Origin of the sequence: Streptosporangium subroseum (genome assembly GCF_900188345.1) — a bacterium.
Classification (GTDB): domain Bacteria; phylum Actinomycetota; class Actinomycetes; order Streptosporangiales; family Streptosporangiaceae; genus Streptosporangium; species Streptosporangium subroseum.
The window spans coordinates 57,672-115,342 of sequence record NZ_FZOD01000024.1; the positions used below are offsets into that span (position 1 = coordinate 57,672).

At 69.0% G+C, this 57,671-nt stretch carries 47 protein-coding genes (2 of these 47 cut by a window edge); 21 read left to right on the forward strand and 26 right to left on the reverse strand.

The genetic code is table 11. The features are described from left to right. The 3 genes from CHC08_RS23585 to CHC08_RS23595 form a co-directional block, all read left to right on the forward strand. Positions 1-734: the 3' portion of an NAD(+)/NADH kinase gene (locus CHC08_RS23585; protein WP_179282174.1), read on the forward strand. 130 nt of this gene lie to the left of the window's left edge; the window shows 734 of its 864 coding nt (coding positions 131-864); its start codon lies off the left edge, out of view; the stop codon is at positions 732-734. A 471-nt stretch (positions 735-1,205) separates the two neighbouring features. Continuing rightward, entirely contained in the window at positions 1,206-2,654 is a 1,449-nt protein-coding gene (locus CHC08_RS23590; RefSeq protein WP_089209540.1) for a pectate lyase family protein, read from the forward strand. Positions 2,655-2,956: 302 nt separating this feature from the next. Then, on the forward strand, positions 2,957-4,444 hold the full coding sequence (locus CHC08_RS23595; protein ID WP_245878508.1) for an alpha-amylase family protein: 1,488 nt from the start codon (positions 2,957-2,959) through the stop codon (positions 4,442-4,444). A gap of 146 nt (positions 4,445-4,590) precedes the next feature. On the opposite strand, the gene CHC08_RS23600 is transcribed toward CHC08_RS23595, so the two are convergent. Beyond that, entirely contained in the window at positions 4,591-5,706 is a 1,116-nt protein-coding gene (locus CHC08_RS23600; protein ID WP_089209541.1) for a glycoside hydrolase family 53 protein, read from the reverse strand. 217 nt (positions 5,707-5,923) lie between these two features. Then, positions 5,924-8,092: a beta-galactosidase gene (locus CHC08_RS23605; RefSeq protein ID WP_245878509.1), complete on the reverse strand. Its 2,169-nt coding sequence runs from the start codon at positions 8,090-8,092 to the stop codon at positions 5,924-5,926. Positions 8,093-8,308: 216 nt separating this feature from the next. On the opposite strand from CHC08_RS23605, the gene CHC08_RS23610 reads away from it, so the two are divergent. Genes CHC08_RS23610 through CHC08_RS23625 form a run of 4 tightly spaced genes read left to right on the forward strand, consistent with a single transcriptional unit; the run spans position 8,309 to position 12,445 of the window. After that, a complete protein-coding gene (locus tag CHC08_RS23610; protein WP_089209542.1) occupies positions 8,309-9,616 on the forward strand; it encodes an ABC transporter substrate-binding protein in 1,308 nt (435 codons plus the stop codon). After that, complete coding sequence (locus tag CHC08_RS23615; RefSeq protein WP_089209543.1) at positions 9,613-10,515, forward strand: carbohydrate ABC transporter permease; 903 nt, start codon at positions 9,613-9,615, stop codon at positions 10,513-10,515. The genes CHC08_RS23610 and CHC08_RS23615 overlap by 4 nt, the downstream gene beginning before the upstream one ends. Continuing rightward, the gene (locus CHC08_RS23620) at positions 10,515-11,390 is read left to right on the forward strand and encodes a carbohydrate ABC transporter permease (protein WP_089209544.1); all 876 of its coding nucleotides are present in this window, start codon (positions 10,515-10,517) and stop codon (positions 11,388-11,390) included. Before CHC08_RS23615 ends, CHC08_RS23620 begins: the two co-directional genes overlap by 1 nt. A gap of 53 nt (positions 11,391-11,443) precedes the next feature. Further along, the gene (locus tag CHC08_RS23625) at positions 11,444-12,445 is read left to right on the forward strand and encodes a LacI family DNA-binding transcriptional regulator (protein ID WP_089209584.1); all 1,002 of its coding nucleotides are present in this window, start codon (positions 11,444-11,446) and stop codon (positions 12,443-12,445) included. Between the two features lie 141 nt (positions 12,446-12,586). On the opposite strand, the gene CHC08_RS23630 is transcribed toward CHC08_RS23625, so the two are convergent. Continuing rightward, a complete protein-coding gene (locus tag CHC08_RS23630; RefSeq protein WP_245878510.1) occupies positions 12,587-13,771 on the reverse strand; it encodes a hypothetical protein in 1,185 nt (394 codons plus the stop codon). 344 nt (positions 13,772-14,115) lie between these two features. Here CHC08_RS23630 and CHC08_RS23635 point away from each other — a divergent pair, with 344 nt between their 5' ends. Beyond that, positions 14,116-14,349, forward strand: a complete 234-nt coding sequence (locus CHC08_RS23635; protein WP_089209546.1) for a hypothetical protein — start codon at positions 14,116-14,118, stop codon at positions 14,347-14,349. Between the two features lie 436 nt (positions 14,350-14,785). Next, on the forward strand, positions 14,786-15,046 hold the full coding sequence (locus tag CHC08_RS23640) for a hypothetical protein (protein WP_204358359.1): 261 nt from the start codon (positions 14,786-14,788) through the stop codon (positions 15,044-15,046). A 69-nt stretch (positions 15,047-15,115) separates the two neighbouring features. Here the strand turns inward: CHC08_RS23640 and recQ are convergent, their stop codons facing one another. Then, positions 15,116-16,951: a DNA helicase RecQ gene (gene recQ / locus CHC08_RS23645; RefSeq protein WP_089209585.1), complete on the reverse strand. Its 1,836-nt coding sequence runs from the start codon at positions 16,949-16,951 to the stop codon at positions 15,116-15,118. A 167-nt stretch (positions 16,952-17,118) separates the two neighbouring features. On the opposite strand from recQ, the gene CHC08_RS23650 reads away from it, so the two are divergent. Further along, complete coding sequence (locus CHC08_RS23650) at positions 17,119-17,520, forward strand: VOC family protein (RefSeq protein WP_089209548.1); 402 nt, start codon at positions 17,119-17,121, stop codon at positions 17,518-17,520. A gap of 42 nt (positions 17,521-17,562) precedes the next feature. On the opposite strand, the gene CHC08_RS23655 is transcribed toward CHC08_RS23650, so the two are convergent. The 6 genes from CHC08_RS23655 to CHC08_RS23680 form a co-directional block, all read right to left on the reverse strand. Then, a complete protein-coding gene (locus tag CHC08_RS23655) occupies positions 17,563-20,796 on the reverse strand; it encodes a glycosyl hydrolase 115 family protein (protein ID WP_089209549.1) in 3,234 nt (1,077 codons plus the stop codon). A gap of 439 nt (positions 20,797-21,235) precedes the next feature. Beyond that, a complete protein-coding gene (locus CHC08_RS49700) occupies positions 21,236-21,406 on the reverse strand; it encodes a hypothetical protein (RefSeq protein WP_179282175.1) in 171 nt (56 codons plus the stop codon). A gap of 56 nt (positions 21,407-21,462) precedes the next feature. Next, positions 21,463-22,320, reverse strand: coding sequence for a sulfotransferase family protein (locus tag CHC08_RS23665; RefSeq protein ID WP_089209551.1), 858 nt, complete (start codon positions 22,318-22,320; stop codon positions 21,463-21,465). Positions 22,321-22,450: 130 nt separating this feature from the next. Next, positions 22,451-23,557 (reverse strand): serine hydrolase domain-containing protein, encoded by a 1,107-nt coding sequence (locus CHC08_RS23670; RefSeq protein ID WP_089209552.1) that lies wholly within the window; start codon positions 23,555-23,557, stop codon positions 22,451-22,453. Positions 23,558-23,847: 290 nt separating this feature from the next. Next, positions 23,848-24,798 carry an RNA polymerase subunit sigma-70 gene (locus CHC08_RS23675; protein WP_245878511.1) on the reverse strand — a complete coding sequence of 317 codons (951 nt, stop codon included), beginning with the start codon at positions 24,796-24,798 and terminating at the stop codon, positions 23,848-23,850. A gap of 2 nt (positions 24,799-24,800) precedes the next feature. Next, positions 24,801-25,013, reverse strand: coding sequence for a hypothetical protein (locus tag CHC08_RS23680; RefSeq protein WP_089209554.1), 213 nt, complete (start codon positions 25,011-25,013; stop codon positions 24,801-24,803). Between the two features lie 436 nt (positions 25,014-25,449). On the opposite strand from CHC08_RS23680, the gene CHC08_RS23685 reads away from it, so the two are divergent. Continuing rightward, the gene (locus tag CHC08_RS23685; RefSeq protein ID WP_089209586.1) at positions 25,450-26,247 is read left to right on the forward strand and encodes an alpha/beta hydrolase; all 798 of its coding nucleotides are present in this window, start codon (positions 25,450-25,452) and stop codon (positions 26,245-26,247) included. A 137-nt stretch (positions 26,248-26,384) separates the two neighbouring features. Here CHC08_RS23685 and CHC08_RS23690 read toward each other — a convergent pair whose 3' ends face one another. The 4 genes from CHC08_RS23690 to CHC08_RS23705 all read right to left on the reverse strand — a co-directional run bounded on the left by CHC08_RS23690 (position 26,385) and on the right by CHC08_RS23705 (position 30,615). Next, the gene (locus CHC08_RS23690) at positions 26,385-26,726 is read right to left on the reverse strand and encodes an MmcQ/YjbR family DNA-binding protein (RefSeq protein ID WP_089209587.1); all 342 of its coding nucleotides are present in this window, start codon (positions 26,724-26,726) and stop codon (positions 26,385-26,387) included. 90 nt (positions 26,727-26,816) lie between these two features. Continuing rightward, complete coding sequence (locus tag CHC08_RS23695) at positions 26,817-27,851, reverse strand: TolB family protein (RefSeq protein ID WP_089209555.1); 1,035 nt, start codon at positions 27,849-27,851, stop codon at positions 26,817-26,819. Beyond that, complete coding sequence (locus CHC08_RS23700; RefSeq protein ID WP_245878512.1) at positions 27,848-29,173, reverse strand: MFS transporter; 1,326 nt, start codon at positions 29,171-29,173, stop codon at positions 27,848-27,850. Before CHC08_RS23700 ends, CHC08_RS23695 begins: the two co-directional genes overlap by 4 nt. A gap of 35 nt (positions 29,174-29,208) precedes the next feature. Next, a complete protein-coding gene (locus CHC08_RS23705) occupies positions 29,209-30,615 on the reverse strand; it encodes a CBM96 family carbohydrate-binding protein (RefSeq protein ID WP_089209556.1) in 1,407 nt (468 codons plus the stop codon). 540 nt (positions 30,616-31,155) lie between these two features. On the opposite strand from CHC08_RS23705, the gene CHC08_RS23710 reads away from it, so the two are divergent. Continuing rightward, complete coding sequence (locus CHC08_RS23710; RefSeq protein WP_089209557.1) at positions 31,156-33,279, forward strand: alpha-L-fucosidase; 2,124 nt, start codon at positions 31,156-31,158, stop codon at positions 33,277-33,279. Between the two features lie 217 nt (positions 33,280-33,496). Here CHC08_RS23710 and CHC08_RS23715 read toward each other — a convergent pair whose 3' ends face one another. Beyond that, on the reverse strand, positions 33,497-34,078 hold the full coding sequence (locus CHC08_RS23715) for a CGNR zinc finger domain-containing protein (RefSeq protein WP_089209558.1): 582 nt from the start codon (positions 34,076-34,078) through the stop codon (positions 33,497-33,499). A 130-nt stretch (positions 34,079-34,208) separates the two neighbouring features. Between CHC08_RS23715 and CHC08_RS23720 the strand changes: the two genes are divergently transcribed. The 3 genes from CHC08_RS23720 (at position 34,209) to CHC08_RS23730 (ending at position 37,248) form a co-directional block, all read left to right on the forward strand. After that, positions 34,209-35,207, forward strand: a complete 999-nt coding sequence (locus tag CHC08_RS23720; protein ID WP_089209559.1) for a zinc-dependent alcohol dehydrogenase family protein — start codon at positions 34,209-34,211, stop codon at positions 35,205-35,207. 275 nt (positions 35,208-35,482) lie between these two features. Then, the gene (locus tag CHC08_RS50765; protein ID WP_338055698.1) at positions 35,483-35,914 is read left to right on the forward strand and encodes a zinc-binding dehydrogenase; all 432 of its coding nucleotides are present in this window, start codon (positions 35,483-35,485) and stop codon (positions 35,912-35,914) included. 350 nt (positions 35,915-36,264) lie between these two features. Then, positions 36,265-37,248, forward strand: a complete 984-nt coding sequence (locus CHC08_RS23730) for an alpha/beta fold hydrolase (RefSeq protein ID WP_089209560.1) — start codon at positions 36,265-36,267, stop codon at positions 37,246-37,248. Here the strand turns inward: CHC08_RS23730 and CHC08_RS23735 are convergent. Next, complete coding sequence (locus tag CHC08_RS23735; protein ID WP_089209561.1) at positions 37,205-38,266, reverse strand: DMT family transporter; 1,062 nt, start codon at positions 38,264-38,266, stop codon at positions 37,205-37,207. The two genes, CHC08_RS23730 and CHC08_RS23735, sit on opposite strands and share 44 nt — an antisense overlap. A gap of 73 nt (positions 38,267-38,339) precedes the next feature. Here CHC08_RS23735 and CHC08_RS23740 point away from each other — a divergent pair, with 73 nt between their 5' ends. From CHC08_RS23740 to CHC08_RS23770, 5 genes are all read left to right on the forward strand, one after another. Beyond that, positions 38,340-39,257 carry a LysR family transcriptional regulator gene (locus CHC08_RS23740; RefSeq protein ID WP_089209562.1) on the forward strand — a complete coding sequence of 306 codons (918 nt, stop codon included), beginning with the start codon at positions 38,340-38,342 and terminating at the stop codon, positions 39,255-39,257. Positions 39,258-39,953: 696 nt separating this feature from the next. Then, positions 39,954-41,528: an alkaline phosphatase D family protein gene (locus CHC08_RS23750; protein ID WP_089209564.1), complete on the forward strand. Its 1,575-nt coding sequence runs from the start codon at positions 39,954-39,956 to the stop codon at positions 41,526-41,528. Between the two features lie 16 nt (positions 41,529-41,544). Next, positions 41,545-43,554 (forward strand): NPCBM/NEW2 domain-containing protein, encoded by a 2,010-nt coding sequence (locus CHC08_RS23755; RefSeq protein WP_089209565.1) that lies wholly within the window; start codon positions 41,545-41,547, stop codon positions 43,552-43,554. Between the two features lie 580 nt (positions 43,555-44,134). Then, positions 44,135-44,443: a hypothetical protein gene (locus tag CHC08_RS23765; RefSeq protein ID WP_089209567.1), complete on the forward strand. Its 309-nt coding sequence runs from the start codon at positions 44,135-44,137 to the stop codon at positions 44,441-44,443. Between the two features lie 27 nt (positions 44,444-44,470). After that, on the forward strand, positions 44,471-46,450 hold the full coding sequence (locus tag CHC08_RS23770) for a hypothetical protein (RefSeq protein WP_089209568.1): 1,980 nt from the start codon (positions 44,471-44,473) through the stop codon (positions 46,448-46,450). A 10-nt stretch (positions 46,451-46,460) separates the two neighbouring features. Here CHC08_RS23770 and CHC08_RS48460 read toward each other — a convergent pair whose 3' ends face one another. Beyond that, positions 46,461-46,937, reverse strand: coding sequence for a hypothetical protein (locus tag CHC08_RS48460; RefSeq protein WP_143653326.1), 477 nt, complete (start codon positions 46,935-46,937; stop codon positions 46,461-46,463). A gap of 473 nt (positions 46,938-47,410) precedes the next feature. On the opposite strand from CHC08_RS48460, the gene CHC08_RS23775 reads away from it, so the two are divergent. Beyond that, on the forward strand, positions 47,411-47,611 hold the full coding sequence (locus tag CHC08_RS23775; protein WP_089209569.1) for a DUF397 domain-containing protein: 201 nt from the start codon (positions 47,411-47,413) through the stop codon (positions 47,609-47,611). Positions 47,612-47,761: 150 nt separating this feature from the next. Here CHC08_RS23775 and CHC08_RS23780 read toward each other — a convergent pair whose 3' ends face one another. The 9 genes from CHC08_RS23780 to CHC08_RS23815 all read right to left on the reverse strand — a co-directional run. After that, entirely contained in the window at positions 47,762-49,756 is a 1,995-nt protein-coding gene (locus tag CHC08_RS23780) for a phosphocholine-specific phospholipase C (protein ID WP_089209570.1), read from the reverse strand. Positions 49,757-49,872: 116 nt separating this feature from the next. Continuing rightward, the gene (locus CHC08_RS48465) at positions 49,873-50,061 is read right to left on the reverse strand and encodes a DUF6203 family protein (RefSeq protein ID WP_143653327.1); all 189 of its coding nucleotides are present in this window, start codon (positions 50,059-50,061) and stop codon (positions 49,873-49,875) included. An 81-nt stretch (positions 50,062-50,142) separates the two neighbouring features. Next, positions 50,143-52,236 (reverse strand): elongation factor G, encoded by a 2,094-nt coding sequence (gene fusA, locus CHC08_RS23785; RefSeq protein WP_089209571.1) that lies wholly within the window; start codon positions 52,234-52,236, stop codon positions 50,143-50,145. Between the two features lie 488 nt (positions 52,237-52,724). Beyond that, positions 52,725-53,630: a 3-hydroxybutyryl-CoA dehydrogenase gene (locus CHC08_RS23790; RefSeq protein WP_275937199.1), complete on the reverse strand. Its 906-nt coding sequence runs from the start codon at positions 53,628-53,630 to the stop codon at positions 52,725-52,727. Positions 53,631-53,653: 23 nt separating this feature from the next. Then, positions 53,654-54,643, reverse strand: a complete 990-nt coding sequence (locus CHC08_RS23795; RefSeq protein ID WP_089209589.1) for a 3-oxoacyl-ACP synthase III family protein — start codon at positions 54,641-54,643, stop codon at positions 53,654-53,656. Between the two features lie 2 nt (positions 54,644-54,645). After that, on the reverse strand, positions 54,646-55,992 hold the full coding sequence (ccrA, locus tag CHC08_RS23800; protein ID WP_089209573.1) for a crotonyl-CoA carboxylase/reductase: 1,347 nt from the start codon (positions 55,990-55,992) through the stop codon (positions 54,646-54,648). A gap of 32 nt (positions 55,993-56,024) precedes the next feature. Then, a complete protein-coding gene (locus CHC08_RS23805; protein ID WP_143653328.1) occupies positions 56,025-56,819 on the reverse strand; it encodes an FG-GAP repeat domain-containing protein in 795 nt (264 codons plus the stop codon). Between the two features lie 139 nt (positions 56,820-56,958). Beyond that, positions 56,959-57,630, reverse strand: coding sequence for a 4'-phosphopantetheinyl transferase family protein (locus CHC08_RS23810; RefSeq protein ID WP_245878513.1), 672 nt, complete (start codon positions 57,628-57,630; stop codon positions 56,959-56,961). Further along, positions 57,630-57,671, reverse strand: the final stretch of a protein-coding gene (locus CHC08_RS23815; protein ID WP_089209575.1) for a sulfotransferase family protein. It continues 1,008 nt past the right edge of the window; only the last 42 of its 1,050 coding nucleotides appear in the window; its start codon lies off the right edge, out of view; its stop codon occupies positions 57,630-57,632. Before CHC08_RS23815 ends, CHC08_RS23810 begins: the two co-directional genes overlap by 1 nt.

Genomic DNA, 57,671 nt, shown 5'->3' on the forward strand with positions numbered 1-57,671 from the left:
GCATCGACTGCAGCGCGGTCCCGGTCGACGACGACACCCTGGTGGACCGCGCCGACCTGCTCGTCAGCCTGGGCGGCGACGGCACGATGCTGCGCACCATGCGGCTCATCGCCGGACGTTCCACACCCATTCTCGGTGTCAATCTCGGCCGCCTCGGGTTCCTCGCCGAGATCGACGTCGACGAGCTCCCTCCGGCGCTGTCCGCCATCGACAACCACGAATACACGGTGGAGTCCCGGATGGCGGTGAAGGCCGTCCTGCCCGACGGGACGGCGGTGACCGCGTTCAACGACATCGCCCTGGTCCGGATCCCCGGCGACGGCCTGTCGGCGGTGGCGGTCTCCGTGGAGGGCCATCCCTTCGTCCGCTATGCCGCCGACGCCGTCATCGTGGCGACCTCAACCGGATCGACCGCCTACAGCTTCTCCGCGGGCGGCCCCATCGTGTCCCCGAGGGTCGAGGGATTCCTCGTCGTGCCCGCGGCGGCTCATTCGGCGTTCAACCGGGCCCTGGTGCTGTCCGCCGACGAGAGGGTCACCCTTGAGCTGCTTCCGACGAGCGGTCGTCTGGCCGTGGAGGTCGACGGCGCGGTGGGTGCCCATCTCTGCCCCGGAGACGATCTCACCGTCACCGCTCTTCGCGCCGCCGCGTGGGTCGTCCGGCTCGGTGACAAGACCTTCTACGAGCGCGCCCGCCGCAAGCTCCGCGTCAACGGCAGTGCCGAGGTCGACTAGCGGCTTCCCACGCGCCGTCGTCACCCTCTGACGTCAGATACCGACGGCACGCACGTCACCTGCCCAGAGTGCGTACCCGACGGTATGCGGATGGGGTCCGGCTCGGCACGCGCTTGCCCACTCGACGGCCCGGGCGGGCTTTCCGCAGGTGAGAACCGAGCGCCGGGGCTCGTCCCCGGCCCTCTCACCCCGCCCGGACCTTCGCCCGCGAAGGCCTTTCCCGGACTCGCCTCCCTCCGCCGGCGGGTCCGGGCTCCGAGCCGGACGGGACCGAATCAGGCGAACCGGCCTGCGACATAACAACGGCTGTCATGAAAGTTTCACCGCTGGTTGACATCGGGAAAACGCTTTCCTAACTTGTGATTGTTCGCTCACATGTACACGGATCACATATGTGAACGGCGAGTGCTCGCTGGGGGGAACCCGCATCGCAGGCCATACCGGCCTGCCGGACCAGCAAGGAGCTCAACCGTGAAACGCAGAATCAACGGGAAGACCGCCGCCGCCGCGGCCTTCGCCTGTACGGTCGCCCTGTCAGGGCTGGTGGTCGGAGCAACGGCCGCCGCAGCCGCACCGGCTGCCGGGGCATACACCCTGGTGAACAACGGGAGCGGCCTGTGCCTCAGCGTTCCCGGAAGCAGCACCTCCGATGGCGTGCAGCTCGTCCAGAACAGCTGCAACAACGCGGCCGGCCAGATCTGGAACGTCACCACATCGGGCAGCTCCTACCTGCTCAAGGCCGCGCACAGCGGCAAATGCGCGGGCGTCCAGGGCGCGAGCACCTCCGCCGGCAAGGCCGTACAGCAGGAAAGCTGCTCGGGGGCGACATCCCAGGTCTGGCAGCTGACCGCATCCGGGTCGAACTACCGGGTGGTCAACGCAGGCGGCGGCAAGTGCCTCAACACCAAGGACAACTCGACGTCCGCGGGCGCCCTCGTCCAGCAGAACTCCTGTGACTCCGTGGCGACCAAGCAGTGGAGGCTGACCCCGGCGGGCTCCACTCCTCCGACCAACCCCCCGACCAACCCGCCCACCAACCCCCCGACACAGCCGCCGACGCAGCCTCAGACCGGCCTGGTCGGCTGGGCGACCCAGGGCGGCGGCACCACCGGCGGCGGTAGTGCCTCGGCGACCACGGTCACCAGCGCCTCCGCGCTGACCAGCGCGCTCGCCGCCGGCGGCTCGGCGGTGATCCGGGTGTCAGGCACGATCTCCTGCTCCGGCATGCTCAAGGTCGCCTCGAACAAGACGATCCTCGGCAACTCCGGAGCCACCATCGCCGGCTGCGGCCTCAACATCTCCGAGGCGTCCAACGTCATCGTCCGCAATCTGAACTTCCGCGACTGGAACGACGACGGCATCAACGTCCAGTACTCCACCCGCGTGTGGATCGACCACAACACCTTCGGCAACGGCTATGACGGCGCCGTGGACGTCAAGCGGGGCAGCGACTACGTCACCATCTCCTGGAACAAGGTCACCGATCACGACAAGACCATGTTGCTCGGCCACGACGACGGCAACGGCAGCGAGGACATCGGCCACCTCCGGGTGTCCTACCACCACAACTGGTTCGACGGCACCAACCAGCGCCACCCGCGCGTGCGGTTCGGCAACCCGGTCCACGTCTACAACAACTACTACGGCGGCGTCGGCAGCTACGGCGTGGCGTCCACCGAGGGTGCCGGGGTCCTGGTCGAGGGCAACTACTTCGAGAACACCGAAGACCCCTACCACCTCGGCGAGGGAGACTCGGGCCCGGGCAGCCTGGTCGCCCGCAACAACTTCTTCGTCAACTCCGGTAGTGGTCAGACCGGAGGCAGCGTGGCCTCCATCCCCTACTCCTACTCGCTCGACACCGCGGCCAACGTCAAGTCGATCGTGACCGGCGGCGCCGGCGCCGGACGGATCTCCGTCTGATCCCGTCGAAGCACCGATCCTCAAGCGGCACCGATCCCTGAGCGTGACCGGGCTCCCCCACGGAGCCCGGTCACAACGCTCTGTGCCGACCGCCGGACGCGAAGGGTAAGACGGAGCCTTTCGATCCGCGGTCACCGCTCGGTCAGGCCCGTCCGATCGCGCCTTCCCCTCGTCTCCCCTTCACCCCGGGGCCCCGTACGTCAGAGGATGTCGCCGCGACGGCCCGCGACGGGCTCCCCCAAGGCCGGGAGTGGAAGCTCCGTTCACTAATGTTGCCGGGTGTCCCTCACTAAGGAGTGATCATGGCATCGTGGGTGGATCACGCGATCTGGTGGCACGTTTACCCGCTCGGTTTCACCGGTGCCGAGAGCACGGCGCAGCCTCACGACGCGCCGGTACGGCACCGCCTGCGGCAGCTCGAACCCTGGCTGGACTACGTCCTGGAGCTGGGATGCTCGGGACTGATGCTGGGGCCCGTCTTCGCCTCGGAGACACACGGCTACGACACCGTCGACCACTTCAGGATCGATCCGCGGCTCGGCGACGACGAGGACTTCGACCGTTTCATCGCGGCGGCACGCGATCGGGGCCTGCGAATCGTCCTGGACGGCGTGTTCAATCACGTGGGACGGGGGTTCCCGGTGTTCGCGCGGGCGACCGGCCCGAACCCCGACCCGGACGCGGCCCGCTGGTTCCGGCGCCTGCCCGCGAACGACGCCGCCGGCGGAGCCGCAGACGGGGCGGAGGAAGGCGTCACGGGCTCCATGGAACCGGACTACGCGACTTTTGAGGGCCATCACCGGCTCGTGGCACTCAACCACGAGGAACCCGCGGTGCTCGACCACGTCGCCAAGGTCATGATTCACTGGCTGGATCGGGGCGTCTCCGGCTGGCGCCTCGACGCCGCCTACGCGATGCCCGCCCGCTTCTGGCACGACGTCCTGGCGCTGGTACGGCCCCGCCACCCCGACGCCTGGTTCGTCGGGGAGATGATCCACGGCGAGTACGCCGCATACGTCGCCGAGAGCGGCCTGGACTCGGTCACCGAGTACGAGCTGTGGAAGGCGATCTGGAGCTCGCTCAACGACGGCAACTTCTTCGAGCTCGCCTGGACCCTGAAGCGGCACGACGATCTGCTCGGCGACTTCACGCCCCTGACCTTCGTCGGCAACCACGACGTGACCAGACTGGCCAGCCGTCTCGCCGACGAGCGGCACCTCGGCCACGCGCTCGCCGTGCTGTTCACGGTCGGCGGCGTTCCCAGCGTCTACTACGGTGACGAGCAGGCCTTCCGCGGGATCAAGGAGGACCGTGTCGGAGGGGACGACGAGATCCGCCCCGCCTTCCCCGCCCGGCCGGACGACCTCGCTCCCCACGGGCTGCCCACCTACCGGCTGCACCAGCGCCTGATCGCGCTACGCCGCCGCCACCCCTGGCTCCTCCGGGCCCGGACCACCTCTGAGCACCTGACCAACCTCACCGTCGCCCTGACCTCCACCGCCGGAAACGACGGGGCGGGAAACGGCGAGGCCGGAGACGACTGGGCGGGGAACGGCGAGGCCGGAGACGACTGGGCGGGGAACGGCGAGGCGGGGAACAACAAGGCCGCGAACGGCGGCGGTGAGAGTGGCGGGCCCAGGATCGTCACCCTGCTCAACATCGGCGACGAGCCGTACCGCTTCCCGGTGGAGACCGAGGGGCTGACCGTCGAGGAGACCTCCGCGACGTCCCATCCTGGAGACCCGGCTCTGGTTCCGGCCCACGGCTGGACGGTGCTCAGCGGCCGGTGACCCTCCCCGCGCCGATCACCCGACACCAAGCACCAAGCACCAAGCACCAAGCACCAAGCACCAGAGATATCAGGCACCAGACATCGGGCATCAAGCAGGCTGGGGCTCCCGCGATCGTGATGGCGATCACGGGAGCCCCGCGGGCCTCACCGGCGGAGGAACCCCTTCACCGTCGGAAGCAGGCGGTCGTCGAACCCGAACAGGGCCTGGTTCTCCCAGCCGTTGCCGGATGAGGGGTCGGCGGGATCCCAGCCGTTGCCGGGCACTCCCGTCCAGGTGGCCTCCCAGTAGAAGACGCCGAGGCCACGGCCTCCGGGAACCGAGCGGACCACCTCCGTCACCGCCCGCATCATCGCCGCCTGCCCCTCCGGGGTGGCCGGATAGCCCGGATAGGGCTCGGTGGAGGTGATGATGTTCTCCAGGCCGTCGTCATCGGCGGCGGTGAAGGGATAGGCCGTCTCCACCAGCACGACCGGCTTGCCGTACCGTGACGCCACGTCGTTCAGGTTGGCCTGGAACGCCTCGAGCGTCCCGTGCCAATAGGAGTAATAGGACAGGCCGATCACGTCGTAACGGACGCCGTAGGTGGCGGCGGTGTCGAACCACCAGCGGTACAGGCCGTTGTCGGCGCCGTCGGCCAGGTGGAGCACCACCTTCGTCGAGCGGGACACCGCCTTGGCCGCGTCGTAGCCGGCGTTGAGCAGCGCGGCCAGGTTCGGCCAGTTCTCCCAGTTGCCGTCCGGCCAGAGCAGCCCGCCGTTCAGCTCGTTGCCGATCTGCACCATGTCGGCCTTGGTGCCCTGCCTCTTCAGCGCGTTCAGCACGTCGTAGGTGTGGTCGTGGAGAGCCTTCTTGAGCGCGTCGAACGGCAGGGCGCTCCAGGCCGCCGGCTTGTTCTGCTTGCCGGGGTCGGCCCAGCTGTCGGAGTAGTGGAAGTCGACCAGCAGCCCCATGCCGAGGGCCTTGGCCCGCTTGGCGAGGCGGAGCACCTGGGTTTTGCTGTTGTAGCCGTCGACCGGGTTCACCCAGACCTTCAGCCGGACGTAGTTGAGCCCGGCGGAGTGCAGGATGGCCAGCGCGTCTCCGCGTTTGCCGTTCGAGGAGCGGTAGATCCCGCCGAACGCCTCCGACTTGGCCAGGCTGGAGACGTCGGCGCCCCTGATCGGAAGCCCGTCATGGTCCGGGCCGGTGCCCGCGTGCGCCGGTTGCCCGGCCGTGAGTACGGCGGCGCACAACAACAGCGCCGCGAAGATCCTTCGCATGGTTCCTCCGGTCAGGAGAGGACGGATGGTGTTCGCCGTCACGAGTGGGCGAACCGGGTCGGTGCGGGTAAGGACGTGAGGGCTGCGGCGGCGCGCCGGACCGGCGCCACCAGGGTCTTTTTCATGGTTCCTCGCTCTGGAGAGGAGTGATGCGGACACCCCCGAAGACCCTCGATGACGCGTCACGGCCAGGTGACCGGTGCGGCACCGAGGGAGATCATGCGCCCCCGGCCCGCTCGACGACCGTGACGCCACCGGGCGGCACGGTCACGGACCCCGGGTGCTCGGCGCCGTCGAACACCCCGGTCCCGCTCACCCCGCGGACCGTGACGGGCTCGTCGCCGTGGTTGATGAGGAAGACGTGGTCGCCTCGCCGTACGAACTCAAGGGTGTCGGGCAGGCCGCGAGGCCGGGACACACCCGCCCGGTCGAGGACCGCGCGAAGAACCCCGCGCAGCTCACGGCCGCCTTCCACACCGCCGTCGTGAATCGCGCCGGGAAGCCCGTGCGAATCGCGGCCCTCCGCCACGTCGCCGTCGTAAGCCGTCTCTCCGTCACGAGCCGGATCGGGGACCGTGTCGCCGTCGCGAGCCGGGTCAAGGGTTGTGTCGCCGTCGTCTCCGTCGTCGCCGTCGCGGGACGGGTCGAGGGCCGTCGCGATGTACCACGCCGCCCCCGCGCCCAGTTCGTGGCAGGTCACCGCGGGATGGCCCGCGTCGGGACCCTCGGTGAAATCCTGTACGGCGTGCGCACCCGCGAGGCGGACGCGCTCGGACCAGATCCGCCCGGTCAGGCCGTGGTCGCCGAGCGCGACCGTCTCGTTCTCGCGCAGCGGATGGAACTCCTCCACCGACAGGCCGAGCACCTCACGCAGGACTCCGGGATAGGGGCCGGAATGGATGGTGTCGTTCTCGTCGACGATGCCGGAGAAGTAGGAGACGACCAGGTGCCCGCCGGCCTCGACGTAGCGGTGGAGGTTCTTGGCGGAGGCCTCGGTGAGCAGGTAGGAGCTCGGCGCGACAACCAGCTTGTATCCCGAAATATCGGCGGAAGGGTGGACGAAGTCAACCGTCACGTGCTCCCGCCAGAGCGCCTCGTAGAAGGCTTCCACCCGCTCGCGGAAGTTCAGGTCCGCCGTGGGACGCCACTCCAGTTCGAGCGCCCAGTACGACTCCCAGTCCCACACGAGCGCGACCTCGGCCTCGACCCGGGAGCCGCGGACCTTGCCGAGTTTGCCGAGCTCCGCCCCCAGGGCGACCACGTCGTTCCAGAGTTCGGAGCCGGTCCCCGCGTGCGGCAGCATCGCCGAGTGGAACTTCTCCGCACCGTAGCGGGAGGCCCGCCACTGGAAGAACAGCACCGAGTCCGACCCCCGGGCGACATGGGCCAGGCTGTTGCGCCGCATCTCCCCCGGCCGCTTGGCGAGGTTGCGCGGTTGCCAGTTGACGGCGCCGGTCGAGTGCTCCATGAGCATCCACGGCCTGCCGCCCGCCACCGAGCGGGTGAGGTCGGCGGCCAGCGCGAGCTCGATGTGGCCGTCGGCCCGCGCGGCGTCGAGATAGTGGTCGTTGGAGACGACGTCCACCTCGCCCGCCCACCGCCAGTAGTCCATCGGCCTGCAGTTGGGAATCATGAAGTTGGTGGTGACCGGCAGGTCGCTGAAGCGGCGGATGACGTCGCGTTCGCGGCAGAAGTTGGCGATGTGGGCGTCGACGCAGAACCGCGCGAAGTCAAGCTGCAGGCCCGTCAGCTGGCCGACCGGCGCGACCCGGGGCGGCTCCACCTCCTCGAACGAGCCGTAGGTCAGCCCCCAGAACGTGGTCCCCCACGCCACGTTCAGCGCGCCCACGTCCCCGTGCCGCTCACGCAGCCAGTCGCGGAACGCCTCGGCCGAGGTCTCGCAGTAGCACTGCGCGTTCGCCCAGCCGTACTCGTTGTGAACGTGCCACATGACCACCGCGGGATGGCTCGCGTACCGGGAGGCGATCCGCTCGGCGATCCGCCCCGCGGCCGTGGCGTAGTGCGGGGAGCTCGGGCAGAAGCTGTGCCGGGAGCCGCCCGCGATCACGTGGCCCTCCCTGTCGACGAGGCGGCTGTCCGGATGGGCCTTCCTGAACCACACGGGCGGCGAGGAGGTCGGGGTCGCCAGGTCGACCTTGACGCCGGACGCGTCCAGCAGGTCGATGATCCTGTCCAGCCTGCCGAAGTCGTACACGCCTTCGGCGGGCTCCAGCAGGCTCCAGTTGAAGATGCCGAGACTGACCAGGTTCACCCCGGCCTCGCGCATCAGCCGGACATCGTCGTGCCAGACCTCCTCCGGCCACTGCTCGGGGTTGTAGTCCCCGCCGTATGCGATGCCCTCGGGCAGGACGGGATATCCAGGCAACAGCTCCCCCTCGAATTATTTCTGTGAACGTGCACAGTAATCCAAAGCCGTCATCCGGGGAAGAGTCGCCGTACGACATCTAGTCCTACCTCGTAGTTAACGAGAACGTAACAGGCATTGACAGCGATACGTACTGGATTTCAGTCTGTGAACGTTCACAGAAGCTCGGATACGATCAGGTCCCGATACCTCCCACCCCCCGACACGGAGGAACGCATGCACAGAAACCGGCTCGCAGTGGCAGTGGGCGCGGCCCTGGCCACCCTGGTCGCCGGATGTTCCGGCGCGTCCCAGGAGCCGGCCCCCGCCGCGCAGAGTTCGGCTCCCGCGGGGCCGGTCAAGCTCACCTACTGGTCCTGGGTTCCCAACATGGACAAGATCGCGGCGGTCTGGAACGAGGCGCACCCGGACATCCAGGTCACGATCAGCAAGCAGGCCGGGGGTGACGACGCCGCCGCCAAGTTCCTGACCGCGGCCAAGGCGGGCAACCCGCCGGACCTGGTCCAGGCCGAGTACCAGATGCTGCCGTCCTTCGTCGCCGCCGACGCGCTGGCCGACATCAAGAACGACATGAGCCAGACGAAGGCCGAGTTCAGCGAGGGGATCTGGGGCCTGGTCACGCTGGGGACCGACGCGGTCTACGCGATCCCCCAGGACAGCGGCCCGATGATGCTGTACTACCGCCAGGACCTGTTCAAGAAGTACGGCATCGAGGTTCCCAAGACGTGGGACGAGTACGCCGAGGCCGCCCGCACCGTGCGGAAGAAGGATCCCAAGGTCTTCCTCGGCACGTTCTCCAGCAAGGACCCCGGCGCGTTCGTCGGCCTGGCCCAGCAGGCCGGCGCCCAGTGGTGGTCGATCAGCGGCCAGTCGTGGAAGGTCGGGATCAACGACGAGCCCACCAAGAAGGTCGCCGACTACTGGGGCGGCCTCGTCAAGGAAGGCGCCATCGACGGTCAGCCGTACTTCACCCCCGAATGGAACAAGGCGCTCAACGACGGCAAGCTGCTGACCTGGCCGTCGGCGGTTTGGGGTCCGGGCGTGCTGTCCGGCAACGCGCCGAACGGCAAGGGCAAGTGGGCGATCGCGCCGCTGCCGCAGTGGAACGCGGGCGAGAGCCTCAGTGGTTTCTGGGGCGGCTCGTCCACCGCGATCGCCGAGAAGTCTCCCAACAAGGCCGCCGCCACGCAGTTCGCGACCTGGCTCAACACCGACCCGCAGGCGCTCGGCCTGCTGGTCAAGGAGGGCGCGGTCTACCCGGCCTCCACCAAGGGCGGTGGTCTCCTCGGTGAGGCGCCCGACTACTTCTCCAACCAGCCCGACTTCTGGGAGCAGGCCGCGGCCATCTCCGCCGGCGCCCGGGGCTTCACCTTCGGGCCGAACGTCAACGTGACCTACAACGCCTTCAAGGACGCCTTCGACAAGGCCGTCCATGACAAGTCCGTCTTCTCCGACGCCGTCCAGACGATGCAGGAGACGACGGTCGCCGACATGCAGAAGTCCGGATTCCAGCTCACCCAATGACAAGACGCCGCAGTGGCGGCGCCCGCGACGCGGGCGCCGTCCCCTACCTCTTCCTCGCGCCGGCCATGGTGCTGTTCACGCTCTTCATGGCCGTTCCCATCGTCTACACGGCGTATCTCAGCCTGCGGCGCACGAAGGTCTCCGGACTGGGCCTGGGCAAAAACTCCCGCACCGAGATCTTCGTCGGCCTCGACAACTACTCGGCGGCGATCACCGACGGTGAGCTGTGGGCCGGCTGGCTCCGGGTCCTCGGCTACGGCCTGCTGGTGCTGGCGGTCATGCTCGGCCTCGCCCTGCTGTTCGCCCTGCTGCTGGACTCGGCGCACGTACGGCTCGCGCGCTTCTCCAGGATCGCCGTCTTCCTGCCGTACGCGGTGCCCGGCGTGGCCGCCAGCCTGCTCTGGGGCTTCCTCTACCTGCCGAGCCTCAGCCCGATCCGGCAGGTCCTCGACATCGACCTGCTCGGCACGGGCGCCGTCACCTTCTCCATGGCCAATGTGGCCGTCTGGGGCGGGGTCGGCTTCAACATGCTGGTGCTCTACACCAACCTGCGGGCCGTTCCCAGGACCTACTACGAGGCGGCCAGGATCGACGGGGCGGGCGAGATCCAGATCGCCCTGCGGATCAAGATTCCGATCATGATGCCCGCGATCATCCTGACCACGGTGTTCTCCATCATCGCCACCATCCAGGTGTTCACCGAGCCGACCACCCTGCGGCCGCTGACCAACACGATCAGCTCGACCTGGAGCCCGCTGATGAAGGTGTATCGGGACGCGTTCGTCACCGGCGACCTCTACTCGGCCGCCGCCACCTCGATCGTCATCGCGGCGATCTCCCTTGTCCTTTCTTTCGGTTTCCTGCGCGTCGTCCGCAACCGCGCCTTCGGGGAGGGCTGATGGCCACCACAACCCTTGCCGGAGCAGGACCTCGGGCGAGAGCGCGCAGGCCGTACGGGATCGCACCGACCGCGATCCTGCTGCTCGGCGCGCTCTACTGCCTGCTGCCGGTCAGCTGGGTGCTGATCGCCGCCACCAAGTCGAAGGCGGAACTCTTCTCCACCTCGACCTTCACCCCCGGCACCGGGCTGCTGTCCAACATCTCCGACCTGGCGGACTATCGCGGCGGCGTGTTCTGGCTGTGGATGCTGAACACGCTGCTCTACGCGGGCGGCGGCGCGCTGCTGTCCACGGCGGTCTCGGCGGTCTCCGGTTACGCGCTGGCGAAGTACAGCTTCCGCGGCCGGAACCTGATCTTCAACCTGCTGATCGGCGGCATCCTGGTGCCCGCCGTGGTGCTGGCCGTCCCCCAGTACCTGCTGTTTTCGAAGATCGGGCTCGCGGACACCTACTGGTCGGTCCTGCTGCCGCAGATCCTGCACCCGTACAGCATCTACCTGGCGCGCATCTACGCCACCGCCGCCATTCCCGACGCCCTGCTGGAGGCCGGGCGCATCGACGGCGCCGGACACCTGCTGCTGCTCCGCCGGGTGGCCCTGCCCCTGATGCTTCCCGGCATGGTGACCATCTTCCTGTTCCAGTTCGTGGCGATCTGGAACAACTTCCTGCTGCCCTTCATCATGCTGGGCGACGACCAGAAGTTTCCGCTGACGGTCGGGCTCTACACGCTGCTCGCGGCGGGGGCCAACCAGCCGTCGCTGTACAACCTGATCCTCACGGGCACACTGATCTCGATCATCCCGCTGATCGCGCTGTTCCTCACGATGCAGCGCTACTGGCGGACCGACCTGGCCGGCGGAGCCGTGAAAAGCTAGTGATCGGACGAAACGGCGGTCGGCGGGCCACCGGCCGAGGGGACAATGGCAGCATGGCGAAGCGTCCGACCATTCACGACGTCGCGGCGGCGGCGGGGGTCTCCCGGGGAACGGTCTCCCGGGTGCTCAACGACGACCGGTACGTCAGTCCCGCCTCGCACGCCGCCGTCAAGCGGGCCATCGCCGAGACGGGCTACGTGCTCAACCGGGCCGCCCGCAGCCTGGTCACCCAGCGGACCGGCTCGGTGGTGATGGTCCTGTCTGAACCTCAGGAGAAGCTGTTCGAGGATCCCAACTACAGCGTGCTCCTGCGGACCGCCACCCGGAGGCTCGCCGAGCGGGACGTGTCGCTGGTGATGATGATCGCCGGGAACGACGGCGACCGCGACCGGGTGGTCCGCTACCTGCGCGGCGGCCACGCCGACGGGGCCTTCCTGGTCTCCACCCACGCCGGCGACAAGCTGGTCGACGCGCTGGTGGACATCCCGGTGGCCGCCGTCGCCCAAGGCGCGGTCATCGGGCGGGAGAACGTGATTCCCTACGCGGCGGCCGACGACCGCGAGGGCGCCCGGCAGATGACGCGTTACCTGGTGGAGCGGGGCCGCAGGCGGATCGCCACCATCACCGGCCCGCTCGACACCCCCGGTGGCGCGTTGCGGCTGGAGGGCTTCGCCGACATCCTCGGCAGGAAGGCGTCCAAGAAGCTGATCGAGCATGGCGACTACACCCAGCTGGGCGGGGAGAGCGCCATGGCCCGGCTGCTGGAGCGCGCCCCCGACCTCGACGCGGTGTTCGTCGCCTCGGATCTGATGGCCGCGGGCGCGCTGTCGGCCCTGCGCGCGGCCGGACGGCGGGTGCCCGAGGACGTCGCGGTGGGCGGGTTCGACGACTCGGCGGTGGCGCTCTCCACGCACCCCCCGCTCACGACCATCCGGCAGCCCCTGGAACGGGTCGCCGAGGAGACGGTCCGCCTGCTGCTCGCCCTCATCGACGGAGCCGAGCACGTGGACCCGGTGATACTGCCGACGACTCTCATCGTCCGCGAGTCCACCTAGCCGGTTCGGCGCCGAAGCCCCGGCGGCCTGCCGGCTGTCCGCTGCCGGGGTGCCCGTTGTCCGGCTGCCCTCTGTCCGGTTCGGGTCCGACCGGCGTCGATTGGTTCCGGGAGACCGGATCTCCGATCTCCCGGCGGCGGGTCAGCGGTTGGGGGACGAGCCGTTCACCGTCAGGACGTGCTCCGTCTCGATGGCGGGGAAGGTCCCCGTGTCGATGATCCCGTGCTCGTTGTACGCGGCCTCCAGCAGCGCGTGGGCTCGGGGCTCCAGCTTCCACAGGGCGCGATACTCGCGGGCGGTGGCCACGGCGATGCCGGTCTCATGGGCGATGTCGGTCGCGCGGGGGACGAACTTCCGCTCGATCTGGTTGTCCCAATATTCCCGCGCGGCACGCATCTGGGCCGCACGCTGCGCCGTGTCGACGACCGGCGAGGGCGCGTCCAGCAGTTGGAGCTCCTCGTCGTCGTCATCGGCCAGCAGGATCACCGGCGCCGCCGACACCGCCGGGCGCGCGATCGGTTCCTGGGCCTCGTGGCTCCACGGGACGGGCGGGGTCAGGTCGATCAGGGCGGCGGTGTTGTAGAGCGCCCCGATCTGGGAGAGCAGCGCCTCCTGCCGGGCGGAGTCGACGGCCAGGCCGCTGTGCTCCACCGCGCGGTCCATGGCACGGTCCAGTTTGAGGAGGGCCGCCCGCATCTTCCGGTTGGACGCCCCGGCCTCGCGGAGCGCACGGGCGCGCTTGGCGGCCAGCGCGACGCGGGTCAGCCTGCGGTGCGCGTCCACCTCGCTCGCGGTGCGGTCGCTGACCTCGGCCAGGCCGATGCGGACCAGTGCGCGTTCGGGGGTGATCCGCCAGTTGATGCGAGAACGCCCGGTGATGCGGTGCCGCTCGATCGCCATGCCGCGCTCCCACAGCCAGGCCGCCACCAGTGGGGCGGCGAGCCGGAAGATGGCCTCGGCGAGGCTGCGGGCGTCCATGCTCGACAGGACCGCGGTCAGGCAGGTGAGTGCCCATACGGCGACGCCGTCGATGCCCGCGGAGTAGTTCTCCCTCATGTTGCGGCGCGCCCGCACCGCGCTGGTGATGACGGCGACCTCGATGAAGGCGAAGAGCAGGAACCTCAGCGGCCCGTCGAACCCCAGCACGTCGCCGGAGAAACGCCACATACCCTGGGCGGATACTCCCGTCGCGATGCTGGCTGCGACGATGGTGAGGATGTCCTCCACCGGACGGGGTGCGACGAAGCGGTGGAAGAACCGGGTTCCCGCGCGGTAGGCCGCGCGGAACACAAAAAAGGCCAGAACCAGAAGGATCAGGGCGAACACGCAAATGATGATCGTTCCGACTGGCTGGTCCGATATGAAGGTGGTGATTTGATCGATGGGGGGCATCAGTCACTGTCCGTCAGTCTCGATGTCCGACAGGATATCTACGCGATCCTTCCAGAATGTCGGCAGCTTGTTCGCGAAACGGATGCTGCCATTGTGACTGGATTGGCGTTTTTTCACTCCGGTTCGCCGGTGAGGAAGAGCGGATCGCACGGGAGTTCGCCGTCACGCGCGGTTTCGTGTCGCTACTCCTGGTCTTGTGAGCTATGTGTCACTCTCGACATCCGGGTCGGCATGAGTGATCAACACTGACCGAACCGCCAGCACTTGAGGAGAACCCGTTGACCAACCCGCATACGCACGACAATCTCGATCTCGCCGCGAAGGCTCAGGAGCTGGCGGACAACGAGTTGGCCGGATTGCTCGACCGCACCGCAGCCAAGTCGGTGGCCATCACCTGCGCGACCACGCGCGACCTCGCCGAGGCCCGGGACGCCCTCGACGGCGTCTCTCCCGACGAGGTACGGCAGGCCGCGCTCGCGCTCTTCGATCGCCTTACGACGCAGACCGGGTGATCCCCCGAGACGGCCGCCACCCCGGGTGGGCGCCGGTCATCTCGGCATGGGCGAATACGAACCGATGAGCGAGCGGGCGGGACGATCCCGTCAGCCCGTGAGCCGAGCCGTGCCCGTTCCCCTCTCCACCGCCGTTCTGGCGACGATGGAGCGGGGACACGCCGTCCGGCCGAGCCGTTGAACACGGCGGAGGGGATCGTTCCGGTGACGCGTCGGGTCGCGGTCCGCCATGCCCCCGGAATTCCGTCCCGAACCGTCTTCCTTGAGCGGTCGCTTCCGGAAACGCCCACTGCGGCCGTGCACCCCGTCCGGCCGCCGAATCACCGGAAAATGTCAGTGCCCGGCGAGATGATGAGGAGGTGAATACGTGTTAAATCAGTAGCGGGGGTAGCCAAAGGTCCGTCAGACTTGGAAGCCCCCGGGGAAGAGACATGCGATGGAAAAAACCATGATGAGCGTGTCCGACCTGGCGCGGGTTCTCTATGCCTCCGCCCTGCAGGCATCGGAAGATCCGTCGCCGGATCAGGTGCGCATGATCATCGAAGACCAGATCCGCCTCTGCCACGCCGACCCCGCCCGTTGCGCGGCTCTCGTCGCCCAGGAGGCCGGCGACCATCCAGAAGCGTACGAAGCCCGGATGCGCTGGGCCCTGAAAGCGGTCGGCCGGGCCCGCCCGGCCATCCCGGTCACGACCTGACCGATCCCTGATCACGACCTGACCCGTCCGGCGAGGGCGCGGACGACGGTTCCGCGCCGGTGCGCCGGATCAGGCGGCGAGGGTGTCCAGGATCTCCTGCCCGTACTTCGCGAGCTTGTTCTCGCCGACACCGCTGATCATGGCCAGCTCGGCCAGGGACGACGGAAGCCCGGTCGCGATCTCGCGCAGGGTCGCGTCATGGAAGATCACGTACGCGGGCACTCCCTGCTCCTTCGCGGTGGCGGCACGCCAGGCGCGGAGTAGCTCGAAGATCGGCATTGCCTCTTCCGGCAGGTCGGCGGGGGCGACCCGAGCGGCCTTGGCGGGCTTGGCGGCTCGTGCCGCCCGCTCGGGCTCGCGCCGCAGCGGGACCTGCCGCTGCCTGCCCAGCACCTCGGCGCTCGTGTCGGTGAGCACCAGCGTGCCGTAGTCGCCCTCGACGGTCAGCAGGCCCTGGGCCAGCAACTGGCGCACCACCCCGCGCCACTCGGTCTCGCTCAGCTCCGTGCCGACGCCGAAGACCGTCAGGGACGCGTGATCATGCTGGATGACCTTCGGGGTCTTCTTCCCGAGCAGGATGTCGATGATCTGACCCGCGCCGAACTTCTGGCGCCGCTCACGCTGGAGCCGGAGCACGGTCGACAGGAGTTTCTGGGCGGCGACCGTACCGTCCCAGGACTCGGGTGGCGACAGGCACGTGTCGCAGTTGCCGCAGGCGGTGCTCCGCTGGCCGAAGTAGGCGAGCAGCTGCACGCGGCGGCACTCGACCGCCTCGCAGAGGGCCAGCATGGCGTCGAGATGGCTGCCCAGGCGGCGCTGGTGGGCCGCGTCGCCCTCGGAGGTGTCGATCATCTTGCGCTGCTGCACGACGTCCTGGAGACCGTAGGCCAGCCAGGCGGTGGAGGGGAGGCCGTCACGCCCGGCCCTGCCGGTTTCCTGGTAGTAGCCCTCGACGGACTTGGGCAGGTCGAGATGGGCGACGAACCGCACGTCGGGTTTGTCGATGCCCATGCCGAACGCGATGGTGGCGACCATGATGACGCCGTCCTCACGCAGGAAGCGCGACTGGTTCTCGGCTCGGACCCGCGCGTCGAGCCCCGCGTGGTAGGGCAGCGCCTGGAATCCGTTCTCCACCAGGAACGCGGCGGTCTTCTCGACGGAGGCCCGCGACAGGCAGTAGACGATGCCCGCGTCCTCGGGGTGCTCGGTGCGCAGCAGTTTCAGGAGCTGCCGCTTGGGCTCGTTCTTCGGTTCGATGCGGTACTGGATGTTCGGGCGGTCGAAGCTCGCCACAAAATGGCGGGCCTCTCCCAGGTTCAGCCGGGATGCGATCTCGGCGTGGGTGGCCTCGGTGGCGGTCGCGGTCAGCGCGATGCGCGGCACGGAGGGCCAGCGCTCGTGCAGCGTGGACAACGCCAGGTAGTCGGGCCGGAAGTCATGCCCCCACTGGGCTACGCAGTGTGCCTCATCGATGGCGAACAGTGAGATTTCGCCGCGATCGAGCAGCCTCAGCGTCGACTCGACCCGCAGGCGTTCCGGTGCGAGGTAGAGCAGGTCCAGCTCACCGGCGAGGAAGGCCGACTCGACCCGGCGCCGCTCCTCGTGATCCTGCGTGGAGTTGAGGAACCCCGCCCGCACGCCGAGCGCCGTCAGGGCGTCGACCTGGTCCTGCATGAGCGCGATGAGCGGTGAGACGACAACGCCGACGCCCTCCCGCACGAGCGCGGGAATCTGGTAGCAGAGCGACTTTCCGCCGCCGGTCGGCATGAGCACGAGCGCGTCACGGCCGGAGACGACATGCTCGATGATCTCCTGCTGGCCTTCCCGGAACGAGGTGTAGCCGAAGACGCGGTGCAGCACGCGCGACGCGTCGCTCACCTCGGGCTCGTTCGCGGGGGAGGTCATCGGGTCATTGTACGAGATCATGCTGCCCGCGACGGTGAGCGGGGGAAACCCGCCCGGCACGCGACGACCATGTAAGCGCATATATCGGCATCTGCGGAAGAATCTCCGGCTTGAGGTTGAGCGCGGAGGTCGCGGTGATGATTCCGGGCCGCGGGCAGGATTGGAGCATGGAAGTGCTCAGCAGCCGGATCCTCCTGCGTCCCGCCGATCTGGACCGCAGTCGCCGGTTCTACCGTGACGTGATCGGCCTGGCGGTCTACCGCGAGTTCGGGCCGCCCGACGATCCGGGCGTGGTGTTCTTCCTCGGCCAGGGGTTTCTGGAGGTCTCCGGGCGTTCCGACGACGGACGTTCCGACGACACGCGCGGACGGGCGCTCGAGATCTGGCTCCAGGTCCGCGACGTCCACGCCGAACACGACCGGCTGGTCGCCTCCGGGGTCCGGGTGACGCGGGCGCCGCGGAAAGAACCGTGGGGGCTCGTCGAGACGTGGATCGAGGATCCGGACGGCGTGCGCATCGTCGTCGTCGAGATCCCCGGCGACCACCCCCTGCGGCGCGACCAGAGGTGATCATCGGGGCGGCGTGGAGGACCGCCCCGATGATCACACTGGCTACCGTCCGGCTCTCATGCTCTCCGGCGGTCCCAGGTAACTGGGCACGACGCCGCCCGTGTCCACCACGAGCCGCTGCACCACCACGGTCGGGTCGACCATCCAGATCTTCAGGACGTGGGCGCCCGGCGTGGCGATCGTGTGAGTGGTGGTGGTCACGTTGACGTTGTCAGACGTGTTCCGCTCCCACTGCCTGTTCATGGTCGTGTCGTTGGCGCCGGTGGTGGTCGTGATGTTCACGATCTGCGGCGCCTGGTCGTCGATCGAGACGGCGTACTTGAGCCCGTCCGTCGGCAGGACGTTGTTCCTGGGTGACAGGAACGCCGAGACCTTGACGGGCCCGGTGGTGAACGTCGTCATCGCGTACTCCAGACGCGGGCCGTCGCCGCCCGGGGTCCGGCTCCGCGCGGTGACCGGGGAGGGCGTCATGCCGTTCCCGGTCCGCCCGATGCCCGGGATGAGCTTCCAGCCGACCCCGGGGGCGGTCACGGCCTTCGTGTAGTGGTCGGCCTCGATCGAGACGTAACCGCCTGCCTCCACGAAGCCCTTGACCTGCTTGCCCGGCATGGACGGGTTGTCCACGACGGCCTTGACGACCACGCTCGTGCCGTTCGGCCCGGAGACCGTGATGGGCACCTCGGTCCTCCCCTTCGGGGCGCGCGACCAGTCGACGCGCACGGTGGCACGCACCTGCTTGCCGACGCGGCCCGCCTTCGGCGTGACGCTCACCCACGGCACGGACGGCCTGACGGTGTAGTCGAACGCCTTCGTGCCGCGGTTGAACACCTCGATGTACTGCTCCGGCCGGCTCTGGTACGGGCTGAAGGCGGGCAGCACCGCTGGAGTCTGCTCCGCCGGCCACCACTTGTCGGACCCGTCGACGGCGACGCCCAGATCCGAGCCGCCCGGGACCTCGATCCGCTGAAGGTACGGGTAGAAGGCGTCGGGCAGGGCCACATTGTTCAGTTCGGGCTGCTGCCAGGGCGCGTTCGGCCCGTATCGCTCCACATCCCCGTAGCCGATCTTCGGCTGGAGCTGGAAGCCGTTCCACTTCCCGCCCGCCAGCGTGGTGTTGTAGTAGACGGACATCGCCTGGTCCTCGTCGAACCGGGCCTGGGCGAGGTCGGCGAGGTCGTTGGTGGCGGCACGGCCCTGCCTGGCGTAGAGGATGTTGGTGAACTGCGCGTTGCGCAGCGCGTACAGGTTGGCCGTCGCCTTCACCTGGTAGTAGACGAGCTGGTAGTAGGCGTCGTCATAGCCTTTCGGCAGGGCGTCGCGGATCTTGCCGGCCTTCGCCGCGAGGCGCTGCCACTCCGCGGTGACCCGGTCCATCTCCTGGTAGGCGGTCAGGCTGAAGGGGGTGTCCTTGTCGTCGTAGACCACGGCGGAGGAATCCGTGGCGGGGTTCTTGGCGGGATCGAGGCTGATCCGGCGGTTCAGCAGCTCCGGCTTGCGGCGGGACTGCAGGTGTCCGTAGGTGCTCAGGACCTCGGCGATCTCCTCGGCCTGCTTGGGCCCGAAGTTCTGCGCCGCGTACTGCCGTTCCCACTCATCGAGGCGCTCCAGCGGCCAGCGGTCGGGATCCCACGCGTAGTCGAGGAAGAACTGGAGCGGGAGCTCCTCGTTTTTCATGTCGCCCACGTTGACGACCCAGAGCCGGTCCACGCCGTAGGTGTAGCTGGTGCTCAGCTGCTCCCAGGTGTTGGCGAGGTTGACGGTGTCGGCCCACTTGTAGTTCCGTCCGCCTCCGACGTAGTCGAAGTGGTAGTACATGCCGTAGCCGCCGCTGCGCTCGGCGAGCTGCGGGTTGGGCAGCTTGCGCATGTTGCCCCAGTTGTCGTCGCAGAAGACGACGGTCACGTCGTCGGGCGGGCGCAGACCCTGGTCCCAGTATCGCTGGACCTCCTTGTAGAGGGTCTGGACCTGCGGGATCGTCTCCAGGTCCTCGCCGCTCTCCGCGGCCAGGATCTCCCGCTGGCTCGCGAGGATGCTCTCCATCAGCTCGATGCCGTCGCCGTCGGGCAGGCTCACGTCACCGTTGCCGCGCATGCCGAGGGTGACCACGCCCTCGTAGTTCTGCTCCTTCATCCGCCGGATGCCCTCGGCCCAGTACTTCTTGATGGCCTCGCCGTTGCGGCGGAAGCTCCACTCACCGGTGCCGCCGAACGGGTCACTGCCCGGCTTGGTGATGTTGCCCTGGCTGTCGCGCACCGCGGCCACGGCGTGCCGGTTCCACTCCTCGATGCCCCGCATCATCGGCGCCTCGTGCGAGGTGCCCATCACGACGCCGTACTGGGTGGCGGTCCGGTGGTTGGCCGGGTCGTCCTCGGCGAACGCCCGGCCCCAGACCGCCGGCCAGAGGTAGTTGGCCTTGAGCCGGAGCATGACCTCGAAGACCTTGGCGTAGAACTTGCTGTTGAAGCCGCCCTCGTAGCCCGGGGCCAGGCCGGGGCCGAAGAAGCGGGGTGCCCAGGTGCCCAGGGAGGGGTTCTCGTCGTTGATGAAGAAGCCGCGATATTTCACCTTCGGCGTGCCCTGGCTGTGGCGCCCGGGCAGCACGTAGAGCGCGTCCTGGTGACGCGCGGGAACGTCGTCCCACCAGGACCAGGGGGACACGCCGATCTGCTTCGAGACCTCGTACGCACCGTAGATCGTCCCGCGCTGGTCACTGCCGGCGATCACGAACGCACGGCGGACGCCCGGCAGGGGGTTCTGCACCACCTGCTGGAGGGACGTCTCCCACTTGCCCGCGATCGCGGTCGCATCCAGCTTCCCCGCGGTCACGAGGTTGTCGATGAGCGGGCTCTTTCCGATGGTTCCGATGAGCACCACGTCGTTCTGCGACGGGATCCGGCCGGAGGAGACCGCGGGCTGGACGCCGGTGACCCGCTTGATGTCGGCTTGGAGATCGTTCACCACCCGGATCACCCCCGGATAGTCATCCGCGCCGACCACGAGAGGCGCGGCTCTGCCGACCGCCACGAGTGGGAAGCGCCCGGGGCCCGCGGTGGTGGAGATGTACGTGTCCGGATCGGCCGACTCGCCGTGGACGAGGCTCCCCTTCCTCGCGTCATCGGCGGATCCGGGATCTTTTTCCGCGCCCCAGGCCGTGGGGGTGGCGAGGGCGGTCGCGGCGACCACGACCGTCAGCGAGAGCAGGAGCCTCAGGAACCGCGAGGGTGCTTGCCGCACCGTGGGTGCGGAGGCCGGTAAACCGATGGCGAACCTTCTCATTTCGCGATCTCCATGGGGGGATGGATTACTGCTGAATGAAAGTTTCTACTCGTTACCGAAAATTTCGGGAGGCAATCAAATTAACCGGATGGTAGCCACGCCGGCATGCCCGGTCAACAAGGCTCCCGCCGAATCCACGCCGATCACGTCCGTCATTCACGATCATGACCGGCACCGCCCGGGGCAATCGTGGAAGTGACCTGGTGGAACTCACCGGGCGGCATCGAAGGCACCGCACTTCGCGGTGAGCGGCGGGCCATGAACGTTTCACGGCATCAACAGCATCACGTCGCCTCGCACCGGCAGGCGCACGTACGGAATCCGCTCGGTCGCCTCGCGCCCGCCCCGAGGGGCGCTTCCACCGATTCGGATACCGGACGCCCTCCAAACCCGTATTTATCGGGTGTCTCCCGATGCCTCCTCGGGGCGAGCGCATGGGTCAGCGCGGCGGCTCGGGGTCTTCGCGCTTCCTGATCGGCCGGGGGACCAGGATCCAGGCGGTCTCCTCGAAGCTCTTCTCCGGCAGCTTGGCGGTGACCGGCCGGCACTCCGCGGGACCCAGGTCGCCGTGGCCCTGAGCGATGACGTCCACGAAGACGGAGTCGGACACGGCGAGGACCATCGTGGCCGCGGCCTCGGCTCCGTGACGCGCTCGGGTTCCTCCGTTCAACGGTTCACATATCCCCAGGCCTCAGAGATCGGCAGGAGGTCGTGCGGCACCTCGTCCGGTCGCGGAAGGGGACGGCCTGACTGCACGCTCCCCGTCCGGATCTTGTCCTTCCAGTCACCGATGCCCTTGACAAACCCGCCGTGCTCGTGGTCCCCGTAGGAGAGCATGCTCGGCTCCCAGGGCACATCGAGGAAGTCGCACACGCGTCGCAGCGTCTCCTCCGGCGACCCGGTCAGGTTTTCGTAGGTCAGGGTGAGCCCGTCGAACGCCTTCCGGGCGTCCTCGACGGCCCGCATGAAGCGGAGGGTGTGGCGCACCGCCTCCTCCATCGGCCGCTCATCCGGATCACCCTCGTGCCAGGAGCGGGCGACGGAGGCCGGATGCCGCAGGAGAAAGACGAAGCGGGCGTCGGGCCAGCAGGTGGCGATGCGTTTCCAGGCGAACGAGTTGCTCGGCGTCTTGTCGACGATGAACGGTTTTCCGCTCCTCACCAACTCCCGGTGGAGCATCCGATCCCAGAGGATGTGCTCGATGTCACTCTGGTTGTGGCCGAGCGCCTCCATCGCCTGCTGCACGGGGTCGGTGGTCAGATTCACCGTGAGCCGGCGGATGTGCATCTCGTGCGGTGCGTGGAGCTGAGAGTGGCTGTTGAGCAGGACCCGGAGCAGGGTCGACCCCGAACGCGGCGGAGACAGCACGAAGATCGGCGCTGTGAGCAGGCGGTCCGCCCCCGGGTCGGCCGGTGGCCGGATCTCCGGGGCGGGAGGCGGAGGGGGCTCCTGGCTTGTCATCTTCTTGAACCGGTATCCGGTCGCCTCTTCCAGGGCAACGTTGACCTTGCTTTTCCAACCCATGGCAGGGACGCTAGCGAAGCTACCTCAGGATTAGCTTGGAAGTGGGTGTCAAAACCCCTCACCTGCTCGTCCCCCCGGAGGCTCTGACCTGGAAACATGGATCAGAGCCTCCGCTGACGGCCCAGGGTGACTAGTCCGCCTGAAGCACGATCTGGCCGATCCGGTCGACAACACCGAACTCACCGGACGAGGCCCGGTTCTTCGTCAGGCCGACGCTGATCCCGGTGGCGGTGTCCGCGAAGGCCGCGGTGCCCCCGCTGCCGGCCATCCCGAACAGGGTGGGGCTGTTGAGCGCCCCGGTCAGGCCGACCGTGTAACCCAGCCCCCAGGTGGCGGGGCCGCCCGTGACCTCGTCCGTGCCCGTCGTCGCGGCGGAGGACAGTTCGCGCAGCCGGTCGGGAGAGACGAGCGCCCCACCGAGCAGCGCGTCGTACATGCGCGCCACCGCGCGGGCGGTCATCGTGGCGCCCGCCGGGATGTCGGAGCTCAGCACGTCGGGGCGGTTGCTGAACGCGGCATCCGGCATCGCCGCCATGGGTGCGGCCGTGTAACCGTCGACCACCCGGAAGAACGGGATCGCGGCCAGCATCTCGGCGGGCATCTCCATCGCGGGCCCGGCCTCCTCGATCCTGGCCAGCCGGCCGAGCTCGGACTCGGGCACCCCGAAGAAGAGCTCGTCGGCCACGCCGAGCGGCCCTGCCACCTCCTCGCGGAGCACCTGCGAGATACGCTTCCCGGTCACCCGGCGCACGACCTCGCCGAGGATGTAGCCGTAGGTCTGCGGGTGATAGCCGAAGCGGGTTCCCGGCTCCCACCACGGCGTGGCGTCGGCGATCGCGTGGCACATCCTGTCCCAGTCGCACAGGTCCTCGGGCGTGGTGCCGACCGGCACGCCGGGCACGCCGACAGCATGTGTCAGCGCGTGCCGTACGGTCGCCTTCTCCTTGCCGTGTGCGGCGAACTCCGGCCACACCTCCGCGATCGGGGTCTCGTAGCCGAGTGCCCCACGCTCGGCCAGCACATGGACGACGGTCGCGGTCACGCCCTTCCCGGTCGAGGTGCTGTAGACCGGGGTGTCGGACGTGAAGGGACGGCCCGTCTCCGGATCGGCGATGCCCGCCACCGCGTCGACCAGGAGTTCGCCACGCCGGTAGACGGCGACCTGTACGCCACGCTCGGCTCCCGACTCGACGAGCTCGTCGATGGCGGCCTGCACGTTCTTCTGAAGGTCGGTCATTATGGTTCCTCTCTCGAAAGCTCCCCCGTAAGACGAGAGGGACGCGAAAAAGGAATCGGTCCGCCTCGAAGGTCCCGGAACCGAGCTGGGAGAGGCGACGGATCCGCCGCGGAGCGAGGGCAGGAGAGGGAGCCGGTCCGCCTCAGAGGCCCCGGAACGGGGACGGGAGCAGGACCAGATCCGTCCCGGAGCAAGGGCCGTAGAAAAACCAGGCCCGTCCCGGTGTAAGGACTGTAGAAAGACCGCGTCCCGGAGGCCCCGGGAGAGGGAGCCGGTCCGCCTCAAGAGCCTCAGAGCGAGGGCGGAAGGCCGAACCGGGAGAACGTCTCCTCCCCGTACGTGGTGACCTGGGTCACCAGCCCGTCCTCCACCCGCAGGACCCCGAGCCATGAGGGCAGGAAGTCGGATTGGCCGGCTTTGCGCAGATACGCGGCCGCCGCGGGCTGCCGGTTGGCCCAGGTGCCGAGCATTCGCCAGTCGCCCCAGGCCTCGGGGCCCACCATCGCGGGAGTCCACGACGCCAGGAAGGTCTCGCGCCCCAGCAGCCAGATCGGCGCCGGCGGCATCGTCTGCCACACGTCGGCCCGCAGCACTCCGGCCAGGACGGACGGGTCCGCCTGCTCGATGGCGTCGATGTAGCGCTGCAGGACGGTGCGCTCCTGCGGGGTGGGCTCGGCGGACGGAGCCCACTCCAGCCGCTGCGCGGGCAGGTGCTCCTTGAGCGTCGGCCTGGCGCGCTGCAGGGCGCTCTTCACCGCGGCGACGGTCAGCTCCAGGGACCCGGCGGTCTCCTCCGCCGACCAGCCGAGCACGTCGCGCAGGATCAGCACCGCGCGCTGCCTGGGCGGCAGGTGCTGGATCGCCACCAGGAAGGCCAGCTCGATCGTCTCGCGATCGATCACCATGTCGGCCGCGTCCAGCAGCGCGTCGGGGTACGGCTGGAGCCATGGAACCGCGCCCGAGGCCGGCGGGTCGAGCCCGGGATCGGAGGCGGCCGGCGCCGAGCGCGGCTGCGGCTGCCGGGGGTGCGCCCTGAGGTGGTCCAGGCAGGCGTTGGTGGCGATCCGGTACAGCCAGGCGCGCAGACCGGCTTCGCTCCGCAGGGTGTCGCGCCGCCGCCAGGCACGCAGGAACGTCTCCTGCACCAGGTCCTCGGCCTCGTCGAAGGAGCCGAGCATCCGGTAGCAGTGCACGTGCAGCTCTCGCCGGTGCTCCTCGACGCGCTCACCGAACCCGTCCACCGCTACCACCGCCCGACCGGCTCGAAGCACCCGGCGAAGGGCCGGGAACCGCGGGCGGCAGAGCCCACGCTCTCCCCGGTGAAGACGGCCTTGTCCTTCCCAGTGAGGACGGCCTCGCCGGGGAAGATGGCACGGCCCTCGGCGGAGACGACACCGAGGGCCGGCACCGGTGCGACGGCACCGAAACCGGCCGGCATGAGCCTGATACCCGCCATGGCCGGGATCCTAGCCGTTCGCCGACGGGGGCCGCGATGCCCGACGGCAAACGGCTCCCGCGCCGCCGACCGCTCGTATCGGACCGCCGGACCGCACCCTCATCGGGTCCTCCACGGGCTTGGGGATCACCTCATGGTCCGGGCCGAGCGCTGTCCTTCGCTCACCGGCCTGACCTCGCCGGGCGGCGGCGGGCGGCGCCGCACAGTCACGTGACGCTCGGTAACACCGTCACATGACGCTCGCGAAGCGCGCGGCAGGTTCCATATGGTCTGCCATGAGCAGACAGCGGTCGATACGGACGGCAGATCGTAGGGCACGCCGCCTCTCCTAGAGCACGACGCTCCATCCCCGACGAGGGGACATGTGACCGTTTTGCCCTAGTCCATGACCACAAGGGCCACGGACAGTGCTCCGGGCCCGACCCGAAAGGCGATCATGACGACCCCTACCCCGGTCATCTTCATCCATGGACTGTGGCTGCACGCCACCTCCTGGAACCCCTGGGTCGAGCTCTTCCGCGAGGCCGGCTACGAGCCCCTGGCACCGGGCTGGCCCGGTGACTCCGACACCGTCGAGGCATCTCGCGCCAACCCCGACAGCATCGCCGACCACGGCATCGACGACGTGGTCGAGCACTACACCAAAATCATCAACGGCCTCGCCGTCAAGCCCATCCTGATCGGGCACTCCTTCGGCGGCATGATCGCCCAGAAACTCCTCGGACAGGACCTCGCGGCCGCCGCCGTCGCCATCGACGCCGCCCAGATCAAGGGCGTGCTGCCGCTGCCGCTGTCGGCGCTGCGCTCCACCCTGCCGGTGTTCAAAAACCCCGCCAACAACCACCGGGCCGTCTCGCTGACCGCCGAGCAGTTCCGCTACGCCTTCGGCAACGCCGTCTCCGAGGAGGAGTCCGACGCCCTGTTCGAGCGCTGGGCGATCCCGGCGCCGGGCAAGCCGCTGTTCGAGGCCGCCGCCGCCAACTTCAACCCGCACTCCCCCGCCAAGGTCGCCACCGACAACGAGATGCGCGGCCCGCTGCTACTGATCATGGGCGGCAAGGACCACACCGTACCCGAGGCCGTCACCAGGGCCACCCTGAAGCAGTACCGCCACTCCCACGCGGTCACCGACATCAAGGACTTCCCCGACAAGGCGCACTCCCTGACCATCGACAGCGGCTGGCGCGAGGTCGCCGACACCTCCCTGAGCTGGCTCAAGGAACAGGCACTCTGAGTGCCCCATGGAGGACTGGAGCGCCGCCCGCAAGGCCGAACTCGCCAGGCGGCGCCCCTACCTCGGCCCAGCGGCCACCGGCGCCGTTGCGACACCCACGATCGGCCCGGCCGGACCCGGCTCCGCCCGCGTCGCGTCTAACCGGCCTCGTGCGCGTCGACCAGCTGTCTGGGCGCCGTCAGGCACCAGGCCTCGGTGACCAGCTCGAAAAGCTCCTCTGAATCGATCTTCCCGAGGTGCACCACGACCCAGCCGAACCGGCCGGCGGTGAACTGGACCTCGAACACCTCCGGGCGCTCCGCCACCATCGCGATCTGCTCCTCGATCGTCGCCTTGAGCCCAACGGTCGCGGTCTTCTCCCACAGGTAGCCGAAGCCCTTGCCCCGCACCTTCAACGAGATCCAGCTGTCGCCGTGGCCCTGCTCGACCTCGGGCAGTTCGTCCAGCATCTTCAGGAACTCACCAATACTCACACCCATGGCCCACATGTATCAGAGCGCTCCGACATTTATCCTCCGGGCGACGGCGGACGGGAGCCGGTCGGCCTCGCGGCCCCCGTCCTGACCGGGTCAGGCGCCGGAGCCGTCCACCGAGGGGGAGTTGGCCCCGGAGACGAACAGCCGGGGACCGCCGGTTCCGTCGGCGGGGACGGCCCACACGTCGTTGGTGCCGTCGCTGCGCTGCAGCCCGTAGGCGACGGTCCGGTCGTCCAGCCAGATCGCCTGGTCGTCGACGCTGTGGCTCTCGGCCAGGGCGACCGTCTTCTTCGTGGCGAGGTCCAGTACGGACAGCCGCCAGCCCCGGGCGGGATCCCCGCCGATGGCGGCCTTGAACGCGATGCGGGTGCCGTCCGGGGAGAGGGAGGGGCACTCGACCCCGTCCGTCACCGTCCGGAACGTCCTGGCGGCGAAGTCGCCCTCGACCAGGTAGCGGTGCCCGCCGGAGGACATCGTGGCGTAGAACCGGTTGTCGTCGCCGGTGAAGGTGACACCCCACACGTTCATGTCCGCCGCCCGGTACGGCCGGCCGTCGACGGTGGCCGCGAACGTCTCCACCGAGTCGACCAGCGTGCCGGTGCGGGTGTCGAGAATTCCGGCGCGCGTGGAGAACCCGCCCCCGGAGGCGTAGGAATGGCCGTCGATGAACAGCGTCCAGGCGACCATCCGGCCGCTGGCGGACACGCGGAGGCGGTTGGGGAACCCGGTCAGCGGGATCGACCGCCGCTCCCGGAGATCGTGGCCGAGGATCGCGAGCTGTGTGGCGCCGAGCGGATTCACCGGGCGCAGGCAGGCGATGGTGTCCGCGGCGGCGAAAGCGCGGTCGCACCGCTGGGAGGTGAGGGTCCGCGGACCACCCGGGTCCTGGAGGGAGACGGTGGACAGCACACCGTTGCTGAGCACCCGGAGCCGAGGGCCGTCACCGCGAGCCGCACCGGCCTCCGCCGTGCTCGAAGCCGTACCGGCCTCCGCCGTGCCCGAGGTCGTGACAGCCGGGCCGGGACGGGCGCGGACGGTGTAGCCGACGGCCACGACGGCCAGCAGGACGGCCGCGGAACCGGCGATCGCGCCCCGCGCGCGCAGGCTCAGCCCGCTCTGCCCGCTCATGACGTCGCCTCCACGGCACCGGCCGGCCGGTTGACGCCGTACAGGAGGGCCGCCGTCGCGATGATCGCGATGACCCCGGCGAGTGCGGCGAGCGCGCACGCGGCGGTGGGACCCCAGAACTGCCACGCGGCGCCGAAGAGGACGGAGGAGCCGACGTAGGTCACCGCCTGGCCGGTCTGCACCAGGGCGAGCCCGGTCGTGCGCAGGCGTTCGGGCATGAGCGGCGCCGCCAGTGCCATCAGCACCCCGTCGGTGGCGGCGTAGAAGATTCCGTAGAGCGCGAGCACCGCGACGATGAGCGGCCACCCGCCGACCGGGCCGAGGATCGCCAGATACACCAGGACCAGCGCGCCGTAGCCTCCGAGGGTCACCGGGAGCCGGCCGATGCGGTCGGCCAGCGCTCCCAGGGGGGCGGCGAGCAGCAGATATGCCAGGCTGGTGCCCACGGCCATCAACGGGAACCAGACGGTGGCCAGGTCTTCGCGGTCCCTCAACAGGAGATACACGAAGCCGTCACCGATGGTGGCCAGCCCGAGCAGCCCGGCGGCGAGCAGGATCCTTCTCACGCCGGCGATGCGCAGCAGGCCCGCCGCCTGGCGCGGCGAGACCGCTCCCGCCGGGGGCACCGGGCCGCGCCGGTCCCGGACGAACAGCACGAGGATCACCACCCCGAACGCCGCGACGCAGAAGCTGGTGACGAACACCGCGTCGTAACGCTGGCCGGCCACCGCGAGCACGGCCAGCGCGACCAGCGGACCGAGGAAGGCGCCCACGCTGTCCATCGTCCGGTGCACCCCGAAAGCCCTGCCCAGCTGCGCGGGAGGGGTGGACAGGGTGATCAGCGCGTCGCGGGGGGCGGTGCGCAGACCCTTGCCCGCGCGGTCCGCGGTGATCGCCAGGCCGATCGCGCCGACCGATCCGCCCGCGGCGAGCAAGCCGAGCTTGGCGACCGCGGAGAGGCCGTAGCCGAAGCCGGCCACGGCCTTACGCCGGCGCACCCGGTCGGCGAGGTAACCGCCGACGAGTCGCAGCAGCACCGTGGCACCCGTGTAGGCGCCGTCGACCACGCCGTAGGCGGCGGGGCTGAGCTGAAGGCCGATGATGAGATAGAGCGGCAGGATCGCGGTGACCATCTCGGAGGAGATGTCGGTGACCAGGCTGACCGTGCCGAGCGCGAAGACATTCGTGCCGACCGCCTCCCAGCGGCGCCGGCCGGCCTCGCCTGTGCCGGTGTCCGGCTTCGGACGGCGGATCGTGGACAGATACACGGGCGTGCACACCTTCCCGGGGTTGCGGATGCCGCGCCCGGCGTGCGGGGGCACACCGGGCACGACGTCGTGCGGCAGACGGAGAGCGATCAGTGACAGGCGGTGGTGCCGCTGTCGGTGAAGGTCTTGCCGGCCTGGGGCACGAACTGCCACGTGTAGCTGTTGGAGTGGAGGGTGAACTTCACCACTCCGAAGGTGTTGTTGTTACGGACCTCGCTGTTGGGCAGGATCGTGCCGAAGCTGTAGAGGCCGGCTCCGCCCGTTCCGATGACGAAGTGCCGGAGGCCGCGCGCGTTGTCGAGCTGTCCGCTGGGGTTCATCGGGGCGAACCGTTCGTACTGATGGTTGTGGCCCGTGACGATCACGTCGGCGTTGTTGTCGTACAGCGCCTGCACCAGCGGCCCCACCGAGGGGTCGGGGGCGTGGTTGGAGCCGGAGGTGAAGCGCGGGTGGTGCCAGTAGGCGAACGTGCACGCCTTGGCGTTGGCCGCGAGGTCGGAACGGAGCCACTTCTCCTGCGCCGAGCCCGCGTTGCAGCCACCCACCGATGAGCAGTTGGAGTTGAGCGCCACCACGTGCCAGCTGCCGAGGTTGTAGGAGTAGTAGCCCTTGGCCGGGTCACCCGCGGCGGAGCCGAAGTAGTTGTAGTGGGCCGAGGCGCCCGGTGTGACGTATTCGTGGTTGCCGGCGACCGGACGGGTGCGCGACTTGAAGCGTCCCCAGGTGGGAGCGTAGTAGGAGGAGAAGTTCGAGGCCGAGCCGTCCGGGTAGGCCTCGTCGCCCGCGGTGAACACCGTGCCGGGGATGCCGTCCAGCAGGGCGGCGGTCGCGGTGTCTCCGGTGCCGGAGCTGGCGATGTCGCCCGCGCCGACCAGCACCGGGTCGCCCGCCGGCGCCGTGGGCGTGGGGGTGGGTGTGGGAGACGTGCCGGTCGTGATCACCAGCTGCGGGGCGGTGGATCCGCTCTCGCGCGAGTCGTAGTCGGCGCCGTCGGTGCTGGAGGAGGTGACGCCGATGCTGAAGACGCCGTTGCCCTTGACGTACGAGCTCACGTCGATCTCGTACCAGGCGTTCCGGACGACCGCGCCGAGCGAGCCGAGGGTCGTGCCGTCGACGGCGGGCTGGTTGTTCCAGATCACGCCGGTCTCCGACCAGGTGGTGTTGCTCATCGAGGTGAAGGTGCCACCGCTGTTGCTCTCCGCACCGGAGACGTCGTCGGTGTGGATGCGGAGCTTCGCGCCGCTGACCGCCGTCAGGCCGGAGACGTTGAACCTCAGGTACATCCGCTTGATCGGCGAGTTGTCCACGCCGAGCTGGCCGGAGGTGCCGTAGTTGGTCGTGGCGAGGCTGTTGTCGGTGTAGGTGTCCGCGACAGGTGTCAAGGTGGTGGTTGCCGCATATGCGACCGAGGCATCGCCGAACACGCCGACGACGCCCACGGTGGTCACACTGGCGGCGACGAGGGCGATCGCGATAGCGATCTTGCGCCTGAACATTGTCGAAGCCCTCCCATACTTTGCGATGGAGGTTGTCTTGGGGGCCAACGAAACGTATATACGTGTCGATACGGCGGCATGGCGGAGAGCGGATTGCATCATGGCCGCTCGGTGAACGAATGAAGATCACGACTCGGCTTGTCAAATTTTCCGGCATCGGCGGTGACCGCCGGACGCCGAAGCAAGGCATGACACCACGACCGGGCACCGTCCGTGGCCGCCCGACACGCCTGGCGCACAGATTTTGACGAAACTCACGACGCGGATGACCCGGAATCAGATGACCATCCCTGCGATCCTCGGAAGCCATCCCAGAGGCATCCCATGTATGCGCAGCACGGTCAGGGTCGATCTAGGCCATGACCTGCCAAGTCGAGCGCGAGCGTTGACATTCCTCCCTAACAACCTCGATTTTTCGCTTGACAGATCGGATGTTTCGGGAGATCAATAGGCACCGAAATTTTCGTCTGGTTCGCCTCGGCCTGTAGCGGCGTGCACGCGGCGGCGAACTGATCGCATCCAGGCACCAGAGAGGACTCCATGCGGTCGACATTCCTACGAGCAGCTCTGTCTCTGCTCCTCGCACTGACGGCGACGATCATCATGCCGCCGTCGCCGGCGGGCGCCGCGCCCGGCGACAACTACGTCGCCGATGACGCGCTGAGCTCATCGCGCACCCGCTGGTTCGACGAGGCGCGCTTCGGCATGTTCATCCATTTCGGCACGTACGCCATGTACAAGGGCCAGTACAACGCGTGTCGCGAGGTCGAGTGGATCAAACGGCAGTGCAACATCCCGTGGAGCGAGTACGAGGCGAAGGCCGCCACCTTCAACCCCGCCTCGTTCGACGCGAACGCCATCGTGCAGCTGGCCAAGCAGGCCGGCCAGAAGTACATCGTCATCACCGCCAAGCACCACGACGGATTCGCCATGTGGCCCACCGCCGTCAACCGGTGGAACCTCCGCGACCACTCCGGCTTCTCCCGCGACCTCCTGCGCGAGCTCAAGACCGCAGCGACCGCCAACGGCATCAAACTCGGCTTCTACTACTCGATCTGGGACTGGCACGACCCGGACTTCGTCGGCAACTTCCCGGCCTACGTCACCAAGATGAAGGCGCAGCTCCAGGAGCTGGTGACCGGCTACGACCCCGCCGTGCTGTGGTTCGACGGCGAATGGGCCGAGACCAACCCCACCAACCCGTGGTCGGCTCAGAACGGCGAGGATCTGGAGCGGTTCGTCCATGGCATCTCGCCGCAGGTCGTCATCAACAACCGGGTGGGCAAGCGCCGCGCCGTCGATGGTGACTTCGGCACCCCCGAGCAGGCGCTCGCCGGTTCCCCGCCCTCGATCCAGCTGCAGGAATCCTGCATGACGATCAACAACACGTGGGGATATGCGGCCTGGGACACCAACTTCAAGTCACCGACCACGATGGTGCGCGACCTGGCGACCCTGACGAGCAACGGCGCCAACCTGCTGCTCAACATCGGCCCCACCGACACCGGGGCGGTCACCGCCGGGCAGGCCGACGGCCTGCGCGGCATCGGAACGTGGATGGCCGTCAACGGGGCGGCCATCACCGGCGCGGGCCATACGGGCCTGGTCACCCAGCCGGCCTGGGGCCGCGTCACGCGTAAGGGCAACAAGCTCTATCTGATCGTCAACTCCTGGGCCGGCACCCTGCATCTCAGCCGGCGCTCGCCGTTCACGGTCACCGGCGCGCGGGTGCTCGGCAGCACCTCACCCGTGACCGTGCGGGCCGCCGGAGACGGCTACGACTTCCTGCCCGGCGGCGGCACCACCAACGCCATCGCCACCGTCATCGAGGCCGACATCACCACCCCCGCGCCCACGGCGGCCGGCACCGGTTCCGGGCTCAAGGCGGAGTTCTGGAACAACACCACGTTCACCGGCACCCCGGCGGTCACCCGGACGGATCCGACCGTCAACTACGCATGGCGTTTCGGCGGCTCTCCGGCGTCGTCGATCGGCGTCGACAACTTCTCCGGCCGCTGGACCGGATCGGTCGAGCCGCGTTACTCCGAGCGCTACACCTTCACCACCGCCTCCGACGACACCGTGCGGCTGTGGGTCGACGGGCAGCTGATCATCGACAACACCACCCCGCACACGGCGGCCGTCGATCAGGGCAGTGTGACCCTCGTCGCCGGCCGCCGCCACGACATCCGGCTGGAGCAGACCGAACGCGGCAGCGAGGCGTTCATGAAGCTCGCCTGGGCCAGTCCCAGCACACCGGCCCAGATCGTGCCGCAGTCGCAGCTGTATCCCACCGTAGGGACGATCCAGCGGTTCAACGACAACGTGGCCACCTACAGCACCGGCTGGTCGACCAGCAGCGCCCGGGGTTTCGGTGACTACAACGACGACGTGCGGTACACGACCACCAACGGCGCGTCGTTCACCTACACCTTCACCGGCACCGGCATCGACTACCTGTCGGAACGCAATTCCGACCAGGGTCTCGTGGACGTGTATCTCGACGGTGTGCTCCGGGCCACCGTCGACACCACCAACGGCACCCGCCTGACCCAGCAGGTCATCTACAGCGCCCGCGGGCTGCCGCAGGGAACCCACACCCTGCGCGGCGTCAAACGATCGGGCACCTACATGCTCGTCGACCGTTTCGACGTCACCCCCTAGCCGTACCCGGCCACGACGTCGATGACGTCGGGCTGGTCGTGAGATGGGAGAACCTCCGGCAGGAGTGGAGATGCTTGACGTCTTCACCCCTGCCGGAGGTTCGCTCACGGCAGGCCATTGATCGGTACGCCCGGCGTTGAACCGGCCTAAAGCCTGGTCACCTCGGCGTATTCGAAGTTCATGAAACCGGCTCCGGCTCGGCCCGGTGGCATTCGGGTCAGTGCTGAGCATCGGGCGTGGCGCTCGACCTTGCCGTGCGTGCGCGGTATGCGGCGACGTTGCTGCGGTTGCCGCAGATTTCGTAGGAGTGCCAGCGGCGGGTACGGCTGCGGGTGGTGTCGTAGAAGACCCTGCGGCACACGTCGTTGGCGCAGATCCGGAGGCGGGACCAGGTGCCCGCGGTGACCAGCGCCGCGACGTCGAGCGTGATCCCGCCGACGACGGGGTCGCCGGAGACCTGGCGCAGCCGTACGTGCCCGGGCGTGGAGAAGTCCTGCTGGAACGTGATGGACGAGGTGCGCCCGGTGAAGGCGGCCCAGTCCTGTGCCGCGTCGGCGGGGTCACCCGCGGCGACCAGGTCCATGAGATCCGCACGTAGCGCGCGGACGAGATCGAGCCGCCGCGGCGAGGGCTCGCCGTCCTCCTGTCCGAAGGGACGCAGAAGATCCATGACCAGCTCGGGATTGTCGAGCTTGTCCGCGTGGATCGCGTAGGCACGCGAGTTCAGGAGGTCCACGAGCGCCGCCGCGGGTGCGGGAACACTCGCCTCCTGGTCTGTGCGTGTCGTGGTCGTTGACATGCCGACATCCTATGACGACATGGTCTATTCAGCAACGAGCTTTACGCAGTTCGCCCGGAGGTGCTACAACTGTAATTGTCAAACGAACGAAGCCGCTTACGGCACGGCTAGGTACTGAGAGAGAACAATCATGAGCCAGATCATCCTCACCGGCATCGGCGACGTCGACGACAACGTCCGTCTCGAGAAGAACCCCGATCTGACCATCGATGCCGGCGACCTGCTCGTCGCGATCGAGGCCGCGCCGGTGAACCCCACCGACTTCCTGCTCGCCAACGGCTGGTACGGCGTGCAGCCGGAGATCCCGAGCACTCTCGGGTCCGAGGGCGTCGGCCGGGTGCTCGAGGCCGGATCCGTCTCCAACCGGGAGCTCGTCGGAAAGCGGGTCGTCATCCTGCCGACCTACGAGCAGGGCACCTGGTCGGACCGGGTCGTCGTCCCCGCCCGCAACGTCGTCGTCGTGCCCGAGGACGCCGACGCGCTGCAGCTGTCCATGCTGGCGATCAACCCGGCGACCGCGCACATCCTGCTCAACCGCTACGTCGACCTCAAGCCGGGCGATTGGATCGGCCAGAACCTCGGCAACTCCGCCGTCGGCCAGATCGTGATCGCCCTGGCCAGGCTCGCCGGCGTCAGAACCCTCAGCGTCGTGCGCCGCGAGGAGGCCGCCGAGCGACTGCGGGCGCTGGGCGCCGACGTCGTCCTCGTCGACGGCGACGACCTCGGCGAGCGGATCGCCGAAGCCCTCGGCGGCGCGCGTCTGCGACTCGTTCTCGACGGAGCGGGCGGAACCACCCCGGGCGCCCTGGCCGGCGCGCTGGAGTTCGGCGGCACCGTCGTCAGCTACTCCTCCACCACCGGTGAATCCTCCCCTCTTTCGCTCGGCGACCTCATCTACCGCGAGATCACCCTGCGCGGATTCTGGCTGATCAACTGGATCCGCAACGCCCCCCGCGCCGAGATCGAGAAGACCTACTCCGAACTCGCCGACCTCGTCGCCCGGGGCGTACTCACCGTTCCGGTCGAGGCCACCTACGCCCTCGATCAGTACAGGGAGGCCTTCGCCCACGCCCGCACCCCCGGGCGCGCGGGCAAGGTGCTCTTCGCCCTCACGTCCGCGAGCGCCTGAGAGACCCCGGGGCCCTGACTCCGGTCACGCCGGCCATCCGCCCGGAGTCAGGCCCCGGCACCTCACCGGCGAGCGGCCGATCGATCGGTCGCTCGCCGGGCATCCTTCGCCGGCCGGTTCCGACCGGCCGGGAAAACCACGTACCGATGAGGAAGATTGATGTCTACGTATCGCGCATTCGAACTGACGGGATCACGCAATTTCACCCTGGTGGAACGTGAACTGAGCGAGCCGCTGCCGGGGCAGGTGCGGCTGCGGGTGGAGACCTCCGGTGTCTGCCACTCCGATGTCCTGGCCGTCGAAGGACTGCGCGCGGACCCGTCCGCGCCGATGACAGCGCCGGCGAGGACCCTGGAGCGGCGTTGCAGAAGCTCGGCGGCGCCGCCGCGATCATCGCGACCGCGGCCAGTGGCGCGTCGATGTCGCCGCTGATCGCCGGGCTGACGCCTCGTGGCCGGATGATGGTGGTGGGGGCGGCGCCGGATCCGATCTCGGTGCAGACCACGGAGCTGATTTTCGGGACGCGGACGCTCAGCGGAAGCCTGACCGGCAGCTCGATCGACAACGAGGACAACCTCCGGTTCAGCCTGGCCCGGGGCATCCACCCGATGACCGAGGTCCTGCCGATGGCGGACGCGGCCAAGGCCTACGAGCACATGCTGTCCGGCCAGGCTCGGTTCCGCGTCGTACTGGACATGACGGCTTGAGACGAAGGCGTGGGCCTCGCGACCATCTCGCGAGCGCCTCGCTTTACAATGTAGATTAATAGGTTTCCACCCGGTCCGTTCGGAGACTGGACCAAGGCGCTCACCGGCCGTCGTCGACCGCCTCACCCGCAACGGAGCGAACATCGAAACCGGCACCGGCTTCTACCGCTTCGCGCCGAACACAACCTCGGCTGAGACGTCTGTCGTAGTCACCGGGACAAGAATCGACCCCGGTGGGGACGGGTGAGCCGAAGATTGTTGCTGAAGCGGCAACAGGATTCGCGGGCTTCTCGGCCACCATCCCATGATGGGGAGGCGCGCCAGAGGAGCGCTTCGATTCGGGGGGATTTATGTCGCGGGCAGTTCAGGCAGGGGAAACGCACCGTCTGGTTCCTTCCCCGGCGGGCCGGACCCATCTGGTGGAGCGGGGCACCGGGCCGCTGGTGCTGTTGGTGCACGGGTTTCCGGAGTCCTGGTACTCCTGGCGCCACCAGCTGGCGGCATTGGCCGCGGCCGGATACCGGGCGGTGGCCGTGGACGTGCGCGGATACGGCCGTTCGTCCAAGCCGGACGGGGTGGCGGCCTACCGGATGCTCGAACTGATCGAGGACAACGTCGCGGTGGTGCGCGCCCTCGGCGAGGAGACCGCGATCATCATCGGTCACGACTGGGGTTCGGGCATCGCCGCCGGCAGCGCCCTGGTCCGGCCGGAGGTGTTCACCGCGGTCGGGCTGCTGAGCGTCCCCTACGCACCGCGGGGCGGGCCCCGGCCCAGCGAGGTCTTCGCCCGGATGGGCGGCGAGGAAGAGTTCTATGTCAGCTACTTCCAGAAGCCCGGCCGGGCCGAGGCCGAGATCGAACCGGACGTCCGCGGCTGGCTGGCCGGGTTCTACGCCGCGCTCTCCGGCGACACCATGCCCGTCCCCGGCATGCCCGACCCTCATTTCGCCACCCGCGGCGGCACGCTCCGCGAGCGGTTCCCCACCGGCCCGCTGCCGTTCTGGCTCGACCAGGACGACCTGGACGTCTACGCCGGAGAGTTCGAACGCACCGGCATGAGCGCGGCGCTCAACCGTTACCGGAACATGGACCGGGACTGGGAGGACCTCGCTCCGTGGGACGCGGCCCCCATCGTTCAACCGTCGGTGTTCATCGGCGGCGCCCTGGACGCCTCCACCACCTGGATGACCGACGCGATCGACGCCTACCCCGTCACCCTGCCCGGACTCGCCTCCTCTCATCTCCTCGACGGTTGCGGTCACTGGATCCAGCAAGAACGCGCCCATGAGGTCAACCAGATCCTGACCGGCTGGCTCGCCTCCCTGCCCGCCTGAACCACCCCGCCGCTCGTCCGCGCCCGGACCGGCGAAAGCCGTGCCCGAACGTCTGGTGGGTCCCGGGGTCGGGTTGGCCGGACGCCGGACGCAAGCTCTGGTCCTGGCGGCGGGTGCCGGTGCGTCGGAGCTGGAGGACGGCCACGGACGACAGCACCAGCGCTCCGCCGGCGAGCTGCACCGGGGTCAGGGACTCGCCGAGGATGAGCGCGGCCAGTGCGGCGGTGACGACGGGCTCGAAGGTGGACAGGATGGCGGCGGTCGACGGGCCGGTGCGCTTGAGTCCGGCGAAGAAGGTCAGCATCGCCATGACGGTGGAGACCACGGCGATGCAGGCCAGCCAGAGCCATCCCGACCCCCCGAAGCCGAGATCGACGCCGCTGGTGAGCAGGGCGCGGGCGCCGAGGGTGCCGGCCGCGCCGGTCATCACCAGCGCGGACAGCACTACCGGTGCCAGCCGGTGCACGACGGTGTCGGCGACGAGGATGTAGACGGTGTAGGTGATCGCGGAGGTGAAGGCCAGCAGCGCCCCGAGCGGGTGGAAGCTCACGCCGCCGGCGCCGAGCAGGACCAGCAGCGTTCCGCCCGAGGCGGCCGCCAGCGCGGCTCCGCGCGCGGGGGTGAGCCGGTCACGGCCGAGCAGCACCGCCACCACGGTGACCATGACCGGGTAGGTGTAGAGGATCAAAGCCAGCAGGGATGCGTCCATCAGCTGCAGCGCGGAGAAGAACAGACTCGCCTGCGTGGCGTACCCGATGGCACCCAGGCCGATGGCGATGGCCAGCACCCGGCCGCGCGTCATCGCCGACCGACCGGCCGCCTCACCCCGGGGAGAACCGGAGGCGGCGCGGCGCAGCCCCGGCCGCACCAGCAAGGCGATCCCGAGCAGGACGGCGGCCAGGGTGAAGCGCACCAGCAGCAGCGCCCCGGGGGAGACGCCGGCGTCGTAGGCGAGCTTGCCGAAGATCGCCATAGCGCCGAAGCCGGCCGCGGACAAAAGACACAGTGCTGCACCCATGCACCCAAGGATTGGACACTTGACCCATCGGGTCTAGCGATGATTTCTGGAGGTGACTGGTTAGGATTCCCGCATGATCGAGCTGGACCTTCGACGGCTGCGCTTTCTGCGGGAGTTCGAGGAACGAGGCACCCTGGCCGCAGTCGCCGCGGCTCTGGGCTACAGCCCTTCCACGATCTCCCAGCAGCTCGCCCTGCTGGAGAAGGAAGTCGGCGCCCGGCTGCTCGACAAGGCCGGGCGCGGTGTGCGGCTTACCGACGCCGGACACCTGCTCGCTCAGCACGCGCGGGTGTTGCTGTCAGCCGCCGAGGCGGCAGAAGCCGACCTTGCCGCCCTCAGCGGCGACATCCGGGGCACTGTCCGCGCCGGCGGCCTGCAATCGGCGGCCCGCCGCCTCCTCATCCCGGCGGTGGCCCGCATGAAGGCAGACCACCCGCAGGTTCGCGTGGAGATCTTCGAGCTGGAACTCGAACAGTCCCTGCCAGGTCTACGCCTGGGCGCGGTCGACCTCGTTATCGGCGACGAGTACGACAGCCATCCCCGCCCTCGCCCGGCCGGACTCCGCTTCATGCTTCTGCTCGAAGAGCACCTGAAGATCGTGCTGCCGGCCGCGCATCCACTCGCCCGGCCCGGGAGACCCGTGGCGGTCACCGACCTGCGATCCGACATCTGGGCCGCCTCCGCCGAGGGCACCGGCCAGCACGCCATGGTCGTCGGGACCTGCCGCGCCCTCGGAGGCTACGAGCCCGACCTCCGGCACCGCTCCAACGACGCCGACGTCCAACTCGAACTCGTCCGCGCCGCGACCGCCGTCGCCCTCCTGCCGGCCCTGACCCTGCCCAGCGACGACCCCGCCCTCGCGATCCGAGACATCGCCGAAACCACCCTCAAACGCCGCCTGGTCGCCGTCACCCGAGACACTCCACCCACTCCCGCACTGACCGCCCTCCTGACAGCCGTGACGGACCAGGTACACAAGCTCGACCTGTAGAAGCCCGCTGGATCAACTGCTCGGTGTTTTTTGGGGCTGGAACCTACGGGCGGTCCATCAGGACGGGCAGCGCCCGAAGAGGACCGAAACCGGGAAACCTCACCGCGTACAGGAGCAGGAGGCCGAGAGCCGTCAGCGAGCCGATCAGCGGAAGACCCGGTGCACCGATCGAACTCCTCGAGTACGCGGCCGGCGCGGGGCTGCCGTAGCCGTGAGAGATCACCGTCGTCCGGTGGAGACCTCGATCCGGATGCCCCAATGTAAGCCTCCCCGTCGGGCCTGATTACGCCGGTGCTCACCAGATGTTCGGGGAGCACCGATAGACAAGGTCGTCTCTACGAAACGGTCACCGGCCCCGCTTCTGGTCGGATGACGGACTTTTTCGCGGTTCCTGGGAGGACGAGCTGATGTCGCGAGTGGATTTCACAGACGTCAGTGAGGCCGCCTGCGAGTACTCTGCCCCCGTCTCCAACCTCGATCAGGGACAAGCCGTCGCCCTGGGTCACCGTCCAGACCGTCCAGGGGGCCGCGCGTCGCTCAAGTGACCCTCCCCTGCCGGCCACCGGCAGAGCGGCTGTCCCACAGCAGGCCGCATCCGCAGGACAAGGAAACCCGCGCCGTATCCCTCTCCGTCCATGCCTGGCCGGACCTCCCGGCGCGAATCCGGTTGACCTCTCTGTAAGGAGAACGCTCCGCATGCCCCCCACCTCCAGGGGAATCACCCGACGTTCCCTCATGGCCGGCGGTGCCGCTCTGGGCCTCGCCGTCGCGCTCAACTCGCCCGTGCGCGCGGGAATCCGATCCACGGGCAGCCGCCCCACCCCACTGACCGACGTGTTCCGGCTGGGCGTGGCCTCCGGTGAACCGGACTCGCGGGGAGTCGTCCTGTGGACCCGCCTCGCCATGGATCCCGTCTCCCCCGACGGCCTCGGCGGCATGCCCAACCGGCAGGTGCCGGTCCACTGGGAGGTCGCCAAGGACGAGCGGTTCAAGAAGATCGTACGGCGGGGGGTCGAGGACGCGAGGCCCGAGGAGGCGCACAGCGTCCACGTCGAGCTGGACGGTCTGGACTCCGGCGCCGAGTACTTCTACCGGTTCAAGGTGGAGAAGGAGCTGTCGCCCGCGGGCCGTACCCTCACCGCTCCCGCGCCCGGGACCAGGAAGCGCGACCTGCACCTGTCTTTCACCTCCTGCGCCGACTACCAGAAGGGCTGGTTCACGCCCTACCGCCGCATGGCGGAGGACCACCCCGATCTGATCGCCTTTCTCGGCGACTACATCTACGAGTACGGCGACTACAAGTACCCCGTCCGCGACCAGGCCGGCGGGGAGTGTTTCGACCTGGCCGGTTACCGGCTGCGGCACGCCCAGCACAAGGCCGACCTCGACCTGCAGATGGCCCACGCGATCGCACCGTGGACCGTGGTCTTCGACGACCACGACGTCGACAACGCCTGGGCCGGTGACGTCCCCGAGCAGCCCGATCCGCCGTTCCCGGGACGCAGGGCCGCCGCCTTCCAGGCATTCTGGGAGAACATGCCGATGCGCCGGTCGCAGAGGCCGAAAGGCCCCCAGATGTCGCTGTACCACACGCTGCGCTGGGGCTCTCTCGCCAACATGCATATGCTCGACACCCGGCAGTATCGCGACCTCTACGCGTGCACCGGCAAGTCCGGCACCGTCGGCGACGACTGCACCGACCGGTTCGACCAGAACCGCACCATTCTCGGCGCCGACCAGGAGGCCTGGCTGAGCGGTCGGCTTCGCGATTCCCAGGCCGTCTGGGACCTGCTCGGCCAGCAGGTCTTCTTCATGCAGATGGACTGGACGAACGGCCCGGCGCACGGCTACTCCAACGAGGGCTGGGACGGCTACGTCGCCAGCCGCAACCGGGTGACGGCGGCCATCGCCGACAACAGGCGCAACGGCGTGGTCCTCACCGGAGACGTTCACGCCCACTGGGCGGGCGAGGTGAAGCGTGACTACGCCGACCCCGAGTCGCCGTCCGTCGCCGTCGAGCTGGTCTCCACCTCGGTCACCTCCGAGGGCGACGGCGCCGACGCGGCCGCCAACACCCAGACCCTCCTGACCGAGAACCCGCACGTGAAGTTCTTCAACGGCCGCCGCGGCTACGTGCGGACCGTTCTCTCCGAGCAGGAGATGAAGGTCGACTTCCGCTCTCTCGGTTACGTCTCCGAGCCGTACGCCCCGGCGTACACCTCCGGTTCCTTCGCCATCGAGCCCGGCAATCCCACCCTGAACCCCGCCTGACGGAGAGCCCTCCCCCATGTATCGCAGAACGGCCGCCGCCCTGGCGGTCCTCCTCGCCGCGCTCGCCGTCCCGGTCGCCTCCACGGCTCAGGCCCGGACCGTGCCCCCATCCATCAGCGCCCCGCCCATGGGCTGGAACAGCCGCCTGCTCGCCTGCAACGTCTCCGAGGCGGCGATCAAGAACGCCGCCGACACACTGACCGGCAACGGCCTGGCCGCGGCGGGCTACAGACACGTGATCATCGATGGGTGCTGGCTCGCCAAGCAGCGGGACCAGCAGGGCGGCCTCGTCGCCGACCCCGCCCGTTTCCCCGGCGGGATCAAGGCGCTCGCCGACTACATCCACGGCAAAGGCCTCAAACTCGGGCTCAGCCACTCGGCCGGCACCACCGCCTGCTCCGGCGGCGGTCCTGGCGCCTACAGGCACGAGGCGGCCGACGGGGCGCAGATCGCGAGCTGGGGCGTCGACTACCTCAAGGACGACTGGTGCTCGATCCCGACCGCGGACTTCCCCGGCCAGAACGTCCAGCAGATCGCCCAGACGCTCTACCCGCCGATGCGCGACGCGCTCGGCGACTCGGTCGCGTTCGCGATGAACAACGAGGACGGCAGCACCGTCCCGTGGCTCTGGGGCAGGCAGGTCGCCACCACCTGGCGTACCAACGTCGTGACCTCCCCGCTGGCCGACTCCTACGGGAGCATGGTGACCGCCTGGGAGAACAACATGCTGCGCGGTGAGTACGCCGGGCCGGGCAGCTGGAACGACCCGGACCTGCTCCAGGCCGGCCGGGGCGGCATGTCGGCCAGGGAGTACCAGACCCAGTTCAGCCTCTGGGCCGTCATGGCGTCCCCGCTGATCGCCCAGGCCGACGTGGCCAAGCTGAACGGCGACATCATCGGCAACGCCAAGGTGATCGCCGTCGACCAGGACCCTCTGGGGGTGCAGGGCCACTACACCAGCACTGACGGCTGGTACCACGTCGTCGACAAACCGCTCCGGAACGGCGACCACGCGGTGGTGCTGTTCAACGAGAGCAACCGCTACGCGACCATCACCGCGACGGCCGGACGGCTCAGGCTGCCCGCCGCTCCCGAGTACCGGGTCGAGGACCTGTGGACCGGCGCCGTCTCCCTGACCAGGGGGGACATCGGCGCGGCCGTGCCCCCGCACGGCGTGGTGATGTACCGGATCAGCGATGGCGGACGGGTTAGTGCCCCGCCCGCGGTGACGTTCGAAGTCGACCCGTCCTCGTTCCTCGGGAACAACCGGCCGACGATCCTCGAACCCGGCAGGGCCAACCGGATCATCACCAGGGTCACCAACACCGGTGACACCGACAAGATCAACAAGGCCGCCGTCTCGCTGACCCTGCCCGACGGATGGAAGGCGAAGGCGGCCACCCCCGCCACCTCGAAGAACCTCGCGGCCGGTGACGCCTTCGAGACGACCTGGGAGGTCACTCCGCCCGCCGACGGGCAGCTGACCACCTACCAGATCGGCGGCAAGGTCACCTGGAAGGGCGGGCCCGAGATCACCTCCGGCGCCGACGTCCTGGCGGGCAAGGCCCCCGCCTCGGGTACGACGTACCTGAGCGACCTGCCGTGGACCGTGATGACCAACCACCTCGGGTCCGTCGAACGGGACCGGAGCAACGGCGACGGCGGCGCCGCCGACGGCCGCCCCCTCACCGTCGAGGGCACGGTGTACGCCAAGGGCCTCGGCGGCCATGCCCCCGCGGACGTCGAGTTCTACGTGGGCGGCCGGTGCTCCACGGTCGAGTTCCTCGGCGGGGTCGACGACGAGGTCGACGAGCCGACGATCAAGCACGGATCGGTGGAGTTCCAGGTCTGGACGGATGGCGAACTCGCCGCCCGGTCCGGCGTGGTCACGGGCGACCAGCCCGCGAAGAAGGTCACCGCCTCGGTGAAGGGGGCGACGTACATCCGCCTGGTCGCCACCAACGGCGTCGACAACGCGTACTGGGACCACGCCGACTTCGCGGACGCGAAGATCACCTGCGACTGAGAGAGCACCTTGATCATTTCGATCTGGGCCGGCTGGAGCCGGCCCAGATCGACAGGCATATACAGCAGTGCGTGACCAACGGCCCGGCCGCTGTGGTCGCTGAATCTGGAGACGCAGCTCTCGTTCACGGTTCTCGTGCCGCCGCTCGCGACGGAGCTCCCGTTCTTCGGCGTCCTTCTGGTCCCAGCGTGCCCGGGTCTCCTTGATCTGGTGGAGGGGGACGCGGGACATCCAGATGACGATGACCGCGATGGCCAGGGGCGTATCCACATGGCCGGTGAGGACCAGCGCGAAAATGGCGATGAAACACAGCCATGCGGCGGTCTTGGCGGCGATTTCCATCGTGTCGACGTGTTCTTCGAACAGGGATATCCGTTACCTCGACGCTGTCGAGTGGAGCAATCGTTCCGACATGGATGGAATGGCCGAAATATCGGATCTGCCCATTCTCTCGCCCGTAGTTCCGGGACGGAGATGCGATATCAGCGGTGTCCGGGACTTGTCGGTGTAGACGATCTATATCTACTGTGGTATTAATTTTTCTCTTTCATGGCGGGGTCCTGGAGAGGACGGGGGCGGCGTGGCCGAGCCGATGGTGCCCAATCCCCGGCACGCGAAGCTGCAACGTCTCCTCACGGAGGCCCAGGACAGGGCACAGGAGGTACGGCAGGCCTACCAGCGCGCCTCCTCGGCGATGCGGTCGGGAAAGGTCTGGACGGGGCCGACGGCCACCACGTGGACCACCGAGCTGGAAGACCGGCACCAGCGGCTGGGCCGGCTGGCGCAGCGCGTGGTGGACGCGATCGAGGAGGAGCTGCGCCGCCACCCTCCGCTGGTGACCGAGTCCCAGGCGAACGCCACACGCCGGGAGATGGCCGGGCGCACATGACCGTCGTGACCGCGAAGGGAAGGCTCCATGGCACCCACCGCCGAATTCTGCGGCATCGATCCCGAGGAGATGGGACAGCTCGCCACCTCCCTGCGCGGCGCGGCGGACCGGCTGACCGCGTTCAGCAAGGAATTCGAGGGGAAGCTCCGGCAGCACGGGATCAGCACCCCCGCGCTGCGGGAGATCGCTGACATCGCCGACTGGGGCGGCACGCAGGTCTCCATGCTCCACAGCCGGATCGACCTGATCAACACCCTGAGCAAGGGCGCCCCGGAGTTGGGTGGGGCGGGCGGCGCAGCCTCGATGGCGGCGAGCGGGCAGGGGATCGTCCGCCTCCCCGACGAGCTGGAAGGCTTCGAGACCGCCCGAGGCCTGGCGAACATGTACGGCAACGACATCCTCGTCAACCGCGGCGGCGAGCTCCAGGCCGCGCTCATTCACGAACACGCCGACGAGGTCGCGAAGCTCGCGAAGAACCCCCAGGCCGCCGCCGCCTTCTTCGCCCTGCTGTCTCCAACGGTCCGCGACAGCCTGCCGGGTCTCATCGCAAGCACCGGCAGCACGACCGCCAAGCAGGACCTGGCCGCCTTCAGCACCGCCCTCGGCGCAGCCCTGCGCGCCCCCGCCCTCGTCCCGGCCTTCGCCAAGGTCAGGAGTGACTTGGTGAGACCGACCGGCAGCAAGGTCGCCGCGTGGAATCGGCTCGCGCTGCTCAAGGGCGCGAACGCCCCTTCCAGCGTGCGCAGCGCGGCGGCCCGCGCCCTGGTCCTGGACGAGTTCATGAAGAAGCCTCAACAGGACTGGCGCGCGGCCGGCCCCACCGAGGTGAGGGCGTACGGCCTGCCCTCGGATGTGGTCGCGCTGGGGCTGGAGGTGCTCGCCGGGGACGGTACGGCGGCGCGGGACGCGTTCGCCACAATGGGCGGTACGGACGTCAAGCTGAGCCAGGTCGAGAAGATGAAGCGGTTCCTCGACTACGCCAAGGGGACGGGCACCGGGGACGAGGTGGCCAACGCCTTCGGCCGGGTGATGGAGGCGGGCACCGAAGCCACGACTGAGAAGGCAGGACAGCACAGCCCGGCCGCCGCCGCCTTCGCCCTAGACGCGATGCGGGCTGCGGGCTCCTTCGGCGATGATCTGCCGACGGTCGCCAAGGACTCCATGGTCACCATCGCGAAGTCCTACATCCACGAACTGGCCTCCGGTGCCCGCTTCGACAAGGCCCTGGATCGAACCTCTGGGATGGGGATCCCTGCCAACTGGATCGCCCTTCCCGGGGTGACCCCGGCGTTCTATCTCAGCCCGGGGGACACTCATCGCTTCTTCAAGACCTTTGTCGGGGACAAGCAACTCACCAACGACTTCGACAAGACCGCAGCGCAATTCCGCCATGACACGCTGGTGGCGGCGGCGCGTCTGGACGCACAAGACGGAACCAGACACTTCGAGGACACAGCGAGGATGTTCGGCGATCTCGCCGGCGTGGAGTTCAAAGCGACATTAGATGTGCGTGGCGAGCAGGACGCCACCAACGACTTGATCCTCGACATCACCAAGAACACCTTTGCCCTCGGGATCGACCAACTGCCCATTGTGGGAACGGGATGGGAACTGACTAAGGCGTACGTAATCAGCGCCGCCCTCGACGGCGTAGCCGACAGCATCGAGACACGAGTCGAGGAGGTCACCGGTGCCCGGTCAGATTTCGTCCTGCGCCAGAAGTACGACATGGCTTACCTCCTTCATGAGGCCGGTTACCCGGCGAGCGAGCCTCCTGCCGAGCTCATCAGCAAGAGCACCGGCGACCTCAAGACCTATGACGAACTCCTGGCCGAGGCAGAACAGGAAGCCAACGATGACAAGAAGTGGGAGCAGGTACTGCGAGAGAAACTGACACCCTATGAACGTTGGATGGACAGCAATAATGTTTTAGACACCAAGATCGAAGATGCCTCACATTTTCAAACCAGCGACCAAGCCAAAGAGCAGCTACGAGTCTGGAACTGAGCTGGTTTCCTCATCGCGGCAAGCAGGGAGTCATTGCATCCAGTCGCCAAGTGGGAGCCTCAGGAGCCACATATACGGTCACCGTGATACCTAGGCCCTTCTTCACACCGTGGATGAACCGTCCTTCATCGGTATCCATCTGGCTGTATTCATGCTCCAACTTATATCCGAAGTCTTGGACAAGGACGTTCTCCATCAGCGCTTGGGATCGACCTAGATGAGAGTCCATCGGTTCGTTGATGCGTTCATAATCGGCCGTAGCTCGCAATACTCGTCTAAACTTTTCTTTGTCACAGGGGACGTCCTTGTCTGGACGCTGCAGGATACGCAGTTTCTTGAGTGGATTCTTGAAGACTCCATTGGTCTCCAGTCGCTGCGTATCCCTCTGTAGCTCCGCTGCCGCCTCCTTCAGCGAAGGCCCTGAAGTACATCCCGATGCTGCCATCACCAGCGCCAAACCGATGACCGTTAGCCGGGCGAAACGCATTCAGTACCTCCGGGGGATGGCTGAGACCGGGACGCACCCAATCCTTACCCACTCGGCCCGCCTTCGCCACACCCTTCCCATATCCGTTCGTCAATGAGGGCCGCCTTAGCGTCGATCGCCAGACTCCACCCGTCACCGTCGACCTTGGGTATGTCCTCGCGGACCGTGTCCGCGACCTGCCCGACCGGCGAAGTTTCCACCACCACCGTTTCGCATTCCGAGTGCTTTCTAATTTTATGACCGAGATATTAGAGAGTGCTATCGCATTCATGCACCGCCTGGCCCGTCTCCGGCCGGGAAGATGATGAACTGCTTTCTTTGTCCAACTGCCAGGAAGAGGATTTCTGTACCTAGACTGCCTTACCGGTAGTGGAGAGACCAGCGGATCGGCAATCCAAGCCAGATCGGATGATGACAGCCGCTTGTCTGCCCAGGCTGAATTAATTATCACCGATCGAGGAAGTGAAACGCGAATGGACCTAAGCGCCGCCATCTGGCGGAAGTCGTCGCGATCTTCAGGAAACGGTGGCCAATGCGTCGAGGTCGCCGCCAACCTGCCCGGGGTGGTCGTCCTCCGTGACAGCAAGGATCCCAATGGTCCCAAGCTGCTTTTCACCCCTGCCGAGTGGAGAGCATTCGTCGGCGGGATCCAGTCCGGAGAGTTCGACCGCTGAGCTGGTCTCGGGGAAAGAAATCGCCCGATCAGGAGGCCGTTCCAGACCGAAACCAGCGCAACGCCATACCTTTGTCGTTATCGACCGGATCGCCTCGACCTCGTCGCCGACGCGGTCAGCGTTCGGCAACACCTGGATCGACCCTGCTCCTCAGCCCGTGATATTGGGCTTGCCGTTCTCGATGTGTCCCATCAGGCGGCGGGCGAAGGAAGTATCTCCGGTGTCCCCGGCGACGGTGACCAGCAGGTCGTACCATCCGATCGCGGTCTGCCACGGCACCCGGGCGCTGCCCCGGGCCGCGAGCCGGAGGGTCCGTGGCGCTCCGCCGTACGCCAGGGGTGAGATCGTGACGTCGACCGGCGACTCACCGCCGTTGACGACGGTGATCTCGATCGTCCGCGTGGCCGCGTCGATGACGCTGGTCAGCTCTATCGGGTCGTCCGTCCCACCCCGGAACTCCCGGCGGAAACCGTTCGGCCCGGTGAGAACGAGGGCGTACGTGGGGCACGGGAAGTAGATCACCTCACGGGCGTGGCCGAGCACGTCGAAGTGGAGAGGCCGGACGAGCTCCCCCATGTAGCCGTACAGCGCCAGATGTGCGCTCTCCGTACCGGTGTTGCTCATCGTGATCTCGACGGAGCGCCCGCGGATCCGCGCCGAGGCGTCAGGCCGGTACGGCAGCGCGCGTGCGGGTTTGGTGCCCGGTTCCTGGTCGGGCATCCGCTGCTCGGCGGGGACGTCGGGATACCAGCGGCCGACGGAGGCGCTCTTCGAGGCGCCGGAGACAGGCGTCTCCACCGCAGGGCGCGCCCGCGGGGCGGCGAAGTCGAAGGCGGAGGTGAGATCGCCGGCGACGGTCCGCCGCCAGGCGCTGATGTCAGGGGCCTTGATTCCGAGCCAGGTCTCCAGGAAGCGGACGGTCGAGCTGTGGTCGAACGTCTGGGAGCAGACATAGCCGCCCACGCTCCACGGTGACACGACGGTCATCGGGACGCGCATGCCCAGCCCGAGGGGCCGTCCGGCGACGAACTCCCCCGGGGTGCCGTCCGGCGGCACGGGCGGGGGGACGTGGTCGAAAAAACCATCGTTCTCGTCGTAGGTGATGAAGACCGCCGTGTTCGCCCACACCTCGGGACGCGACGCCAGGGCGTCGAGAACCTGATAGATGACCTTCCCGCTCTCGACGGCCGAGGACCCCTCCGGGTGTTCGGAGTCGGCGAGCGAGGTCACGACGTAGGAGACCGCCGGAAGGCGTCCCGCCGCCACGTCGGCGGCGAACCACTCCCCCAGCCCTCCCGTCCCGGTACGGCGGAGCGCCCGGTCGTAGAGCTCGCGGTCGGCCGGATCGAGACGCGCCGCCTTCTCCTCCAGCTCGGCGAGCATCGGCGCGGGGTCCTCGGACGCGCGGACCTTCTCGTAGAAGGAGTGCATGCTGGTCTGCCCCAGCTTCGCCATGACCGCCTTGAAGGCGGCGAAGAACTCAAGGTTGTTGCACTGGTAGTTGTCCCATTCCTGGTACACCTGCCAGCTCTGCCCGGCCTGGGTCAGCAGTTCGGGCACCGTGATCCAGGAGTAGCCCGGGTGCCCGTCCTCCTCGCAGGCGCCGTTGTCGACGACCCGCTGCTCGGTGCCCGGCTCGTAGCCCGTGTATCCGGAGATGTGGTAGTTGCGGTTCGGCGTCGTGGAGGTCAGCAGCGAGCAGTGGTAGGCGTCGCAGATCGTGAACGTGTCCGCCAGCTCGTAGTGGAGCGGGAGGTCCCGGCGGTCGTAGTACGCCATGGTGGAAGGGCCCTTGTTGGGGACCCAGGCGTCGTTCCAGCCCATCGCCCAGGCGTTCTGCGTGCCGAGCCAGGTGTGGTCGTGGGTGTCGAGCAGCATCGGGTCGGTCCCCGCGCGCTCGGCGGCCTCCCGTACGGGGAAGGGCAGCACCCCGTCCTGCTCGAAGGCCGGCCTCCAGGCCCGGGTGGACACCGCGTTGCGGTCCCCGTAGCCGCGCACGCCGCGCATGCGGCCGAAGTAGTGGTCGAACGACCGGTTCTCCTGCATGACAAAAACGACGTGCTTGAGATCGGCGAGGGTGCCGGGCGGAGCGGGTCGCTCCAGCAGACGTGTGAGGGAAGGGGGAAGTGAGGATCTTGCCGGCATCGATGCGTCCCTTTGGCGATATTTCGGGCAAGCCTCAACCTAACAACCCGGCCTCTCCGGTCACGCGCCCGGACCCACCCGTGTGAGCCCTACCTCCGCCGTCCGCCCCGCCCGCCCTACCTCCGCGGTCCGCCCCGCCTGCCCTGACCCTGGAGGCGATTCCTCCCCCGTCCGCCCCGCTCACCCTCGCTCTGGGCGCGCTCCTTGCGTCGTCGTCCCAGTAACCAGCCCAGCCCCAGGATCGCCAGGCCGATCGGCGTACGTGCCAGCCAGCGCGCCACCACGACCTTGAAGAATTTTTTCATGGGGCACCTCTACCCTCCGGGAGGCAAAACAGGCCCGACGGTGGCCCCGCCCTCGTACGGGCGGGGCCATCGTCGGGAGTTCTACCGGGACGGCGTCCCGTTGGACACCGCGCCTGACACCGGGGCGTACCCGATGGCCCGGGTGGTGAAGGTTCCCCTGCCCTGGGTACGGCTACGCAGCCGGGTCGCGTAGCCGAACAGCTCGGCCAGCGGCACGGTCGCGGTGATCACCACCGTGCCCGCCCGCGCGGTCGAGCCCGAGACCCGGCCGCGCCGTGCCGCCAGGTCCCCCAGCACCCCGCCGATGGCGTCGTCGGGCACGGTGACCGTGACCTCGACCAGCGGTTCCAGCAGCACCATCACGCTGGCGCGCAGTGCCTCCCGCAGCGCGAACCGGCCGGCCGTCTGGAACGCCATCTCCGAGGAGTCCTTGGGATGGGTGGCTCCGTCGGTCAGCGTGACCCGCAGGCCGGTCACCGGATGACCGCCGAGGGGCCCCTCGGCCAGGGCGTCCCGGCAACCCGCCTCCACCGCCCGGACGTACTCCCGCGGCACCCGCCCGCCGACGACGGTCGAGCGGAACACGAAGCCCGCCGTGCCGCCGTCGTCACCGGCGGCGTCCAGCGGCTCCACGTCGAGGACCACGTGGGCGAACTGACCGGCGCCTCCGTCCTGCTTGACGTGCCGGTACAGCAACCCGGACACCCCGCGGGCGACCGTCTCCCGGTAGGCCACCTGCGGCCGGCCGACATTGACCTCGAGCCCGTGGGCGCGACGGATCTTCTCCACCGCGACCTCCAGATGCAGCTCGCCCATTCCCGACAGCACCGTCTGACCGGTCTCGGGGTCCGTCCGGACCACCAGCGAGGGATCCTCCTCGACCAGCCGGGCCAGTGCCGACGCGAACCGGTCGGTGTCGGTGCTCCTGCGGACCTCGACCGCCATGGAGACCACCGGGTCGACCACGGCAGGCGGTTCGAGGACCAGCGGCGCCGCGGGGGCGCACAGGGTGGCCCCGGTGCGGACCGTCTTCAGCCCGACCACCGCGACGATGTCCCCGGCCACCGCCCGGTCCACCTCCGTGTGCCGGTCGGCCTGGACCCGCAGGATCCGGCCGATCCGCTCGGTGCGCCGTGCGCCGGCGTCCAGCACCGCGTCTCCCCTCTCGATCGTCCCCGAATAAACACGCAGGTAGGTCAGCCGCCCGGTGGCGGTCGAATTCACCTTGAAGACCAGCGCGGCGAACGGCGCCGCCGGGTCGGCGGCCCGCTCCTGCACCGTGCCGCCCTGGGTGCCGCGTACCGGCGGTACGTCCAGCGGCGAGGGCAGGTAGGCCACGACGGCGTCCAGCAGCGGCTCGATCCCGCGGTTGCGGTAGGCCGATCCACACAGCACCACCACGCCCTCACCCGTACGGGTCAGGTCGCGCAGCGCGACGGCGAGGGTCTGTGCGGAGATCGCCGACTCCGTGCAGAACTCCTCCAACGCGATCGGGTGCAGCTCGGCCACCGCCTCCTCAAGGAGCCGGCGGCGCCGGTGCGCCTCCTCCCGCAGGGCGTCCGGCACCGGACCCTCCCTGAACGTGTCGCGGTCGTCGGCCCAGACCAGCGATCGCATACGCAGCAGATCCACCACTCCGGTGAACCCGTCCTCCTGCCCGATCGGCAGCTGGACGACCAGCGGGGTCACCCGCAGCCGCCCCCGGATCGACGCGACCGCCGTGTCGAGGTCGGCGCCGGCGCGATCCAGCTTGTTGACGAAGGCGATCCGCGGCACACCGTACCGGTCGGCCTGCCGCCACACCGACTCGCTCTGCGGTTCGACGCCCGCGACGCCGTCGAACACGGCGATCGCGCCGTCGAGCACCCGCAGCGAGCGCTCCACCTCGTCGGAGAAGTCGACGTGGCCCGGGGTGTCGATCAGATTGATCCGGTGGTCGTCCCAGGCGCAGCTCACCGCCGCGGCGAAGATGGTGATCCCCCGATCGCGCTCCTGGGAGTCGAAGTCGGTGACGGTCGTGCCGTTGTGCACCTCGCCACGTTTGTAGGTGGCGCCGGTGACGTACAGGATCCTTTCGGTGATGGTGGTCTTGCCCGCGTCAACATGGGCGAGGATGCCCAGATTGCGGACGCCGATCAGCGGGTTGGTGAGATGACGGTGCAGGTTGGTACGCACGGCCCATGCCCTTCAGGACGATCCAAAGAGGACAGCGCGTTTCCCGGACGAAATGGCCTGAGGTCAGGCCATGCGGAAACCCCTGAGGCGGCGCGACCGCGTCGGGACATGCTTGACCGGTCGGCTCAGCACCGGCGGATCAGGGGTCAGGCGTTCGTCAAGGGCGTCCGGTGCCGGCCGCGCAGCCGGCATCGGGCACCAACGAAGACACCAGGATCACCTCGTACCGTGACCGGGGAACGACAACAGCGGTGCGGTAGCGCACGGCAGGCTCCCCTCACTCGTCAAGGCGCGCGCCGCGAGTCGTGGCAGCGCGTGGTTCATGGTTCGTGGCGAGTGTACTGAAACCCCTGTGGACGGGAAACCGATTTCTTTCACCGACGTAAGCGCATGCTCATGTACGGACCGGTCGCGTCCAGTGGTGCATGAGTCGATCTCCGCGTGGATCCGCACCCCGCGCCTTCCCCGCGCTCCGGTACGGCCGGCGTCTACCGCGGGTGGTCGAAGAAGCCGGAGCCGGTCTTGCGGCCCAGCCGGCCGGCGGTGACCAGTTCCCGCAGCAGCGGCGGCGGCGCGTACAGCGGCTCGCCGAACTCCGCGTGCATCGCCTCGGCGACCGACGCGACGGTGTCCAGGCCGATCAGGTCGGCCAGTTCCAGCGGGCCGAGCGGGTGCGAGCAGCCCAGCTTCATGCCCCGGTCGATGTCGGCCGGGGTGGCGTGCCCCACCTCGACCATCCGCACCGCCGCGAGCACGAACGGGATGAGCAGCGCGTTGACGACAAAACCACAGCGGTCGGCGGAGCGGATCACCTGCTTGCCGAGCACGTCCGCGGCGAAGGCCTCGGCGACGGCCACGACACGTTCGGCGGTCCGCTCCGCGGACACCACCTCGACCAGCGGGAGCACCTGTGCCGGGTTGAAGAAGTGCATCCCCACCACGCGCTCGGGGCGCTCGGTGCACTCGGCCAGGGTGGCGATCCGCAGCGAGGAGGTGTTCGACGCCAGGATCGCGCCGGGGTCGGTGAGCGCGGCGTCGAGCGCGGTGAACACGCGTCGCTTGAGCTTCTCGTCCTCGGTGATCGACTCGATCACCAGCTGCCGGTCGGCGAGGTCGGGCAGCGCGTCGGTGAACGAGATCGCGGCGAGGGCCCGTTCGCGGGCTTCGGCGGTGAGCTTGCCCCGGGTGACGGCCCGGCCCAGCGACTGGGCGATCCGCCGACGACCGGCCTCCGCCGAGCCCGCCGAGGAGACCGCGACCCGCACGTCCAGGCCGGCCTTGGCGCAGAGTTCGGCGATGCCGGCGCCCATCGTGCCGCAGCCGACGACGCCCACCCGGGTGATGCCCGCTCCGGTGCTCCCGGCCGCGCCGCTCTCCACCGCGATGCTTCCCACTCCCGTGCTCCCCGCCGCGGTGTTCATCGCGCGGCCGTCCACCGCAGCAGGGCCGCGCCGAGCGACATGCCGCCGCCGAACGCGGCGAGCAGCACCAGGTCGCCGTCGCGGAGGTGCCCGCCCCGGTGGGCGGCGTCGAGCGCGAGCGCGACCGACGCGCTGCCGGTGTTGCCGTACCGCTCCAGCGTCCGGTGGGTGTGCGCGTGATCCAGACCGGCGAGGGTCACCAGTTCGCTGAGCAGTACGCCGTTGGCCTGGTGCGGCACGAAGTGGTCGACGTCGGCCAGCCGGTGACCGGTCCGCTCGACCAGCGCCTTGACCGCGCCGGGGACGTTCTCCATGACGAAGTCCCGCACGCCCCGGCCGTCCATCCGGAAGAAGTGCTCACCGTTGTCGACGATCTCGTGTGTGGTCGGCATCCGGCTGCCGCCGCCCTTCACCCGGATCAACCCGTGCGCGGATCCATGGCTGGCCAGCTCGACGTCGAGGAACCCGCCCGACGGCACGGCGCCGACCAGCGCCGCCCCGGCGCCGTCGCCGAGCAGCACCACGGTCTTGCGGTCGGTGACGTCCAGGATCCGCGAGTACACGTCGGCGGCGATCACCAGCGCGTACGCGTCCGGCTCCTGGGCGACCAGCGCCCGGGCCAGTGCCAGGCCGTAGACGAAGCCGCTGCAGACGACATTGAGGTCGAAGCACGCGGCGCGGTGCGCGCCGAGGGCGTCCTGCACCAGGTAGGAGGTGGGCGGCTGCGGCGAGTCAGGGGTGGAGGTGGAGACGATGAGGTATCGCAGCGCCTCGGCCGGCAGCCCCGCCTGCTCAAGCGCCTGCTTCGCGGCCTCGACCGCCAGGTCGGAGGTGGCCTGGTGCGGTGCGGCGTAGCGGCGGGTGACGATCTGCGTCTTGCGCTCGATCCACTCCGGAGTGACGCCGGCCGGCCCGGCGACGTCCGCGCCGGTCACGATCTGCTTGGGGACGTAGGATCCGGTGGCCAGAATTCCGATCGCGCTCATCGTCACACCCGCGCCGTCGACGCGTACCGGCGCCACGAGGTGAGCCGTTCGACGCCGATCCGTTCCCGGGCCTCCGGATCGGTGACCCCCAGCCCCTCGGTGGGGGCGAGGCAGAGCACGCCGACCTTGCCGACGTGCCGGTTGGTCTGCACCAGCCGCAGCGCCTCACCGGTCTCCGCCAGTGGGTAGACGTCGGTGAGGATCGGCACCAGGCCGCCCTGCCGGAACAGCCGGGCGGTGTCCCACTGCTCCTGCAGGTTGGCGATGTGGCTGCCGATCACCCGCTTGAGGTTCATCCACAGGTAGCGGTTGTCGTACTGGTGCTGATAGCCGGTGCTCGACCCGCAGGTGACGACCACGCCGCCGCGCCGCACGACGTGCACCGACGTGCCGAACGTGGCCCGGCCGACGTAGTCGAAGGCCACCCGCGGGTCCTCGCCGAGCTCAGCCCTGATCTTGCTGCCGAGGCGCTTGCCGTACTCGATCGCGTCCGCCGTACCGTCGGCGCCGTCGCCCATGCCGATCTCGCGCCGGTCGATGACCACGTCGCAGCCCTGCTCGCGGAGGATCTGCGCCTTCTGGTCGGAGCTGACCACCCCGACCGCGATGCCGCCGCCGTTCTTGACCATCTGGACGGCCAGCCCGCCCAGGCCGCCGGTGGCGCCCCAGACCAGGACGACGTCGCCCTGCTTGATCTGCGCGCCGCGGTCGCTGACCAGCATGCGGTAGGCGGTGCCCGCGCACAGTGTGATCGAGGCGGCTTCCTCCCAGGTCAGGTGCGGCGGCTTGGGCACCAGCTGGCTGGCCCGCACGATCGTGTAGTGGGCCAGGCCGCCGAAGTTGGTCTCGTACCCCCAGGCCCGCCCTTCGGTGCCCATCATGCCGTCGGCGTGCGAGCCCGGATCCTGGTCGTCGACGTAGGCCGGGCTGACCATGGCGTGATCGCCGACGTTCCAGTGCCGTACGCCGTCGCCGACCCGGACCACCACGCCGGCGGCGTCCGAGCCGACGACCTGGTGGGGCAGGTCGTGGCGGGCCGCGTAGCCGCCCTGCCGGGCGAACCGGCGCAGCGTCGTGAACGTCGAGATCGGCTCGAACATCGCCGACCACACCGTGTTGTAGTTGATCGAGCTGGCCATCACCGCGACGACCACCTCGTCCGGGGCCAGCCGGGGCATCGGCACCGGCCCGACGTGCAGCGACCGCCGGACGTCCTTGTCGGTCTCGCCGTCGAAGATTCCGACGTCGGAGGCCCGCAGGTGCGCCGCGAGGAACTGCTCCGGGAGCGGGAGCCCGCTGAGTTCTTCCGGCGTTGCGCCGGAGAGCACCGCTTCGGCCAAGGTATCCATGAAAGTCCTCGCGATCGCGATCGGATGTGCGGTCAGCCGATGACGTCGAACGCGTCGACGCCGACGGCGACCGGAACCGGGAAGAAGAACGTGACTGCCGGGTCCTGCGGCCAGAAGACGCCGCTGTGCGGGAAGACCAGCAGCTCGCCGTCACCGCCGACCGCGAGCAGGTCGACCAGGCCGTCACCGCTGACGTCGGTCGCGGCGACCACCACGGCGTCGTCGAATCTTGCGCCCAGGTCGTGCCAGAGTCCGCCACTCGAGGTGCCGGGGTACTCCCACGCGCTGACCCCGCCGTCGGGGCGGCGCAGCAGCAGGTCCGGCCGGCCGGTACCGGTGACGTCTCCCATCCCGAGCAGGACCGCGCCCGGGTCGATCGTGGTCAGCGGCTCCCCCTCGCCGGGGGCGGACGCCGCGGACAGGCGGACCGTGCCGTCGGGCGCGGCGCGCAGCACCTGCTCGGGGCGGCCCTTTCCTGAGCGCACCACGACGGCCTGCGTGGCCGGTGCCCGCTCCGACGCCGCGGGCGGCAGGTCGGCCGCGGTGAACGACTCCGTCGGGGACAGCAGGACCTCGCGGCCGTCGGGCAGGCCGCAGAGCAGTTCCAGGCCGCCGTCGCCGCGGAAGTCCCCGGCGGCCAGCACCGGGGCCACGCCGGGGAGGAAGCCGGTGCCGATCCGGACCGGGGCGCCGTAGCTGCCGGGGTCGATGGCGCCGGGGCGGTGCGGATAGCCGAACAGCTCACCGGTGGACCGGTTGCGCACGTACAGCGCGCCACCGGCGCCGAGCCGCTGGGGGGGCGTCGCCATCCCGGTAAGCGTGTGCATCAAGCTCTCCAACCCGTTGCCGTGCAGGTCGTCCTGTGCCGATCCTCGGTGCCGTCCGCGCTGGTCCACACCCCAGCGTCACCCCTAGGCGAACGCGGTGATCACCAGGCCGTCGCGGTGGACCCGGCGGCCGATATCCCTAGACGGGTACGGCGATCGCGGTGATCACCAGGCCGTCGCGGTGGATCCAGCGGCCGGTGAACCCGGTCAGCGGGCCGGTGACGGTGCTCGGCGGCGCCACCAGCAGCGTCGCGGTGAACCCGCCGTCCGGGTCCAGCTCGATCCGGGCCTGGTGGAACTCCAGGAACCGGCGGGTGAGCGGGAACCACGCCTTGTAGACCGATTCCTTGGCGCTGAACAGCAGCCGGTCCCAGGGGACCCCCGCTCCCAGGCGCCGGAGGGCGGCCCGCTCCTCCGGCAGCGCGATCGCGTCCAGGACGCCGTCGGGCAGCGGCGCGGCCGGCTCGGCGTCGAGGCCGATCGTGCGCAGGTCGCCTGCGTGGGCGACCGCGCAGCCGCGGAAGCCGGCGCAGTGGGTCATGCTGCCCACGACGCCCTCAGGCCAGGCGGGCGCGCCGCGCTCCCCGGGCAGGATCGGCCCGGGCAGCGCCCCGAGCCGTTCCAGCGCGGCGCGGGCGCAGTGCCGGACGGTGGTGAACTCGCGGCGGCGTTTGTCCACCGCCCGCGCGATCACCGCCTCCTCGGCCGGGAACAGCGGGAGGCCGGGCGGGTCGGCGTACGTCTCGGCGGTCTCGGCTTCCGCCGGCAGGACCCGCGCGAGCAGTCCGGTCGTCGACAGCAGGCCGTTCATCACGCGAGCGTGAGCATGAAGCCGGCCGCCGCGAGCATCGC

Excerpts from the sequence above, each read along its gene's own strand:
- CHC08_RS23655 (WP_089209549.1), bottom strand. The coding sequence starts at position 20,796 with ATGAGAAGGTTCGCCATCGGTTTACCGGCCTCCGCACCCACGGTGCGG.
- CHC08_RS23715 (WP_089209558.1), bottom strand. The coding sequence starts at position 34,078 with ATGTCAACGACCACGACACGCACAGACCAGGAGGCGAGTGTTCCCGCA.
- CHC08_RS23595 (WP_245878508.1), top strand. The coding sequence starts at position 2,957 with ATGGCATCGTGGGTGGATCACGCGATCTGGTGGCACGTTTACCCGCTC.
- CHC08_RS23610 (WP_089209542.1), top strand. The coding sequence starts at position 8,309 with ATGCACAGAAACCGGCTCGCAGTGGCAGTGGGCGCGGCCCTGGCCACC.
- recQ (WP_089209585.1), bottom strand. The coding sequence starts at position 16,951 with ATGACCTCCCCCGCGAACGAGCCCGAGGTGAGCGACGCGTCGCGCGTG.
- CHC08_RS23720 (WP_089209559.1), top strand. The coding sequence starts at position 34,209 with ATGAGCCAGATCATCCTCACCGGCATCGGCGACGTCGACGACAACGTC.
- CHC08_RS48460 (WP_143653326.1), bottom strand. The coding sequence starts at position 46,937 with ATGCGTTTCGCCCGGCTAACGGTCATCGGTTTGGCGCTGGTGATGGCA.
- CHC08_RS48465 (WP_143653327.1), bottom strand. The coding sequence starts at position 50,061 with ATGAAAAAATTCTTCAAGGTCGTGGTGGCGCGCTGGCTGGCACGTACG.
- CHC08_RS23795 (WP_089209589.1), bottom strand. The coding sequence starts at position 54,643 with ATGAGCGCGATCGGAATTCTGGCCACCGGATCCTACGTCCCCAAGCAG.
- CHC08_RS23625 (WP_089209584.1), top strand. The coding sequence starts at position 11,444 with ATGGCGAAGCGTCCGACCATTCACGACGTCGCGGCGGCGGCGGGGGTC.
- CHC08_RS23805 (WP_143653328.1), bottom strand. The coding sequence starts at position 56,819 with ATGCACACGCTTACCGGGATGGCGACGCCCCCCCAGCGGCTCGGCGCC.
- CHC08_RS23695 (WP_089209555.1), bottom strand. The coding sequence starts at position 27,851 with ATGAGCGGGCAGAGCGGGCTGAGCCTGCGCGCGCGGGGCGCGATCGCC.
- CHC08_RS23690 (WP_089209587.1), bottom strand. The coding sequence starts at position 26,726 with ATGGGTGTGAGTATTGGTGAGTTCCTGAAGATGCTGGACGAACTGCCC.
- CHC08_RS23705 (WP_089209556.1), bottom strand. The coding sequence starts at position 30,615 with ATGTTCAGGCGCAAGATCGCTATCGCGATCGCCCTCGTCGCCGCCAGT.
- CHC08_RS23650 (WP_089209548.1), top strand. The coding sequence starts at position 17,119 with ATGGAAGTGCTCAGCAGCCGGATCCTCCTGCGTCCCGCCGATCTGGAC.
- CHC08_RS23620 (WP_089209544.1), top strand. The coding sequence starts at position 10,515 with ATGGCCACCACAACCCTTGCCGGAGCAGGACCTCGGGCGAGAGCGCGC.
- CHC08_RS23600 (WP_089209541.1), bottom strand. The coding sequence starts at position 5,706 with ATGCGAAGGATCTTCGCGGCGCTGTTGTTGTGCGCCGCCGTACTCACG.
- CHC08_RS23750 (WP_089209564.1), top strand. The coding sequence starts at position 39,954 with ATGCCCCCCACCTCCAGGGGAATCACCCGACGTTCCCTCATGGCCGGC.
- ccrA (WP_089209573.1), bottom strand. The coding sequence starts at position 55,992 with ATGGATACCTTGGCCGAAGCGGTGCTCTCCGGCGCAACGCCGGAAGAA.
- CHC08_RS23780 (WP_089209570.1), bottom strand. The coding sequence starts at position 49,756 with ATGCCGGCAAGATCCTCACTTCCCCCTTCCCTCACACGTCTGCTGGAG.
- CHC08_RS23770 (WP_089209568.1), top strand. The coding sequence starts at position 44,471 with ATGGCACCCACCGCCGAATTCTGCGGCATCGATCCCGAGGAGATGGGA.
- CHC08_RS23775 (WP_089209569.1), top strand. The coding sequence starts at position 47,411 with ATGGACCTAAGCGCCGCCATCTGGCGGAAGTCGTCGCGATCTTCAGGA.
- CHC08_RS23735 (WP_089209561.1), bottom strand. The coding sequence starts at position 38,266 with ATGGGTGCAGCACTGTGTCTTTTGTCCGCGGCCGGCTTCGGCGCTATG.
- CHC08_RS23670 (WP_089209552.1), bottom strand. The coding sequence starts at position 23,557 with ATGACCGACCTTCAGAAGAACGTGCAGGCCGCCATCGACGAGCTCGTC.
- CHC08_RS23685 (WP_089209586.1), top strand. The coding sequence starts at position 25,450 with ATGACGACCCCTACCCCGGTCATCTTCATCCATGGACTGTGGCTGCAC.
- CHC08_RS23665 (WP_089209551.1), bottom strand. The coding sequence starts at position 22,320 with ATGGGTTGGAAAAGCAAGGTCAACGTTGCCCTGGAAGAGGCGACCGGA.
- CHC08_RS23710 (WP_089209557.1), top strand. The coding sequence starts at position 31,156 with ATGCGGTCGACATTCCTACGAGCAGCTCTGTCTCTGCTCCTCGCACTG.
- CHC08_RS23615 (WP_089209543.1), top strand. The coding sequence starts at position 9,613 with ATGACAAGACGCCGCAGTGGCGGCGCCCGCGACGCGGGCGCCGTCCCC.
- CHC08_RS23740 (WP_089209562.1), top strand. The coding sequence starts at position 38,340 with ATGATCGAGCTGGACCTTCGACGGCTGCGCTTTCTGCGGGAGTTCGAG.
- CHC08_RS23640 (WP_204358359.1), top strand. The coding sequence starts at position 14,786 with ATGGAAAAAACCATGATGAGCGTGTCCGACCTGGCGCGGGTTCTCTAT.
- CHC08_RS23680 (WP_089209554.1), bottom strand. The coding sequence starts at position 25,013 with ATGGCGGGTATCAGGCTCATGCCGGCCGGTTTCGGTGCCGTCGCACCG.
- CHC08_RS23730 (WP_089209560.1), top strand. The coding sequence starts at position 36,265 with ATGTCGCGGGCAGTTCAGGCAGGGGAAACGCACCGTCTGGTTCCTTCC.
- CHC08_RS23755 (WP_089209565.1), top strand. The coding sequence starts at position 41,545 with ATGTATCGCAGAACGGCCGCCGCCCTGGCGGTCCTCCTCGCCGCGCTC.
- CHC08_RS23810 (WP_245878513.1), bottom strand. The coding sequence starts at position 57,630 with ATGAACGGCCTGCTGTCGACGACCGGACTGCTCGCGCGGGTCCTGCCG.